51 protein-coding genes and 1 tRNA gene (1 of these 52 running past the window's edge) are annotated in these 57,671 nt (G+C 46.9%); 28 read left to right on the forward strand and 24 right to left on the reverse strand.

Translation table 11 applies throughout. From position 1 onward, the window contains the following. Nucleotides 1-112 precede the first annotated feature (112 nt). Nucleotides 113-186: transfer RNA gene (locus ADIS_RS00005), tRNA-Ile, on the reverse strand. A gap of 196 nt (nt 187-382) precedes the next feature. Here ADIS_RS00005 and ADIS_RS00010 point away from each other — a divergent pair. Continuing rightward, a complete protein-coding gene (locus tag ADIS_RS00010; RefSeq protein ID WP_010852156.1) occupies nt 383-1,009 on the forward strand; it encodes an HAD family hydrolase in 627 nt (208 codons plus the stop codon). Beyond that, nucleotides 1,002-2,111, forward strand: a complete 1,110-nt coding sequence (locus tag ADIS_RS00015; RefSeq protein WP_010852157.1) for a site-2 protease family protein — start codon at nt 1,002-1,004, stop codon at nt 2,109-2,111. The genes ADIS_RS00010 and ADIS_RS00015 overlap by 8 nt, the downstream gene beginning before the upstream one ends. A 17-nt stretch (nt 2,112-2,128) precedes the next feature. Here the strand turns inward: ADIS_RS00015 and ADIS_RS00020 are convergent, their stop codons facing one another. From ADIS_RS00020 to ADIS_RS00045, 6 genes are all read right to left on the reverse strand, one after another. Further along, nucleotides 2,129-2,434, reverse strand: a complete 306-nt coding sequence (locus tag ADIS_RS00020) for a rhodanese-like domain-containing protein (protein WP_010852158.1) — start codon at nt 2,432-2,434, stop codon at nt 2,129-2,131. 4 nt (nt 2,435-2,438) lie between these two features. Then, nucleotides 2,439-4,298 carry a T9SS type A sorting domain-containing protein gene (locus ADIS_RS00025; RefSeq protein WP_010852159.1) on the reverse strand — a complete coding sequence of 620 codons (1,860 nt, stop codon included), beginning with the start codon at nt 4,296-4,298 and terminating at the stop codon, nt 2,439-2,441. Continuing rightward, nucleotides 4,298-5,071 carry a PASTA domain-containing protein gene (locus ADIS_RS00030; protein WP_010852160.1) on the reverse strand — a complete coding sequence of 258 codons (774 nt, stop codon included), beginning with the start codon at nt 5,069-5,071 and terminating at the stop codon, nt 4,298-4,300. The genes ADIS_RS00025 and ADIS_RS00030 overlap by 1 nt, the downstream gene beginning before the upstream one ends. Nucleotides 5,072-5,197: 126 nt before the next feature. After that, nucleotides 5,198-8,236, reverse strand: coding sequence for a M43 family zinc metalloprotease (locus ADIS_RS00035; RefSeq protein WP_010852161.1), 3,039 nt, complete (start codon nt 8,234-8,236; stop codon nt 5,198-5,200). Nucleotides 8,237-8,273: 37 nt separating this feature from the next. Next, complete coding sequence (locus tag ADIS_RS00040) at nt 8,274-8,522, reverse strand: NifU family protein (protein ID WP_010852162.1); 249 nt, start codon at nt 8,520-8,522, stop codon at nt 8,274-8,276. Between the two features lie 5 nt (nt 8,523-8,527). Continuing rightward, entirely contained in the window at nt 8,528-9,622 is a 1,095-nt protein-coding gene (locus ADIS_RS00045; protein ID WP_010852163.1) for an Mrp/NBP35 family ATP-binding protein, read from the reverse strand. 323 nt (nt 9,623-9,945) lie between these two features. On the opposite strand from ADIS_RS00045, the gene dnaG reads away from it, so the two are divergent. The 4 genes from dnaG to surE all read left to right on the forward strand — a co-directional run bounded on the left by dnaG (nt 9,946) and on the right by surE (nt 14,719). Beyond that, nucleotides 9,946-11,871 carry a DNA primase gene (gene dnaG / locus ADIS_RS00050; RefSeq protein ID WP_010852165.1) on the forward strand — a complete coding sequence of 642 codons (1,926 nt, stop codon included), beginning with the start codon at nt 9,946-9,948 and terminating at the stop codon, nt 11,869-11,871. Between the two features lie 54 nt (nt 11,872-11,925). Beyond that, entirely contained in the window at nt 11,926-13,158 is a 1,233-nt protein-coding gene (locus tag ADIS_RS00055) for a bifunctional 3,4-dihydroxy-2-butanone-4-phosphate synthase/GTP cyclohydrolase II (RefSeq protein WP_010852166.1), read from the forward strand. A gap of 124 nt (nt 13,159-13,282) precedes the next feature. Then, on the forward strand, nt 13,283-13,930 hold the full coding sequence (locus ADIS_RS00060; protein WP_010852167.1) for a hypothetical protein: 648 nt from the start codon (nt 13,283-13,285) through the stop codon (nt 13,928-13,930). Continuing rightward, on the forward strand, nt 13,931-14,719 hold the full coding sequence (surE, locus tag ADIS_RS00065; protein WP_010852168.1) for a 5'/3'-nucleotidase SurE: 789 nt from the start codon (nt 13,931-13,933) through the stop codon (nt 14,717-14,719). It abuts the gene before it with no gap. 95 nt (nt 14,720-14,814) lie between these two features. On the opposite strand, the gene ADIS_RS00070 is transcribed toward surE, so the two are convergent. Continuing rightward, nucleotides 14,815-16,659, reverse strand: coding sequence for a CocE/NonD family hydrolase (locus tag ADIS_RS00070; RefSeq protein ID WP_051113232.1), 1,845 nt, complete (start codon nt 16,657-16,659; stop codon nt 14,815-14,817). 212 nt (nt 16,660-16,871) lie between these two features. Here ADIS_RS00070 and pdeM point away from each other — a divergent pair, with 212 nt between their 5' ends. The 9 genes from pdeM (at nt 16,872) to ADIS_RS00115 (ending at nt 26,220) form a co-directional block, all read left to right on the forward strand. Then, nucleotides 16,872-17,549 (forward strand): ligase-associated DNA damage response endonuclease PdeM, encoded by a 678-nt coding sequence (gene pdeM, locus ADIS_RS00075; protein ID WP_010852171.1) that lies wholly within the window; start codon nt 16,872-16,874, stop codon nt 17,547-17,549. Between the two features lie 24 nt (nt 17,550-17,573). Continuing rightward, complete coding sequence (locus tag ADIS_RS00080; RefSeq protein WP_010852172.1) at nt 17,574-18,464, forward strand: cell division protein FtsX; 891 nt, start codon at nt 17,574-17,576, stop codon at nt 18,462-18,464. A 27-nt stretch (nt 18,465-18,491) separates the two neighbouring features. After that, a complete protein-coding gene (locus ADIS_RS00085; protein ID WP_010852173.1) occupies nt 18,492-18,695 on the forward strand; it encodes a DUF3098 domain-containing protein in 204 nt (67 codons plus the stop codon). Nucleotides 18,696-18,698: 3 nt separating this feature from the next. Continuing rightward, nucleotides 18,699-19,496: an undecaprenyl-diphosphate phosphatase gene (locus tag ADIS_RS00090; RefSeq protein ID WP_010852174.1), complete on the forward strand. Its 798-nt coding sequence runs from the start codon at nt 18,699-18,701 to the stop codon at nt 19,494-19,496. Then, entirely contained in the window at nt 19,481-20,170 is a 690-nt protein-coding gene (truB, locus tag ADIS_RS00095) for a tRNA pseudouridine(55) synthase TruB (protein WP_238325339.1), read from the forward strand. Before ADIS_RS00090 ends, truB begins: the two co-directional genes overlap by 16 nt. 4 nt (nt 20,171-20,174) lie before the next feature. Continuing rightward, on the forward strand, nt 20,175-21,089 hold the full coding sequence (locus ADIS_RS00100) for a bifunctional riboflavin kinase/FAD synthetase (RefSeq protein WP_316931184.1): 915 nt from the start codon (nt 20,175-20,177) through the stop codon (nt 21,087-21,089). 75 nt (nt 21,090-21,164) lie between these two features. Beyond that, nucleotides 21,165-21,503: a gliding motility protein GldC gene (gene gldC, locus ADIS_RS00105; RefSeq protein ID WP_010852177.1), complete on the forward strand. Its 339-nt coding sequence runs from the start codon at nt 21,165-21,167 to the stop codon at nt 21,501-21,503. Nucleotides 21,504-21,852: 349 nt separating this feature from the next. Then, on the forward strand, nt 21,853-24,738 hold the full coding sequence (locus ADIS_RS00110; protein WP_010852179.1) for a TonB-dependent receptor: 2,886 nt from the start codon (nt 21,853-21,855) through the stop codon (nt 24,736-24,738). A 15-nt stretch (nt 24,739-24,753) separates the two neighbouring features. Beyond that, entirely contained in the window at nt 24,754-26,220 is a 1,467-nt protein-coding gene (locus ADIS_RS00115; RefSeq protein WP_010852180.1) for an SGNH/GDSL hydrolase family protein, read from the forward strand. Between the two features lie 157 nt (nt 26,221-26,377). Here ADIS_RS00115 and ADIS_RS00120 read toward each other — a convergent pair whose 3' ends face one another. After that, the gene (locus ADIS_RS00120) at nt 26,378-27,565 is read right to left on the reverse strand and encodes an aminotransferase class I/II-fold pyridoxal phosphate-dependent enzyme (protein WP_010852181.1); all 1,188 of its coding nucleotides are present in this window, start codon (nt 27,563-27,565) and stop codon (nt 26,378-26,380) included. 187 nt (nt 27,566-27,752) lie between these two features. After that, nucleotides 27,753-28,385 (reverse strand): sugar transferase, encoded by a 633-nt coding sequence (locus ADIS_RS00125; RefSeq protein WP_316931185.1) that lies wholly within the window; start codon nt 28,383-28,385, stop codon nt 27,753-27,755. 85 nt (nt 28,386-28,470) lie between these two features. Between ADIS_RS00125 and ADIS_RS00130 the strand changes: the two genes are divergently transcribed. After that, nucleotides 28,471-28,956: a hypothetical protein gene (locus tag ADIS_RS00130; RefSeq protein ID WP_010852183.1), complete on the forward strand. Its 486-nt coding sequence runs from the start codon at nt 28,471-28,473 to the stop codon at nt 28,954-28,956. 6 nt (nt 28,957-28,962) lie between these two features. Here ADIS_RS00130 and kdsB read toward each other — a convergent pair whose 3' ends face one another. Then, nucleotides 28,963-29,703, reverse strand: a complete 741-nt coding sequence (gene kdsB, locus ADIS_RS00135; protein ID WP_010852184.1) for a 3-deoxy-manno-octulosonate cytidylyltransferase — start codon at nt 29,701-29,703, stop codon at nt 28,963-28,965. Between the two features lie 294 nt (nt 29,704-29,997). Here kdsB and ADIS_RS00140 point away from each other — a divergent pair, with 294 nt between their 5' ends. After that, nucleotides 29,998-31,875, forward strand: coding sequence for a CocE/NonD family hydrolase (locus ADIS_RS00140; protein ID WP_035804072.1), 1,878 nt, complete (start codon nt 29,998-30,000; stop codon nt 31,873-31,875). A gap of 97 nt (nt 31,876-31,972) precedes the next feature. Next, nucleotides 31,973-33,337, forward strand: a complete 1,365-nt coding sequence (locus tag ADIS_RS00145; protein WP_035804074.1) for a M20/M25/M40 family metallo-hydrolase — start codon at nt 31,973-31,975, stop codon at nt 33,335-33,337. Between the two features lie 89 nt (nt 33,338-33,426). Here ADIS_RS00145 and ADIS_RS00150 read toward each other — a convergent pair whose 3' ends face one another. The 3 genes from ADIS_RS00150 to ADIS_RS22835 all read right to left on the reverse strand — a co-directional run bounded on the left by ADIS_RS00150 (nt 33,427) and on the right by ADIS_RS22835 (nt 36,647). After that, on the reverse strand, nt 33,427-35,466 hold the full coding sequence (locus ADIS_RS00150) for an LruC domain-containing protein (RefSeq protein ID WP_035804076.1): 2,040 nt from the start codon (nt 35,464-35,466) through the stop codon (nt 33,427-33,429). A gap of 150 nt (nt 35,467-35,616) precedes the next feature. Next, nucleotides 35,617-36,483 carry a glucose-1-phosphate thymidylyltransferase RfbA gene (gene rfbA / locus ADIS_RS00155; RefSeq protein WP_010852191.1) on the reverse strand — a complete coding sequence of 289 codons (867 nt, stop codon included), beginning with the start codon at nt 36,481-36,483 and terminating at the stop codon, nt 35,617-35,619. 17 nt (nt 36,484-36,500) lie between these two features. Then, nucleotides 36,501-36,647 (reverse strand): hypothetical protein, encoded by a 147-nt coding sequence (locus ADIS_RS22835; RefSeq protein WP_010852192.1) that lies wholly within the window; start codon nt 36,645-36,647, stop codon nt 36,501-36,503. Nucleotides 36,648-36,794: 147 nt separating this feature from the next. On the opposite strand from ADIS_RS22835, the gene ADIS_RS00160 reads away from it, so the two are divergent. Further along, entirely contained in the window at nt 36,795-37,523 is a 729-nt protein-coding gene (locus tag ADIS_RS00160) for a hypothetical protein (protein WP_155906952.1), read from the forward strand. Between the two features lie 85 nt (nt 37,524-37,608). Beyond that, on the forward strand, nt 37,609-38,619 hold the full coding sequence (locus ADIS_RS00165) for a pirin family protein (RefSeq protein ID WP_010852195.1): 1,011 nt from the start codon (nt 37,609-37,611) through the stop codon (nt 38,617-38,619). A 65-nt stretch (nt 38,620-38,684) separates the two neighbouring features. Here the strand turns inward: ADIS_RS00165 and ADIS_RS00170 are convergent, their stop codons facing one another. Then, entirely contained in the window at nt 38,685-39,530 is an 846-nt protein-coding gene (locus tag ADIS_RS00170) for a sugar phosphate isomerase/epimerase family protein (RefSeq protein WP_238325340.1), read from the reverse strand. A 261-nt stretch (nt 39,531-39,791) separates the two neighbouring features. On the opposite strand from ADIS_RS00170, the gene ppgK reads away from it, so the two are divergent. From ppgK to ADIS_RS00185, 3 genes are all read left to right on the forward strand, one after another. Continuing rightward, nucleotides 39,792-40,538, forward strand: coding sequence for a polyphosphate--glucose phosphotransferase (gene ppgK, locus ADIS_RS00175; protein ID WP_010852198.1), 747 nt, complete (start codon nt 39,792-39,794; stop codon nt 40,536-40,538). Nucleotides 40,539-40,544: 6 nt separating this feature from the next. Further along, nucleotides 40,545-41,549, forward strand: a complete 1,005-nt coding sequence (locus tag ADIS_RS00180) for a phosphotriesterase family protein (RefSeq protein ID WP_010852199.1) — start codon at nt 40,545-40,547, stop codon at nt 41,547-41,549. Nucleotides 41,550-41,752: 203 nt separating this feature from the next. Then, complete coding sequence (locus ADIS_RS00185) at nt 41,753-42,583, forward strand: universal stress protein (protein WP_010852200.1); 831 nt, start codon at nt 41,753-41,755, stop codon at nt 42,581-42,583. A gap of 25 nt (nt 42,584-42,608) precedes the next feature. Here the strand turns inward: ADIS_RS00185 and ADIS_RS00190 are convergent, their stop codons facing one another. After that, nucleotides 42,609-44,267, reverse strand: coding sequence for a Na/Pi cotransporter family protein (locus tag ADIS_RS00190; RefSeq protein ID WP_010852201.1), 1,659 nt, complete (start codon nt 44,265-44,267; stop codon nt 42,609-42,611). Nucleotides 44,268-44,516: 249 nt separating this feature from the next. On the opposite strand from ADIS_RS00190, the gene ADIS_RS00195 reads away from it, so the two are divergent. The 3 genes from ADIS_RS00195 to ADIS_RS00205 all read left to right on the forward strand — a co-directional run bounded on the left by ADIS_RS00195 (nt 44,517) and on the right by ADIS_RS00205 (nt 47,558). After that, nucleotides 44,517-45,038, forward strand: coding sequence for a DUF417 family protein (locus ADIS_RS00195; protein ID WP_010852202.1), 522 nt, complete (start codon nt 44,517-44,519; stop codon nt 45,036-45,038). A gap of 107 nt (nt 45,039-45,145) precedes the next feature. Further along, nucleotides 45,146-46,087, forward strand: a complete 942-nt coding sequence (locus ADIS_RS00200; protein ID WP_010852203.1) for a sugar phosphate isomerase/epimerase family protein — start codon at nt 45,146-45,148, stop codon at nt 46,085-46,087. Between the two features lie 88 nt (nt 46,088-46,175). Continuing rightward, nucleotides 46,176-47,558, forward strand: coding sequence for a 3-keto-disaccharide hydrolase (locus ADIS_RS00205; protein ID WP_155906954.1), 1,383 nt, complete (start codon nt 46,176-46,178; stop codon nt 47,556-47,558). Nucleotides 47,559-47,623: 65 nt separating this feature from the next. Here ADIS_RS00205 and ADIS_RS00210 read toward each other — a convergent pair whose 3' ends face one another. After that, entirely contained in the window at nt 47,624-48,514 is an 891-nt protein-coding gene (locus ADIS_RS00210; protein ID WP_010852205.1) for a sugar phosphate isomerase/epimerase family protein, read from the reverse strand. 132 nt (nt 48,515-48,646) lie between these two features. Next, the gene (locus ADIS_RS00215) at nt 48,647-49,276 is read right to left on the reverse strand and encodes a hypothetical protein (protein ID WP_010852206.1); all 630 of its coding nucleotides are present in this window, start codon (nt 49,274-49,276) and stop codon (nt 48,647-48,649) included. Nucleotides 49,277-49,647: 371 nt separating this feature from the next. On the opposite strand from ADIS_RS00215, the gene uxaC reads away from it, so the two are divergent. Then, the gene (gene uxaC, locus ADIS_RS00220) at nt 49,648-51,111 is read left to right on the forward strand and encodes a glucuronate isomerase (protein WP_010852208.1); all 1,464 of its coding nucleotides are present in this window, start codon (nt 49,648-49,650) and stop codon (nt 51,109-51,111) included. 238 nt (nt 51,112-51,349) lie between these two features. After that, nucleotides 51,350-52,714, forward strand: coding sequence for a Gfo/Idh/MocA family protein (locus ADIS_RS00225; protein WP_010852209.1), 1,365 nt, complete (start codon nt 51,350-51,352; stop codon nt 52,712-52,714). A 1-nt stretch (nt 52,715) separates the two neighbouring features. Here ADIS_RS00225 and ADIS_RS00230 read toward each other — a convergent pair whose 3' ends face one another. The 6 genes from ADIS_RS00230 to ADIS_RS00255 all read right to left on the reverse strand — a co-directional run. After that, nucleotides 52,716-53,969: a dipeptidase gene (locus ADIS_RS00230; protein ID WP_010852210.1), complete on the reverse strand. Its 1,254-nt coding sequence runs from the start codon at nt 53,967-53,969 to the stop codon at nt 52,716-52,718. Between the two features lie 757 nt (nt 53,970-54,726). Beyond that, nucleotides 54,727-55,023: a GNAT family N-acetyltransferase gene (locus tag ADIS_RS00240; RefSeq protein WP_238325341.1), complete on the reverse strand. Its 297-nt coding sequence runs from the start codon at nt 55,021-55,023 to the stop codon at nt 54,727-54,729. A gap of 372 nt (nt 55,024-55,395) precedes the next feature. Next, entirely contained in the window at nt 55,396-56,097 is a 702-nt protein-coding gene (locus ADIS_RS00245) for a CPBP family intramembrane glutamic endopeptidase (RefSeq protein WP_010852213.1), read from the reverse strand. A 29-nt stretch (nt 56,098-56,126) separates the two neighbouring features. After that, nucleotides 56,127-56,735 carry a DUF998 domain-containing protein gene (locus ADIS_RS00250; RefSeq protein ID WP_010852214.1) on the reverse strand — a complete coding sequence of 203 codons (609 nt, stop codon included), beginning with the start codon at nt 56,733-56,735 and terminating at the stop codon, nt 56,127-56,129. Beyond that, nucleotides 56,725-56,901 carry a hypothetical protein gene (locus ADIS_RS23200; protein ID WP_010852215.1) on the reverse strand — a complete coding sequence of 59 codons (177 nt, stop codon included), beginning with the start codon at nt 56,899-56,901 and terminating at the stop codon, nt 56,725-56,727. The genes ADIS_RS00250 and ADIS_RS23200 overlap by 11 nt, the downstream gene beginning before the upstream one ends. Before the next feature lie 314 nt (nt 56,902-57,215). Continuing rightward, a protein-coding gene (locus tag ADIS_RS00255) for a Crp/Fnr family transcriptional regulator (RefSeq protein WP_035804080.1) crosses the window boundary here: on the reverse strand, nt 57,216-57,671 show its 3' portion. The gene runs 75 nt beyond the window's last position; 456 of the gene's 531 nt are visible here — the last part of the coding sequence; its start codon lies off the right edge, out of view; the stop codon is at nt 57,216-57,218.

The following is a 57,671-nucleotide window of genomic DNA, read 5'->3' on the forward strand; positions in this document are numbered from 1 at the left end:
CAGGTTTAGCTATATTGAATGTGTGAGTTTTTAAGCAGACCCTACATAGACGCAGGGATTTTCCATACCCTAAAAATAAAAAAACCGCTTAGAATATCTAAGCGGCTGTATGTGGGCCCAGCTGGGCTCGAACCAGCGACCTCCTGATTATGAGTCAGAAGCTCTAACCAACTGAGCTATAGGCCCAAATTATCTATCTTAAGCTACCTCCTGCCCCTATCGTCCCGATAGCTATCTGGAGGATAGTCAGAATCGCTAACCACCGGAGTCCGAATTGATATCTGGAACCCTTGACATTTTTTAGCTGTCATCCTATGGCAACACCTTGCTTTTGGGACTGCAATGTTACATATTTGGATTTAATTTAACAACTTCAACACGTATGAAAAACATTCCGGATATTAAATTTTTAATCTTTGATCTAGGCAATGTTATTTACGACATCGACTATTCCTTAACGTTCAACAAGTTATACAGCAAGCTACCTGAGGACCTTCACGAACACGCGAGACAGTTTATGGTTTCCAACACCCATTTTCAACTTGAAATGGGCAAAATAACCGAATCTGAATTTAGGGACGGGGTCAGAGACTATTTCGGCCAAAATTGGCAAGACGAATGGATAGACGAAGTTTGGAACGCTCTCTTAGTGGATATACCCAATGAACGACTTGAGCTGCTGGCCAAACTCAAATCGGATTATGGAATTTATATGCTCAGCAACACCAACTCGATCCACTTCAAAGTAGTGGACGAGTTGTTTGCAAAACGGTTGGGGTCGGCTTGGCCAGCACTGTTCGACAAACTGTTTTTGAGTCACGAAATGGGATTACGAAAACCCGATAAAGCCATTTATCAAGCCGTATTGGACGAAATTGGCGGAAAGCCAGAGGAATGCCTGTTCTTCGATGACCTCGAAGCTAACCTGGAGGGAGCCAGGAGCCTTGGTATTCAGACCCATCACATCACCCATCCGAAGGCATTGATTGAGTTTTTTGAAAATGTATAGTCCAAAGGAGTATGCAAAGCATAGCCTCCTCTTTTTACTGACCTTGCTAGCCACAACGCTGGCAGGTGGAGAATGGCTATTCGGACGCAGTATATTGTCATCGGAACGCCCGCTGACCTGGGAGTATTTTCTTCTTTCCCTAGAGTTTTCGATACCCTTCATCGGTATTCTTTTGATCCATGAACTCGGTCACCTGTTTGCATCGATCTATTACCGAGTTAGGGCATCACTACCCTATTTCATTCCGGGTTGGTTAGGCTTTCTGGGGGCACCTTCGATTGGTACCTTTGGTGCCATCATCCAAATGAAGGACCGGGTCAGCAGTAGACGGATATTTTTTGATGTAGGGATAGCCGGACCTCTAGCAGGCTTTGTATTGGCCTTCGGTGTACTAATTTATGGATTTATCCACCTTCCGGACGGGGATTTTATATACGAAATCCACCCCGAATACTTGGATCCTACGTTTGACCCTGATAATCAGGAAGGAGTTATGGATCTCAAGCTGGGCTACAACCTACTATTTTGGCTACTGGAAAAAACCTTAGCAGATCCCGAAAAAATGCCCAATATGTCCGAAGTCATTCATTATCCATACTTGTTTGCCGGTTATTTGGCACTATTCTTTACCGCGCTGAACCTATTGCCTATCGGGCAGCTGGATGGAGGACATGTGGTATTTGGCCTATTCCCCAAGCACCATAGAAGCATCTCCTTCAGTGCCTATACGATTTTTATATTCTTCGCTGGATTGGGGGTGGTATCTCCCTTTGAGGAGTTTGGGTACCTGTTGGTTGCTCTGCCGCTTTATGTGGGCTTCGTGTTTATCTGCTATTCCAAGTCCGGCCTTCCCACCACTAACAAGCTGATGATCGCTTTACTCATTGTCGCTTTGCAGTATTCCCTTGTCAGTTTCTTCCCCAAATTAGAGGGATACAGCGGTTGGTTGTTCTTTGCTTTCTTACTGGGAAGAATCCTCGGCATTCAGCACCCATCGGTGGCCGACAATAGACCCTTGAGCGCCACCCAAAAATTACTGGGCTGGATAGCTATTCTGATATTTATACTCTGTTTTATTCCACAGCCTTTTATCATCAAATAAACGGGCTGTGGAAACGCCTATTCTTCTTCCAAGGATCTGTAGGCCAAAATGCCGCCAAGTACGTTTCGCACCTTTTCGAATCCCTTTGCCATCAAAAAATTCTTTGCATTCCCACTCCGTGCACCAGACCGGCAATGTATGATTATTTCTTTGCCCTTGTAAGCTTCCAATTCATCGAGTTTGTCAGGAAGCTCCCCCAAAGGTATATTCAATGCACCAAGGTTATCATCTTCATACTCATACTCCTCGCGCACATCCAAAAAAAGGAATTCTTCGTTGCGGGAAAGGCGGGCTTTCAATTCTCCTACGGTAATATCTTCCATTGGTCTATTTTATAATCAATCGAATGGATGTCCATCGATTTTGTGAAAGAATGCGAACAAGGTACAAACCCCGTTGCCGATTTACAAAACTAATCAAATTACCCTGTTCGGTCGATTCTATCGGTACATTAATTTCCCTTCCCTGAAAATCAAACACCCGAATTTCATCTGCCCTGCCCAGCAAAACGACATTATCTGAATTAGAGGGATTGGGGTAGAGGAGAAACGCTGCCTCCGCATCACCCGGAACCACCGGAAACGGAGGATTGGACGAAACATGGGGACGTATCATCAGGCTGCCCCGCACGGTTTCGTTTTGCTCCCATTCACCATATACGTTAAAGAACACCTCATCACCGGTGTCCGATGCTTTATCCAACCCAACATGGACAAAATCATTGGTAAACTGGGTGAAACCGACATAAAAGTTTCCAGCTATCCGAACGTTGGTATCTATTGGGAAATACGCAAATTCATTGGGTGCCTGCCATTCGGGAATCACCACATCCTGCCGAAATACAGCATTGCGGCCAAGGGAATCCCAGACCGATAACTCAACCACTGTTCCCCGCTGTAGAAAGTTGGTAAAATTAATGCTCACTCCCGTTACAAAGGCCGGTGCTGGGGCTTGGTACCGGACAGCCAGCATACCTGATGTTTGATTGATTCCCGCAGCGTATTCTGCGGAACCGTCATCGTATGCAATAAAGTCCCGTAGGGGCGTAATTGTCCGGACGGTATCATTTATCCGGAAATCAACAGATGGCTCAAAGATCGTATCCCTACCAACCACTTGGGCTACTTTAAAACCATCACCCGTAGATAAATATACGGTCGTCTCCAAATCAAACCCTTCGGCAAGTTGTAAATCCAAACCTGCAAACGGGGCACTGAAGAAATCCCGCCTCTCCCGCGCTAGTGGCACGGGAATTAGGGGCGTATTGGCATTAAGCTCCCTCAGCAATAAATTGGTTTGGGCATCCCTAAGGGTAACTGTATATTCCATGGCCCGAAACCGATTACTCAGGTTATTAAATTGAGCGGCGATTCTCACGGGATCCTGTGTGGCGGAAGCGCCAAACCAAAAATAGGGATAGGCAGCATAGCGCCCTAGGGGACTGTTGGGTAGCTGGGTAAGTGCCCTATCTTCGAAAAACAAATCAGAAGCTTGCCGACCTTTATTCAAATAAACATAATCGACCAGCCAAGTATCATAAGGCCCGGACAACCGTCCTACATACTGAAAACGAAACCGGAACGCGCCGTGTAAAAACGGTTCTCCAACCTGTATAATCTCCTGAACAAACACATTAGGATTCAGTTCATAGCCGCCCGACTGCTCCCAAACTACAATCCACTCACCAGAACTGTTCAGAAACTGGAGCTCCAATTGATCAGTCGCGTCCGGCATTTCACCTTTACCACCTGCCTGCCAGAAAAAGCTCAAAAAAACCGTTTGCCGCTCCGAAGGTGTCAATGTGGAGAGATTGATGGGAAGCGAGGTAAGCCGATCGCCTTCCCCGTTTGCCAGGCGGTCACGGGAATAGGGGTTTCCCACCTCATCTACGCCATCCAAATAAACTGCCCCAACCGAGGGGGGATTAATACCCATAGATGCGGAACGATTTACGCCCCGATTTTCCCACAGATGCCGGTTGAGGGTATCTGCTGAAAAATCATCCCAAAAAGGCAAATTCAGCACCTCTGCTGCCTGCCTTGCGTAGGGTTGATTCATGCCGTCGGTCGAAGGAGCCTCCGAAGCATTCACTAGCGGAAGCTGTTGGATCTGACCCATGACTGGCATGGCAACACCCACAGCTAGGATAAAAAATAGGGTAACCGCTATGACCCTGTCAACGATCATCAAAAATTTATTGAATCGTCCAAAATCGACACCCATATATCTACCAACTCTCCGGTTTTAGCCACCACACCATCAGGTGGCAGCTGCCGAATAACCGTCCCTTTCGGAACAGTATCTGTCTTTACGTAATTGATCCTACCGAGCCGCAGACCCGATCCTACGATCAAAAACTCGGCCTCTATATCGTCCATGCCGATCAGATTCGGCATATCGAGGCTTTGATTGCCATAGCCATCCCCTACTACCAAATCGATCTGGGAGCCTTTGGGAATCTCAAAGCCCTCCCTGATATCCCTACCTCTGTATTTTTGTTCCAACACGACGTTCATGCCAATATCGGGCACATAGATAATTTCTCCCCGCACCAGCCCATAATTTGCCAATATCTCCTGGGCGTTTTTCAGCGGGGTATTCACCAAGCTGGGCATTTTGATCAGAGGCGGATTCTCGGCATTTAGTGTCACGTATATTTTACGGTCGTGCTTTACCTTAGCCCCCGGCTTTGGGTTTTGTTTTAACACCGAAAGCGGCTTGGCATCGGCCACAAATCCACTGTCCAGCGTAATCTCGTAGCGCAAATCGCGGGAGGAAAGAAAACCGGTCAATTCGGAATAGTGGATACCCTCCAAGTCAGGAACGGTTACCGTTTCCCCATGATTGGTGTAGTTCGGTAGATAAATGTTAAAAAAAAGAAACAACAGTATCATCAATATACCGAGCATCATGCCCACATGAATGCCCAGCTTCTTCAATCCTTTTCCAATTCCTTCCATAACAGGTTTTATAGACAATGCAATCAAACGTAAAGCTAACCAATTTTTAGCTCCAAAGGTAGTCAGCTACCCAACAAAGCTCGTCTGCATTTAGGCCACTCACGAAAAAGCGAACGTTCAAACCGGCTAGTTTATTATCAGCTTTTTGGTAACCGCAAAAAACCTACTGCTTATTTGGACGATGTAAACTCCTTTCGAAAACTTGACCGTGTCGAAGGTGTAGGTTTGGTTTAGGGTATGGGGCTTCACCGCCTCCAAAACCACTTTTCCGTCTGGCGAAATAACGCGGATAACTACCTCTTCAAACTCCGAAAAGTTGAAGGCTAACTGAAAACGCTCCCTTGCCGGATTTGGAAATAAAGCGGTATTGTTCAACCCTGGATCTACAGGGTTCGGGTTATCGGAAAGAAATAATTCCAAATCATCCAGAAACAATGAGGCCCCAGGTGCACCCTGATCACTTACCTTAAAATACACCCTTACGTTGTCCTGGCCCGTAAAGGGAGAAAAATTGATGAACTCCCTCCGGTTGAGTTCGGGACTAGCAACGCTTGGCGGTTGTCCAGATTCGCCGGTATTTAACGCCCCTCCCTCCGTTCGCCATACCGAGGTGCCGGTAACTCCCCCGTCTGTACTTACCCATACTTCAAAGGCCAACTCCGAAGAAGTAGAAAAACCTGCTCCAGACCAAACGAAAAACAAGCCAGCCCGGTCGGTGCCACTTAGATCAAAGACAGGCGAGGCAAACCAATAAGAATCCCCCCGTTCGATCGCCGTAAGACCCAGAAAGTTATTGCCTGAGGCTGCTTCCGATAAAACCCGCCATGAAGAAAAATTTCGTTCCGGGTTGATCCTTATCCATCGCCCAAGCGCCTCGGTACGGTCAAAGTCTTGCCGCCAAGGCACCGCGATAGAAGAACTGTCCTGCACGATATGCCAACGAAGGTTGCTGCTATTCCTTCCATTCTGGTCAAAATTGGGCCGATAAATCCGGTAGTCTATTCGGTTTTGCCCAAAACGATAAAAGTCAGGCAATTCCAATGGCCTTGATTCCCCAATACCTAATCCAAAATCAGTAATCAAAAGCGTGGTGACCTCAGAGGAACGACCGTTCATAAAAACATCTACCAAAAACCCCTCTATAGGTAGGTTACCAGTGTTTTCGATCACTACTTCATCCACCTCCTGCAACCCAGCGGTTATTGGCAACGGACTGGTCTTTTTCGCTATGCGAAAGTTGTACCGATATACCTCTTGGTCGTGCAAAGCCAAGTTCTTGACGAAAATGTTGTTGCCAAAACCGTTTACGGATAGCAGCGCAACCCGTACACTTTCGTTGCCCGCATAGGCGCTAAGGTCTACTACCTCCTTTCTGAACTGGTCTCTTCTGCTTGGGAAAAACTCGATGAACGTCCGAGGCTGGGTGGCGAGCGAATCGTCCCGTCTATTGTACAAGTAGTCCATCGCATCAAAGGTGTTGCCACAATCCAATGATACGGCTACCATCAAACCATCCTGAAACTGGTCGCTGTCAAAGGGTGCAAAAGCCAGGTCGAAAGAAAGCTGAGGATTGTCGATACCTACCAGGCTGAATACCGGACTTATCAAATAATCCACCTCACCCTGAAGGTTATAATTGAAGCCATTGAGAAATACCGCCTCCTCAGAGACTCCGTCCAAAGACAGCATGATGGGAGCCCAGGTAATGAGATTATCGGGATTAAATATATCCCAACGCTCCAAACCTTCCTCTGATTGTAGGAACGGCAGCCCTGTAGTCGAGGCTATGGAAGGCATGGAATTCAAATAGTTGTTAAAGGGGTCTTCATCCTCGCCTCCATTAACTGTCAGTATTTCGGCCTCAAAGAAATTGAACGAGGAAGTAAGGACTATCGGGTCAAAAAAGAGGGTATCGCTTGTACCAACAGACAGAAACAAATCAAAAGAACGGGTTTGTAGTACCTGATCGTTGAGACGAATCTGCACTTCCGCCTGTTCGACCAGATTCTCCCCCACATTGGATACCACGATTTTCGGAACTACCTCTTCCGAGCAGATAAAACGAAAAGGATCGATGATTTTGTCCAACTGAAGGTTGTTCTGAAGCAATTCCGGCTCCTGTAAACCACGGCTGGTCAACAGCGAATTCCTTCGTGGGCTAAAGGCCAACACGGTATTCATACGTTCTATTTGTCCTTGGGTAAACAGGTTCATGCATACGTCGGAGGTATAATCCATGAAGTTCTGAAACATATCCACGGAGCTACAGCTGGATCTGGGATGGGGCGGGCAGCCTACCGTAAAGAAGCCCTGTTCCGGGGTGTCATCCACAAAATCATCTATGCCACAACCACCATCTCCCCATATGTGCCTTAAGCCAAAAAAATGGCCGACTTCATGGGTGGCAGTTCGTCCTCTTGATACCGGCAGTGCATTACCTCCTACGCCAAAATACCGATAGTCAATAGTCACGCCATCGGTCATTCGGGTTGGTGGAGGAAAATTCAGGCCAGGAAGGTTACTTGCCACGGGGAAACTTGCATACCCGATATTGGGAGATTGTAACGGCAACACCCACAGATTCAAGTATTCTTCCGCAGGCCAATAGGCCAGTTCGCTGATTTGGGCGTTGAAACCAAGCGGATAAGAATCACGGGGTCCACGCACCCGGTTAATCCCGTTGGTGGGCATCCCGCTTGGATCCTGTTTGGCCAAAACAAATTCTATCCTGGGATCGCCAGCAACGCTTACAAACTCAGGAGGGGTATCTACTGCGTCGGGGTTCAACCTTCTAAAGTCTTGATTAAGAATTTCAATCTGGGAAAAAACCTGGGCATCCGGAATATTGGCTTCCACTCCCACGGGTGTTCCAGTGTGGATAATATGGACTACAACAGGGATCCTACGGATTTCGCTATCCTCCATCTGCCGAAGTCGGCTACCGGTGGCCGCCACCTCCTTTTTCTTTCGTGCCAGCCAGGATTCAAAATACTCCTTAGACCCAAACACCCCCAGTTCCCGTTCCTGAAGCTGCTCCATAAACACTGCTCCGCATTTTTCATCGTGAACATGTAGGGAGGAGTGGTCGGTTACGTCAACCGCTTGCTGGGCAGAGGCCGAAAAACCAGCCGTAAACACAAAAACCCAAGCTACAGCCAACGGCATTACTTGGGTAAAAAAAGATAACCAGCGGCTGCAATCCCTAGGCCACTTCAACATTTACTGCCTCTACTTTCACAATTTCGGGTATGGCCTTTTTGATGGCTTCCTCCACTCCGGCTTTGAGCGTCATAGAGGACATGGGGCAGGAACTGCAGGTTCCGGTTAGTTCCAACCTCAGCACCATTTCCTCCGTGAGGTCGACAACTTTCACGTTCCCTCCATCTGCCTCCAAGTACGGACGTATGGTATCCAATGCCGCCTCAATCTGATCTTTAAATTGATCTAACATGCTTTTCAATTTTTAATCTGAACCACTTCTGTCTTGTTTTTCTCCGCATTTCGGATCGCAATCTGCCTGGCCACACTTTCTGCCAATGACTGAAAAGCATCCGAGGTAACCCCTTCTTTAAGTACAGCAGGGAACCCACTGTCACCGCTTTCCCGGATACCCTGCACGATGGGCACCTCGCCAAGAAAAGGCACATCAAACCGTTGGGCCAATCGCTTGCCGCCGTCCTTTCCAAACAAATAATACTTGTTGTCAGGCAATTCCTCGGGGGTAAAATAGGCCATGTTTTCGATCACTCCCAATACCGGCACGTTGATCTGCGGTTGTTGGAACATGGTTAGCCCCTTAGTCGCATCCGCAAGGGCCACTTTTTGAGGTGTTGTTACGATAACCGCACCCGTTACTGGGACGGTCTGCACCATGGTCAAGTGAATATCGGATGTTCCTGGGGGAAGATCCAACAGTAAGTAGTCCAACTCACCCCAGGCTACGTCTCCGATAAACTGCTTCAACGCGGAACTCGCCATTGGCCCTCTCCATACCACGGCACTCTCCGCTGGCGTAAGAAAACCTATCGACATCAATTTAACACCATACTGTTCGATAGGCACGATGATGTTTTTGCCATCTTCATTTTTCACCGCCGGCTGCTCGCCCTCCACATTAAACATGGTTGGTACAGATGGGCCGAAAATATCGGCATCTATCAACCCAACCTTTGCACCGGTCTGCGCTAAAGCGACTGCCAAGTTTGCCGCACAGGTCGACTTACCCACGCCTCCTTTACCGGAAGCAATGGCCACAATATTCTTCACACCTGGAAGCAACGGAGTATTGCTACGGGATGTCGTTACATTGGAAGTCATAAAAATATCCAATTCCGGAAGATCGTCAAATGCCTTTTCCAGTGCCTGAACGCATTCGCTCCGGATCATTTCCTTTAGAGGGCAGGCCGGCGTAGTAAGAACGACTTTGAACGAAACACGTGCAGGATCAACTTTAAGATCCTGAATCATGCCGAGTGACACCAAGTCCTTTTTTAGGTCAGGATCCTGGACGGTGGAAAGCACTTGCAAAATATTCTCTTCTGTAAGAACCATGGTACGATAAACGAAATTTTACGCAATTTAGTCTGAATAAACCTTTAATTAAAATTTTTCATGGGGAGTATCCCGGAGCAATGTAGGCAATCCTTCCAATAGACTCTTACCCGTATCCTCCGAGCCTGTGACTTGAAGCACAACAACACCGCTCACTACACAACCCCTAAAATCCAAAATTGGTTTTTCATGCGCGCACTCGGCATTTGCAGTCTAAAGCACCCTTCACCAAGGCAGCCTCTCCGCACCGCTCGATAGCATGAGTTCTCCCCCTTAGAGAATAATTTTGTGTATATTTGCAATTACCTAATTGATCCCTTTATATGAGCTTTAGTAATCACACCACCGAATCCGTTCGCGAACGGGCAGATATAGAGGAAGTCGTGGGCGATTACGTTCAGCTAAAAAAAAAGGGGCAGAATCTTTGGGCCTGTTGCCCCTTTCACAACGAAAAAAGCCCCTCTTTTTCAGTTTCCCCCAGCAAGCAAATCTATAAGTGCTTCGGCTGTGGCAAAGCCGGTGATGCCATACAGTTCGTCATGGACATAGAGGGCATTGGATTTGCCGAGGCGATCAAGCACCTAGCACAAAAGTATGGGATTGAGATTGAAGAAGAGCATGCCCAAACGCCCGAGCAAAAAAGGGCCCTTTCAGAAAAAGAAAGGCTTTTTTTGCTGCTTAATTACGCGAAGGAGCACTTCTCGCTCAATCTTGCTACCGAAGAGGGAAAAAGTATAGGCCTATCCTATTTTAGGGAACGGGGGTTTAACCAGCAGATCATTGAGAAATTTGATCTGGGCTATTCGATGGATAGCTGGGATCACCTGGCCAATGCTGCCCAAACTGCCGGGTTCACGCCTGAAGAGCTGACCAAAGCAGGACTGATCCTGGCACGGGAAAACCAACCGGGGAGCTTTTATGACCGCTTTCGGGGCCGTGTTATGTTCACCATTCATAACGTGGGCGGAAAACCGATTGCCTTTGGTGCCAGAACCCTAAAAAAGGACAAGAACCAGCCCAAATACATCAACTCCCCGGAAACCGCGGTCTACCACAAAAGCGACAGCCTCTACGGTATTTATCAGGCCAAAAAAGCAATCAAGGCAAAGGATAATTGCTTTCTCGTAGAAGGATATACCGACGTACTGTCCTTGCATATAGCCGGTATAGAAAACGTAGTAGCGTCTTCGGGCACTTCTCTTACCGAAAATCAGATCCAGCTTATCAAGCGGTTTACCGATCACGTCACTGTGCTGTATGATGGTGACGCTGCGGGAATAAAGGCGTCCCTGCGTGGCATAGATATGTTGTTGGAAGGAGGCCTGACCGTTAAGGCAGTGGTATTTCCAGAAGGGGAGGATCCGGATAGCTTTTCGCAGAAAGTAGGCGCTGATGCCTTCGGGGAGTATCTCAAATCCCACGCGCAGGATTTTATTAAGTTCAAAATCAGCCTAACCCAAGAAGAGGACAGAACAGACCCGATCAAAAAGGCCGAAACTGTAAGACAGATCGTACAGAGCATCGCGAAAATTCCCGATCCAATACTCCGCAACTTCTACATCAAGGAGACCTCCCGATCCATGGAACTGGAAGAGGAGCTCATCTTGATGGAGCTCAACAAAATCATCTTAAAGGCCCAGCAAAAGGGAAAGGAAACACCCCCAAATGCGACATCCGACTTCCCTGAGGATCTGTTGCCCATCGCACCAACCGATCCTAAACTTGATGGGCAAAGGCAGTTAATATCGCAGGAAAGGGAGGTTCTGAGGCTTCTGATCAACTACGGGATCGAAAAAATCGGTGAAGAGTTGCATGTGTGTGAGTACCTGATCGAAGAAACCAAGGAACTAAAATTCGAGACGCCGGTGTTTAAGCAGCTATTCGACGACTACAGGCAGGTCCTTCGGAAAGGAATACTACCCACTCCAGAATACCTCCTGAGCACTGCGGAAGGGGAAGGGAAGCGGGAGATAATCAATATGATCACCCAAAAATACGAACTATCCTCCCTTTGGGAGACAAGGTATCAAATATTTACTGCCAAAGAGGCGGATAATTTGGCGAAAACAGTCTACGACGGTGTTCTGCGTTTAAAGAAACGGGTATTGAAAAAAATGCTGCATGAACTATTGGAAAAAATTAAATCTGCTCCCGTGAACGAGGTGGAGGACTTGCAGCAGGTTTACATGGAGATCAAAAGATACCAAGTCGAAATAGACCGGCACCTAGGGACGGTCATATCCCATTGACTAGGAAATGGACCTGGATCAGGCGGCAAATGGTATCTATAGCAAAGCGAAAAAATGAAAGAAGAAATAAAGTTGGATCCTATAGAGGAAGCAATCGCCGCAATCAAAAACGGTGAGGTGATCATCGTGGTGGATGATGAAGACAGGGAAAACGAGGGTGATTTTATCTGCGCAGCGGAAAAAGTCACCCCTGAGATCATCAATTTTATGGCAACTCATGGCCGTGGACTTATCTGTGCGCCCCTTATCGAAGATCGTTGCGATGAATTGGGACTGGAAATGATGGTGACATCCAATACGGCTGTCTTTGAAACTCCCTTCACCGTGTCGGTAGACCTTATTGGGCATGGGTGTACTACGGGTATTTCTGCTAGTGATCGCGCCAAGACCATCCGGGCACTGGTAGATCCCAGCATTAAACCATCGGAACTTGGAAAACCGGGCCATATCTTCCCGCTGAAGGCAAAACGCGGCGGTGTATTGCGACGGACTGGGCATACAGAAGCTGCCATCGACCTAGCTAGGTTGGCGGGGCTAAAGCCGGCCGGTGTTCTCGTGGAAATAATGAATGAGGACGGTAGCATGGCGAGGCTACCGGATCTGATCGATGTGGCAAAAAAGTTTAATCTGAAACTGATTTCAATCAAAGATTTGATAGCCTATCGCCTTAAAAATGAATCCCTTATCAAGCGTGAAATAGGCGTCGATATGCCCACGGCTTGGGGGGATTTTGAGCTTATTGCCTACGAACAAACCAACACGCAGGAAATCCATATGGCCTTGATCAAAGGGAAGTGGGAAAAGGACGAAAAAGTACTGGTACGGGTTCACTCCTCCTGCGTAACAGGTGACATATTCGGCTCTTGCAGGTGCGACTGTGGCCCCCAACTGCACCGAGCCATGGAAATGGTGCAGGAGGCGGGCAAGGGCGTGGTTTTGTATATGAACCAAGAGGGGCGTGGCATAGGATTGGTCAATAAACTCAAGGCATATAAACTACAGGAAGAGGGCATGGATACCGTTCAGGCTAATTTGGCCTTGGGCTTTCCGATGGACAAACGGGACTATGGCGTTGGTGCCCAGATTCTCCGAGACCTTGGCATCTCCAAAATCCGCCTTATTTCCAATAATCCCACCAAACGAGCGGGGTTACTGGGCTATGGGCTGGAGATAGTGGACACAGTGCCGTTGGAAATTGCACCCAATCCACACAATGAGCGGTACCTACAAACGAAAAAAGATAAAATGGGCCATACGATCTTGCTGCGGGACAACACCAAGATTTAGAATGGGTTTTGAATTACACTAAAGTTGGTTTTTAGCTAATGTATCTAGTCCAAAGCGTGGGTGCTTCAACATTTGGCCAAAAAATTTCGTACTAGTTACAGAGACCAAAATCAAGTAAATTACCATGAAAAATATCCTAAATGTCTTTGTGATCTGCATGCTTGCCACTGTGGGGAGCTATGCACAGGAGTTTCCCTCTCAAATCTGGCATAACGGAAAGGTATTTCTGGAAAACGGTGCCCTCATCGAGGGAAAGGTAAAATACGACCTGGACAACAATATTGTCAGTATTGCCAACGAATCGGTAGAGACCTACGGTGCGGTTGCCGTTACCCGATTCGAAATTTTCGATGAATACTATGGCGGTATTCGGGTATTCTACTCCCTACCCTACGCTGCCACCTCTGACTACAAAGTACCGATGTTTTTTGAACTATTGGTTGAAGGTCAGGAGGTTACATTACTTTGTAGGGAGTTTATTACCGTCGATAACCGGGGAATGAACGGGATGGGCATGGGCGGCATGTACATGGGGCCGATGTGGGGCCCACCTATGATGGGGTTCAACCGACTGGCTTTCGATTATTACTTCTTGGCGGGCAACAATATTCAGAAGTACAGCCAGAAAAAGAGAGACCTCTTCGAACTTATGGACGACCGTTCTTCGGAGTTGCGGTTGTATATGAGAAAAAACAGGCTGTCGCATGACAAGCGCGGTGATTTACTTCGAATCACCTCCTATTACAACCAGTTAAAAAAACAAAATTCGTAAATGGATAAACCCCTTATTCTTGTTTCCAACGATGACGGCATAACCTCTCGTGGTATACGCGTATTGGTAGATATCATGAAAGACCTAGGAGACGTTGTGGTCGTTGCACCCGATAGTCCCCAGTCTGGTATGGGTCATGCCATCACCATTGGAAACACACTTCGGCTCTCCGAGGAGGAGCTTTTTCAGGATGTAGTCGCATATAAGTCAAGTGGCACTCCCGCCGACTGCGTCAAACTGGCCAAACACTATGTGTTGAAGGACAGAAAACCTGACTTGGTGGTGAGCGGCATTAACCACGGAAGTAACACATCCATCAGTGTCCTGTATTCAGGGACGATGTCGGCAGCCATTGAAGGAGCCATAGAGGGTCTTCCTTCCATTGGATTCAGCTTATGCGACTACAGTACGAAAGCCGATTTTTCCCATGTGGAGGATTTTGTCAAGTCCATTGCCGAACAGGTACTTTATAACGGGATACCCAAAGGAGTGGCCCTGAACGTCAACTTTCCTCCCAAGCGAAATGAACCCATCAAGGGCATCAAAATTTGCCGGCAGGCCAGGGCAAAGTGGCAGGAAGATTTCGACGAACGGTATGACCCAAATGGGCAAAAATATTTTTGGATGGCTGGAAATTTCGTGAATTTCGATAAGGGAGAAGACAATGATGAGTGGGCAATCGCCAATAATTTCGTGTCTGTGGTTCCCTGTCAATTTGACCTAACGGCACATCACGCAATTTCCCAAATCAACAACGACTGGGATTGGGAACAGTTGAAAAACCTTTGAAAAAAAAAGAGGCTTTCTTCCGTATAAAGACAGCCTCTTTTTTTATGCGGTATAGGTGGCGATACGATAAAATTCCTACACCTTTTTGTCAATTCTTATTCAAATCCCCTGACAATCGGCAGGACAATGTGGCTGGGACGGGTACCCCCGTGATGGATAGTCTGTTGTGCTATCCTTGTTTCCGAATCACTGCCTAGGGGCTTTCCGGTGTTGGGATTTCGGTCAAATTGCGGAAAGTTGCTGGAGGTAATATCGATCCGTATCCTATGACCTGGCTTGAATACATTAGCGGTTCCCATCATTTCGATTTCAAACTCATACACCTCATTTGGTGTCAGCAAATTCACCTTATCCAATCCATCCTTAAACCTAGCCCGTAGTATCCCTTCAGATACGGGGTAAGCACTGCCATCCGGATAGACATCGATCAGCTTTATCATCCAGTCGGTATCCGGCCCGTCTGTGGCCGCATGCAGTTTCATCTTGATCGGACCGGCAACTGCCAAGGATTCGGTCAGGTATTCAGAGGTATAAACCAACACGTCATTTCTTCGCTCGATATCCCGTTGATCCTTTGGGCCAGCGATAGTGGGCGTACCACAACAGTTGTTTCCTCCGTAAGTCATCACCGGGTGGTTGGGGTCGTAGGCGTACTTATCTATCCCTGCTTTTGATGGCTTTTCAAAGGTCAACTTCCCTCCTCCCCGCAGTGTATTGGCAGGACTGTCGCCTGTCAGAAACAATTCACGGTACCGAGTTCCCGGAACCGGCCAATCATCCTCGTGCCTCCATTGATTTTCACCCATGTAGAAAATTCGAACCGGCTTCTCTTTATCCAGCCCATTCTGTATCCCCTTCAGGTGATAGTCGTAAAAACGAAGCTCTTCCTCGTATAAGTCGACAAACGCATGGGCACCAAAGTCCAAATCTCCGAACTTGGTTCCGGGACCGTGTCCCCAAGGCCCTACCAACAATTTGGTTCCCTGCCGGGCCGCAGGTGTGCCGCCCCTCGCTTTCATTCCCGTATAACCGTTTAAGGTACCCATCAGAAAGATATCAAACCAACCTCCGGTATTATAGGCTGGAACCAACACCTTCTCGAAACGTTCCTCATCGCTGATCTCCTTCCAGTAAGCATCGTAACTATCATGCTCAATCCAATCCCTATAGTGCTGCACAGCATACCCGCCGCTTTGGAGATCGCCGTCTTTAAGAGGCAAATGCATCAGGATGTTCTCATACCTCAATTCCTCCGGGGTATAGGACGCTGTATGCCAATATTGAGGCAACATGATCCTATTTGGCATTCGAACCACGCCCCACCCATAATTGAAGCTAAGGCGGTATGCGCCGCCCATGGTAAGCCAATTTGCATAAATATTAGTGGAGGCAACTGAAGGAAAAATCGCATCCAGACTTGGTGGGGATTGCGTAGCTGCCGCCCATTGGTTATGACCCAGATACGATCCCCCCTGCATGGCAATCTTGCCGTTGGAGAATTCCTGTTTCGCTATCCATTCGATTGTATCGTATCCATCATTGGCTTCATCCCGAAAAGGTTCCCACTTCCCATCACTCTCGTACCTGCCTCTGACATCCTGTACAATGCCTACATACCCCCTTTGGGCAAACTTGGTCATACGTTCATGGTGCACATTTTCACGCTGTAGGCCATAGGGAGTCCTAGTTACAATAACCGGGTACTTTCCTGGATTCTTGGGCATGTAGAGATCCGCATACAGAATTGTGCCGTCCCTCATGGGTATGGCCTGTTGTCGCAGTATTCGTACCTCGTTTAGGACTGGGTCGGACTCAGTAAGTGTAGGCGGCACCTCAGAAAACGAACCCAGTACCACTAAGACAACAAAGAGCATCGATACCCTAATAACCCAGCGGGAAGATCCTACGCTGATTCGAAAAAGACTTACAGGTGATATCATATAGAAACGAATGGTTTGGTGAATTGCTTTATGCCCTACAAGCTATCCATTCTTTTTATCAATATCAATACATTGGTATCCAAAAACCCCTCAAAAATACATAAAAGGCTATTCCAAAAAACGGAAGGACAGCCATTACCCACATTTCTTTAACCGGGCATTCCGATCCTTTTGATAAGAAGTTTGTACCTTCACCATGTTAAACAACTTGGATGGAAATACTACTTGGAAAAGAACGGGCTATACTACTGAAAGAAAAAGCGGTATGGATACCGTCAAGGAGGTCTCTATTGCTTGCAGATCCACACTTTGGCAAAGCCGGTCACTTTCGCAAAGCGGGTATTCCCATCGCTGAATCCGCGCATGAACGGGACTACCATACCTTGGCAAGACTGCTGGCCGATTACCGGCCAGCACATGTTTTTTTTCTGGGCGATTTGTTTCATAGTGCCTGGAACATACAATGGGAGGCCTTGGAATCCTTTCTCAAACATTTCACAGAGGCAACTTTTCACCTGATACGAGGCAACCACGACGTGCTTCCTGACTCCGTATACTCCTCTTCCATTTTGCAGGTACACAACACATGTGTCCAAATGGGTAAGTTATGTCTACAACATGAACCTCCCCTGGATTTGGACACCTCCACTTTTTTCCTATGCGGCCATATACATCCCGGGGTAACCCTTAAAGGAAGGGGACGCCAACGAATGACGATGCCCTGCTTCTTTCTGAAGGGAAGCACCCTCATTTTACCTGCGTTTGGTAATCTCACAGGATTGTACGCCATGAAGCCCACTCCCGGTGACCGCGTATTCTTGGTTACGCCAACCCAAGTAATTCCAATGAATTTATCCGATAAGGTTGGTTTAGACGCGACATCTCGTTAATTTTGACGGTTTAGAGTACTGAAAATGGTCAAACCGCAGCGCAAAAAAACGAATCTAGGCAGCTACAAATTCGGCAGCGTTCTATTTGGTATTACCCTGTCTTTGTTTATCACCGGCTTAGTTGGATTGATTTTGCTGCAGGCAAAGGCTCTCACGTCTCTTATCCGTGAAAACATCGAAATCCAGGTGTTTTTAAACAAAAACCTCTCGGATCAGGAGATAAAAAAAATTGAAAACATAATCCAGTCAAAACCCTATATTCTTGAAAAGGAAGGGGAAAAACGCTTCACCTATATTTCCAAGGCCCAAGCTGCCGAAATATTCACAACGGAAATAGGAGAAGACTTTACCCAGTTTCTCAATGAAAACCCGCTAAGGGATACATTCACATTCTCAGTAGAGGAATCTTTTCAAACACCTGAACTTTTAGAAGACATTGTTAGGGAGATACAGCTGATGGAAGGGGTGTTTGAAGTGACCTATATGAACGATCTCGTTGAGTCCATAAACAAGAATCTGGTGAAAGTAAGCATGTTTCTCGGAGCGTTTGTGTTGATCCTCTTGATCACAGTCATCATCCTTATCAATAATACCATTCGGTTGGCACTGTTTTCACAACGATTTCTTATACGAAGTATGCAGTTGGTAGGCGCTACCAAGGCTTTTATCAGGAGGCCATTTCTTTGGAGGGCGTTTATTTTCGGATCCTTTGGCGGAATCCTTGCTTCGGCGATGCTTTTTGCGCTTATGGAATATGGCAGGCAAATGATCGAAGGATTTAATCTACTATACAACCTGGAATGGCTATTGATCCTTTTTGGTGGATTGGTATTATTGGGTGCCATACTCTCGCTGATAAGCACGTTGAGAGCAGTAAATAAGTACCTGAATATGTCACTGGATGAACTTTATTAACGCCGTTAAACCATAAATGATTGTATTATGAAAAATGCTTTTCCTTTTAAGCGTAAAAATTACCAGCTGATGATCATTGGGCTTGCCATGATCATCTTGGGCTTTACCATCATTGGGTTGGACGGAGAGCCTCATGGTTTTGGTTTTATGGGACTGACCCTTGGGCCTATCGTTACCTTGGGAGGGTTTATGTTCCAGTTTTACGCTATTTTTCATCAACCTAAAAATTAATTCATGACCCTCTTTGAAGCCATCGTCTTGGGCATTGTCCAAGGCTTGACCGAATTTTTGCCTGTCTCTTCCAGTGGGCACCTGGAGATTGCCGCTGTTTTGTTGGGAACAACCTCGCTTCCGGAAGAAAGTCTCCTTTTTACCGTAGTAGTGCATTTTGCCACAGCACTGAGTACCATTGTCGTATTCCGAAAGGATATCCTTGAAATCCTGAAAGGCTTGCTAGCGTTCCGATGGAACGATGAAACCCAGTTTGTCTTTCGGATTATACTCTCGATGATCCCAGCCGTCGTTATCGGGTTGTTTTTTGAGGAGGAACTGGAGCAGTTTTTTGGTGGAAAGATTATCTTTGTTGGCAGCATGCTGCTGATCACTGCACTTCTCCTTTTTCTCGCCGATAGGGCCAAAAATACCGGCAAACCTGTCTCCACCACGCACGCTATCATCGTTGGGCTTGCACAGGCAATCGCGATGCTGCCGGGTATTTCCCGATCCGGTGCTACGATTTCTACTTCTGTATTATTGGGCATTGATAAAGAAAAAGCTGCCCGATTTTCTTTCCTAATGGTACTTCCATTGATAATAGGCAAAATAGGCAAGGACATCGTAGACGGTGCCCTAAATTATGAAAGCGAAGGATTTGGGGTAATGGCGGTTGCATTTGTCGCAGCCTTCATAGCCGGTCTATTTGCTTGTTCTTGGATGATTCAGCTGGTAAAGAAAAGTAAGCTGACCATATTTTCCGTTTATTGCCTGATAGTAGGGCTTATAGCAATTGTAGGTGGATGGATCGTGTCATGACAGACGAGGGTATCGTCTTTTTGATCGACAAGCCGTATGGCTGGACGTCATTTGATGTCGTAAAGAAGGTAAGGAATGCATTGCGAGTCAAAAAAGTAGGCCATGCAGGCACTCTTGATCCACTTGCTACCGGACTCCTAGTCGTATGTGCCGGTAAGATGACCAAACAAATCGACCGCTACCAAAGTCAGGAAAAAGAATACGAAGGAACCTTTGTGATCGGGAAGACAACGGAGTCCTTTGATTTGGAACGGGAAATCAAAGATGTTTCGGAGATTGGCCATATTCAGGCAGAGGATCTGTTGGCTGCCAGTACAAAGCTGACAGGTGACCTTTTGCAGGTGCCACCTATGCATTCGGCCATTAAAAAAGATGGGAAGCGGGTATACCTAGCCGCCCGAAAAGGTGAAACAGTGGAAATGGATCCTAGACCGGTGACGGTCAGCGATTTTGAAATTACAGGCGTTAACCTGCCAGAAGTCCACTTTCGGATTGTTTGCTCCAAGGGGACCTACATACGAAGCCTCGCCCGAGATTTTGGAGAGCTTCTGGGGGTTGGGGCATATCTATCGCGCCTGGTCAGAACCCGGATTGGAAACCTTCGTTTAGATGATGCAGATCAATTGCCAGACCTAATCGAAAAATTGAAAGAAGCGCGGCATGAAAATCCATAGGGATTTGAATAAACTCCCAAAAATCAAGAACCCCGTGGTGACGATTGGCACCTTTGACGGCGTTCACCTTGGTCACCAGAAAATACTGGTGAGACTTCAGGAGATTGCCGCGCAAAACGGCGGAGAGTCTGTTTTGGTTACCTTTTGGCCGCATCCCCGTCTGGTACTGAAACCTGAAAGCCCCCCCATCAAATTGCTTTCAACCGAAGCTGAAAAGCAACGTTTACTGGCTTCTTTCGGTATTGATCATCTCATCAGCATTCCTTTTGATTCAGAATTTGCGGCAACGACTTCGGAGGATTTTATCCAACAGATCCTGGTGGAGAAAATAGGTACCCAAACACTGGTAATCGGGTATGACCACCGATTTGGCAAAGGCCGAGAAGGCGGGTTTGAGTATTTGCAGGCAAACCAGGAGCGGTTCGGCTTTGAATTGGAAGAGATTTCAAGGGAAGATATCGACCAAATTGGGATTAGTAGCACCAAGGTTCGTCACGCATTGGAATCCGCTGACCTGCAGACTGCCAGAAACTTTCTGGGAAGGCCCTATGAGCTTTCCGGAACGGTTATAAAAGGGAACCAATTGGGAAGGGAACTCGGTTATCCGACAGCCAACATATACCCGTCAGAACCCCATAAACTCATACCAAAAGATGGTGCCTACGTGGTTAGGGTCACCCACCGAGGGTCTGAATTCAAAGGAATGCTGAATATAGGAAACCGGCCAACGCTCTCCGAATCGCCTCAGACCATAGAGGTTCACCTCTTCGATTACGAAGGGGATCTGTACGGAGAGACATTGGAAATCCATTTTCTCAGATATCTCCGAGGCGAAAAAAAATTCCAAAATCTCGCCGAATTGAGAGCACAACTGGAAAAAGACAAAAACGAGGCACTGGCCTTTTTTCGAATAAACTAGGAAAGACCCGGCAAGGGCACGCCAAAGGCTCCAAAATATCGGATAGCCGGATTTAAAAACAATAATTATAGAAAGATGAAGAAATCAGAAATCAACTTCTCAGTTACACTTGACGAAAAAAACCTTCCCAAGTCTATTGAGTGGAATGCCACCGACAAGGAAGCGGAGGGCATGGAATCTACCCGGAGCATAAGCCTGAACGTCTGGGACAACTTAAACCATAACACCCTGCGCATCGATCTTTGGACTGATGACATGTCGGTAGTCGAGATGAAACGCTTTTATATAGACATACTGGGCGGGATGGCACAGACGATCCTAAATGCCACGGGCGACGAGTATTACGCAGAAGAAATAAAAGACCTTTGCGACAGACTGGTAACGCACGTGAATGAAGAAAATAAAAAACAATAATTGTCCTTATACTTTGCCTGATTTATCTCGAATGAAACGGTTATTCCAATTTTTTAAACCGTTTCATTTGCAAAAATTACCAAAATTTAATTATCACAGGAAGACATCCTAATTTTTTGATAAAATACATAGGCAGCAATTTGCCGATCTAATGATTTAGCATTAAAAATTGCCAAATTTCAAATTTAAATTGAAAAAAAACACCTAGAAAATTCACCAACTTTTTGGTAAATTTCGTTTAGATCATCATTAACCAAGGCAAAACAGTAAACAGCTTTCAACAAAAAATCCATTTTAAGCACAACGGCAACAAATTCAATTAGTTGAGTACGATAAACCTAAAATCTATATGCAGCACACGTACCTCTTTACCAAAAAAGTATCGTTGTTGGTTTTCTTGGGTGCCATCCTACTGCTGCCAGCAGCGGTAGCCCAACAAACCATCATCTCGGGAAAAGTAACCGAATCAGATACCAAAGATGCACTTATCGGCGTCAATATCCTTGTCAAGGGACGGGTATTGGGAACAGTAACGGACATTAATGGTAACTTTAACCTACAGGTAAACCAATCGCCTCCCCTTACTTTGGTGTTTTCCATGGTTGGTTTTACTACCCAGGAAATTGAAATCACCCAGGCGGAGGTAAGGGGACTGAACGTTTCCTTGGCAGAGCAAACCTTTCTGGGACAGGAAGTGGTGGTATCGGCGTCCCGCGTAGAGGAGAGCATCCTGCAATCTCCGGTATCTATCGAGAAAATGGACATTTTGGCCATCCGGGAAACAGCCTCCGACTCCTACTACAAAGCCATCGCCAATCTAAAGGGGGTAGATGTCACCTCGTCCTCGATCAATTTTCAAATCCTTAATGCCCGCGGGTTCAACTCTACCGGAAACACCCGATTTGTGCAGCTAACGGACGGAATGGATACTCAGGCTCCGGCATTGAACTTCCCTATAGGCAACCTGAACGGTCCCTCTGAGTTGGATGTTGAGAGCGTGGAATTTATACCAGGCGCGGCATCTGCGCTATATGGCCCCAACGCATTTAATGGTATCCTACTGGTAAACAGTAAAAGCCCCTTCGAGTACCAGGGACTAAGTGCTTTTTACAAGCAAGGATTCAACCATATTAACGGGAGACCCGGTGAGCCCACTTCGCCCCAACCCATGTATGAGGGTGCAATTCGGTATGCACATGCATTTAACAACAAGTTCGCATTCAAGATCAGCGCATCTTTTCTTGAGGCAACCGACTGGCATGGCACTGACCCAACCGACCTAAACCGCGAGGCACAGGGCAATCTGCCCTTTAACCCCGGCGAGAATCAGGTACACGTATTCGGGGATGAGGTATCCAACAATATCGGTCTCCTCCGCAACGTGGCTGCCATCCAAGCACAAGCAAACGCACTTGGTTTGGGAGGTTACATTGGCAGTATCCCAGACCAGATCGTTTCGAGAACCGGATATGAAGAACGGTATCTAGTGGACTATGGCGCAAAAAACTACAAACTCAACGGTGCACTACACTACCGGATCAACGACCGGTCCGAACTTTCCTATACCCTGAACTATGGAGCGGGCACCTCGGTATATACAGGCGCACAACGGTACTCGCTAAACAACTTCCACATCACCCAGCACAAGCTGGAGCTAAAAGGGGACAACTACTTTGTAAGGGCCTACACTACCCGAGAAGACTCCGGTGATTCCTACATAGCCGACCTCCTCGGTGTAAACATCAACGATGCGTGGAAAAACAACGCGACGTGGTTTGGGGAGTATACCCTGAACTACATGGGGGCACTGGCACAGCAGCAGGTAGCCCCCGGTGCCATGGGAACGGCAGCTCAGCAAGCGCAGGCCCATCAATTTGCAAGGCAACAGGCGGATGTAGGGCGATTTGCACCGGGATCCGCGCAGTTCAACCAAGCTGCCTCCCAAATCCGTAGCCAAGTGATTCCTCAAGGAGCACTTTTCAATGACCAATCCCAGATGAATATGGTGGAAGGTCAATATAATTTTAAAAATGAAATCCAGTTTATGGACCTGTTGGCGGGCGGTTCCTATCGTATCTACGACCTACGGTCCAACGGTACCATATTTGCGGATGTGGAGGGGAATGATATCACCATTCAAGAGATAGGGGCCTTTGTACAGGGAGCCAAACGGGTAGCAAATGATAAGCTTAAAATCACCGGATCCATCCGGTACGACAAAAACGAGAACTTCGATGGTCAGTTCAGTCCCCGGATTTCTGGTGTCTGGACGGAGGGAAACAGCAATTTTAGGGCATCTTACCAAACCGGCTTCCGAATGCCTACTACCCAAGGCCAACATATTGACCTTAACGTGGTTTCTGCGCGACTGATCGGTGGCCTACCATTTTACCGGGAAAAATACAACATATTTGATAACGCCTTTAGTCTAGCTTCAGTACAGAGGTATGCAGCAGCAGTCGGTGCAGGTGCCAGCCCGGTTGATCCAGCGGCAACGGCATTGCTCCAACGTGTAGAGTCTCTTCCCGATCTCCGACCGGAACAAGTGCAATCCATGGAAGTCGGATACAAAGGACTGCTCAACAACAACCGATTGTTGATAGATTTTGCCTACTACTACAACATCTACAACGATTTCATCACACAGACCGCGGTACGGAAAGCGCCAGGTCCGGTATTTCCCGGAGCCGCACTGAACACCGATCAGGGGGCGATCAATGCCATCAATGCCCCAACCCTTCTCACTCCGGTAACCATACCCGGTCAGGAAAACACCTTTCAGACGTACACAAACGTGGTGGACAGAGAGGTCAGGGCACATGGTGCCGCTATCGGTATTACCTATAACTTACCGAAGAACTACACTATAAGCGGAAACTACAACTTTAACCGGCTGATCACCGAGTTTGAAGAAGGGTTCATATCGGATTTCAACACACCGGAACACAAAACAAACATCATGTTCGGCAACAGAAAGGTAACCAAAACCCTTGGTTTCAACGTCGCCTATCGATACCAAACGGGCTTCAGGTGGGAGTCTTCCTTTGCGCAAGGAGATGTACCGGAGTTCCACAATGTAGACGCGCAAGTTAGCTATCGGTTAAGCAGCCTTAAGAGCATCGTAAAACTGGGAGGTTCGAACGTATTCAACAACCGATACATTCTCAATTTTGGAGGCCCGACCATCGGTGCTATCTACTACCTCTCCATCACGTTCGACGAACTTTTGAACTAAAACCTGCCCATAACCATGAAAACGATCATCAAATCAATATTCGTAGTTCTTCTGGCGCTGGCGGCAGCCTGTAATTATGACTTTCCTGAAACGCCAGTAGTAGAACCAAGTGCCGGACAAGCGGACTTTACCAAAATGGTAACGTTAGGTTCATCCATTACCGCCGGTGTCATGGATGGTGCACTTTATAACCGATCCCAACAGAACTCCTTCGCGGTGATCTTGGCCCGTCAAATGCAAGAGGTGGGTGGCGGCCCCTTCAATGTGCCGGAGATCAACGCAGAAGTCGGTTTCTTTGGACCGGGACCTGGGGGAATAAGCTTGGGCAGACTCATCCTACGCGCCAACCCCACCACTGGTACTATTCTTCCGGATCCCATCGTTCCGGGCAATCCAATTACCCCCTTCACGGGAAATAAGGCTGCTCTGAATAACTTTGGCGTAAACAGAATCAGTCTTGGCACCGCATTGATACCAGAAACCGGTAACATCAACCAACCCAACCATCCGGCTTTCAATGCAGAGTATGCCCGTTTTGCCAGCAATCCAGGAAGCTCTACGTTGGTGGGTGATGCAGCGGCAGCGTTAGCAAACGGCGGAACATTCTTCACCTTCTGGCTGGGCAAAAACGATGTTCTGGGGTATGCACTTACCGGCGCATCCAATCCTTCAATTCTAACCTCTGATGCGGATTTTGCCAGCAGGTACAGCCTTGCCCTTGGCGCTATGCTACAGGCGAACCCGGAGGCTAAGGGGGCCGTTGCCAATATTCCCAACATAAATGTGCTCCCTTATTTTACCCTGATCCCGTGGAATGCGCTCCCTCTCACCTCAGCACAGTTGCCCCTCGCAAACGCAGCTTACCAAGCATACAACCAGGGATTGGACCAAGCATTGGCGGGGAACTTCATCACCGCAGAAGAAAGGAACCTACGCAGGATCTCCTTCCAAGTGGGGGCCAATGGTTTTGTAATGAGCGATGAAACCCTTACCGATTTGTCCGCATTCGGGCTACCCTCTATACGTAAAAGCAATGCGAACGACCGCGCAACTCTACCACTGGCACAGGTGCTTGGCACCACTGTGGGAGGCAATCCGCTGAATATTGTCGGGTTAACAATTCCAGTAGGCGATGAATACGTTTTGATCCCCTCAGAGATAGCGGAAATCTCCCAAAAAATCAATACATTCAATACCATCATAGCAAATGCGGTGCAAGCCCAGAGCACTCGATTGGTTTTGGTAGATATCCACAATCTGTTGAACCGTGTACTGCAAGGCCAAATCAATGCCGGTGGGGTAGCCCTGACAGCGAGCATCGTTCCCCCTGCCGGAGGTTTTTCCGTCGACGGTGTACACCCCAATGCGAGGGCCAGTGCATTTATCGCCAACCATTTTATTGAGGTAATTAATGAAAAATGGGGATCTACGATACCGAAAGTAAACCCCAATGAGTTTATGGGAAATGACCTTCCCCGATAGCATCAAATACAATAACAAAACCAAAAAAAATACAAAAGGATCAGCTGCCCATTCCGGATCAATGGGTAGTTGGTCCTTTTTTTACTATCCGTACCATCAGCTCTGGACTATCGAATTTATAAGTTTAATGCAGGGGAAGGATTCACCGACATGTCTACTATAGCGTTTCCTGGACGCATGCAATCACTCGGGCCAAGTCATCCTCAGTAAGGTTAGAGCCACTTGGAAGGCAAAGTCCTTTATCAAAGAGGGAAGAAGCGACGGATCCGCCCACAAAGGGCATCTCCTTGTAAAGCGGCTGAAGGTGCATGGGCTTCCAGATAGGCCTTGCTTCAATATTGCTCTTCATGAGACCTATCCGAATATCCTCGCGGGTAATACCAGCCGTCAAATCAGGACTAACGAGGAGCGTACTTAGCCAGCGATTCGAATGGGAACCCGCAGGTTCATCTTTGAACACCAGTCCTTCAAATTCTTGCAGTTCGGCTTTGTAACGCGCAAAATTACGACGTCTCTGATCTATCCGAATGGAAAGCACTTCCATCTGTCCGAGGCCTATTCCGGCAGAAATATTACTCATCCGATAGTTATATCCCAACTCAGTATGCTCATAATGGGCATAATCCTCCCTCGCTTGTGTCGATAGAAACAGGGCACGGTCTACGAATGCCTTGGTTTTGGAAACAAGCGCCCCCCCACCGCTGCTGGTGATTATTTTATTTCCATTGAAGGAGAATACCCCGATATCACCGAAGGTACCACAAAATTTTTCCTGATACGTTGACCCAAGTGCCTCAGCCGCATCCTCGATAATGGGTATGCCATAGCGGTCGGCTACTTCGCGTATTTCATGCCATTTTGCGGGCATACCATATAGGTCAACTGCTACGATCGCTTTGGGGAGTTGCGCCCTAGCGCCGATCTTACCTGAAAGACAGTGCTTGATCGCATCCTCAAGTGCCTGCGGGCATAGGTTCCAGGTATCAGGCTCGGAGTCAACAAAAACAGGAAGTGCTTCTTGGTAACGAATTGGGTTTGCGGAAGCTGCAAAGGTTAGGCTCTGACAGATTACATAATCGTCCTTTTCCACCCCCAAAAGAATCATCGCCAAATGGAGCGCAGCCGTACCTGAGGAAAGCACCACTGCATGACCGCACCCGGTAAATTTGACGATTTGCTCCTCAAATGCGTCTACATTGGGACCGTGCGGGGCTACCCAATTTGATTCAAAGGCCCTCTTGACATAAAATTCCTCGCTGCCTCCCATATGAGGAGAGGAAATCCAAATCTTGGCCGATTTTCCCTGCGAGAATCCAACCCGGGCTTTGTCTATAGCTTTTTCCATAGAATCATTGGTTAACCGGTTTGGTAATAGACTCAAAAATTCCATACTCTCTCACCACTGGGCGGTTTCACTTGAAACAGCCCGCTCAACTGTCGAAATAACGGAAATTTTTATTGAATAAGAGAACTATCCCGGAGGAATATTTTCACCTCGAAAATCAAAACCTACTCTTTCGTTAAATGGCGATTTAATTGTTACCGTTAAACGGCGGCATCGGCTCCGTTGGGCTATGATTGACCCCCTCCCTTGTAAACACCTTAACCAGGGTTAAACAGATAATGCGAATGTCAATAAAAAAACCAATCCTATCTACGTATTCCGCGTCATATTCAAATTTACGTGTCCAAGAAATGGAATTCCGACCATTTACTTGAGCCAGACCAGTAATTCCCGGCCGTACTTCGTGTCGCCTTGCCTGCATGGCAGAGTAAAGGGGCAAATACTCGACTAAAAGTGGCCTAGGCCCCACCAAACTCATGTCCCCTTTTAGCACATTGATCAGCTGCGGAAGTTCATCCAACGACAGTGCACGTACCCGGCTTCCAAATGCCGTGATTCGCTGGCCATCTGGAAGCAGTAAACCAACCGCATCCCTTTTATCATTCATTGTCTTGAACTTCAATATGTTAAATGGCTTTTGGTTTTGTCCGATCCGTTGTTGACGAAACCAAACATTACCGGGGTTTTCAATGAAAAGAATGCATAATACGATTAAAAATACAGGGCTAAAAACCATCAAAGCGATACTCGCCCCAAAAATATCCATTGCTCGTTTAAAATATTTTTTGTAAATCATGCTGGGAAACGATTTTCCAACCATCGCTCAGAGTATCCTCAAAAGAGAAAATAAACAGGATTAGAATGGAAAAGCCCGTTAGTACTGGAACTAAAATTACACAATAGAAATGAAATATCTGTTACTGTCTGTCTCTTTTGCCTTTTTGATTGCGTGTAACCACAAAACCGATACCTATTCCGAACTTGGAAACAACGGTTGGCTGAAAGGGAGCGATGAAGAAAAAATGGAGGAGATTGCCCACCAACTCGGTGGTTTTAGTCGAACCATGGTAGAAGTCAGTTATCGGTACAGTGAACTGTATTGGGCAGGCGAAGACCAAAATTGGAAATATGCAGAACATCAGCTTGAGCATCTGGTAGAAGCCCTAGAAGATGGCCTCACCCGGAGACCAGTCCGAGCTACGTCCTCAAAGGATTTTTTGGAAAAAACGGTTCCCTCTGTAGAGGAAGCCATTGCCAGCGAAGACAAAGCGGTCTTTGACGAAGGTTTCCGAACACTGACCCTCGGATGTAACGTCTGCCATGCCAAAGAAGGGGAAGGATTTATTCGAATCCAGAAGCCACTTGTGCGAAGCTCACCTGTACGCTTTTGATAATCCCTATAGCAAATGACTGAAATAGCTTAGAAAGTACGCTTTGGCCCTTTCCAAGTCGTCGGGAGTATCAATTGCCACGGCCTGATGTTCCGTATGGATCATTTTGATACGAACGCCATTTTCCAATAACCTTAGCTGTTCCAGCATTTCAGTCCGTTCCAGTCCGGATTTCTCCCACTGGGTAAAGGCCATCAAAAGCTCCTTTCGGTAGGCATAGATACCGATATGACGATAGTAATTGACCCTAGCCGGAGATTCCCGTATGTACGGAATAGGAGACCGACTAAAATACAGTGCAAACTGATCCTTGTCAATGACCACCTTTACCGTATTGGGGTTTTGGACCTGGGCTCCATCGGTAATGGTTGTCATGAGAGAAGCCACCTGAACAGTCGGATCCGTAAAGGTTTCCACCAACTCGCTCAATGACACCCTATCTTGAAAGGGCTCATCGCCCTGAACATTAACCACCACATCCGCATTCATCTCCGCAGCGGCCTCTGCTATCCGGTCTGAACCGCTTTCGTGCTCCTGCCTGCTCATAAATACCGACCCTCCTTCCGCTTGAACCACCCGAGCGATATCTTCGTGGTCAGTTACCACCACTACCTCGTCAAAAACCCCGGTAGCTACCGTACTTAAATAGGTTCGCGCAATTAGGGGCTTCCCGTAAAGGTCTGCCATCAGTTTGGCAGGAAATCGAGTGGCGCCAAACCTGGCAGGAATAAGCGCAATTGTTTTCATGTGTTTATAATTGTAATGAATTTAGCCAGTACAAACTCCCAAGTTAGGGGTAAAATTAGACAAAATTCGTGCTATAATTCGGCGGTATTCCAAAAAATAGCTGCCTCCGTAAAAAGTACTTTCGACTTAATCGGTGCACAAAGAGGGGTAAAAAAATCAACAATCCAACTGCCGATACGACCAACCGTCATACTTTTTGCTTATTTTTAAAAGTAAATCAAATCTATGGTTCTGATTCATAGGTAAAATCGCTAAATCCAGAAATAAATCGTTTACCACCCATTCACACAAACCATGAAACCAAACTTACCACACTTTCTAGTCGTGCTGCTTGGACTCTTTGTCTTCCCCCTCTTTGGGCAACAATCGGAATACGTGTCTTTCCATTACGAAAAACATGAATATAGAATCCCCATGCGCGATGGAGTTCATTTGCATACGGTCGTCTACACACCCAAAGACAAAAGCAAGGCATATCCCATATTAATGCAACGAACCCCCTACAGTGCAGGGCCGTATGGCGAGGGCAATTTTCGTACTTCTATTGCCCCCTCTCCCTATTTAATGGAGGATGGCTATATTGTAGTCTACCAAGACGTACGGGGAAGGTGGATGTCAGAGGGAGCTTACGACAATATGCGTCCGACCCTCCCCGTAAGGAATAATAAATCCAAGGAGATAGACGAAAGCACGGACACCTTTGATACGATTGATTGGTTGTTGAAAAATGTGAAAAACCACAACGGAAAGGTAGGCATGTGGGGAATTAGCTATCCGGGTTTTTATTCCGCTGCAGCTCTGCCGTTTGCTCATCCCAACCTCAAAGCCGTATCTCCCCAAGCTCCGATCGGAGACTTTTATTTTGACGACTTCCACCACAATGGGGCCTATTTTCTGAGCTACTGGCTGGCCACCACTGTCTTTGGATACCAAAAACCAGGGCCGACGGACGAGCCATGGTACGAGATGGTTGATCCAGGGACAAGGGATGGATACCAGTTTTTTATGGACATGGGTTCCCTAAAAAACGCTGACAAGTACTACGGAGAAGACAATTTCTTTTGGCAACAGCTGAAAGAAAACCCAGATTACAACGAGTTTTGGCAAAAACGATCTATCATTCCACACCTTAAGGACATTAAGCCCGCCGTCATGACCGTGGGTGGGTGGTTCGACGCAGAAGACCTCTACGGACCACTCTCAATCTATAAAACAATCGAAAAAAACAGTGAATCTGCCTACAACACCCTCGTAATGGGCCCTTGGTCCCATGGCGACTGGGCCGGTGAACCCGGTGCCCAAACCGTATCCAGCATGTATTTTGGGGATTCCCTTTCCACTTGGTATCAAAAAGAAATTGAATTCGTGTTTTTTGACCATTTTCTGAAGGGGCCTGGAGACGGAAAAACGGGATTACCAGAAGCATATCTATTCGATACAGGCACCAACCAATGGGAAACCTTCGCTCAGTGGCCACCAAAGGAGGCCAGAAAAGTGAATTACTACTTGCAGGATGAGGGAAAACTGACCACCGAGCAACCCGATGGATTCGGGTACCAGGAATTTATCTCAGACCCAAAAAAACCGGTACCTTACAGCCAGGACATCAAGCTGAATTTTACGCCCAGAAAATACATGGCAGACGATCAGCGGTTCGCCGCGAGGAGACCGGATGTACTTGTGTTCGAAACGGATGTACTTGACGAGGACATCACCCTTGGAGGGGAAATTATGGCAAGATTGCGCGTGTCGACCAGTGAGACAGACGCAGACTGGATCGTAAAACTTGTCGACGTATTTCCTGGAGACACGCCAAACCACGATTACGTGCAGGAAGGCATGGACATGGGCAACTACCACCTGAAGGTTAGATCGGAGGTCATCCGGGGAAGGTATCGAGAGAGCTTCTCAGACCCCAAGCCATTCGTGCCCCATGAGGTGACTGAGGTAGACTTTAGGCTCCAGGATGTGCTCCACACGTTCAAAAAAGGCCACAAAATTCAAATTCAGATCCAAAGTACCTGGTTTCCACTGATCGACCGGAACCCTCAACGATACGTAGAAAACATCTTCAAGGCAGCGGATAGCGATTTTGTGAAAGCGACGCATAGGGTCTATCACTCTATCTCCCACCCCACCCACCTGGAGGTTCAGGTATTGGAAAGAAAGTGAGTCTTAGCCCACACATACCAATAATAGCGCAAATACTACCCAAAAAAGCCATTATAAACCTACAAATCCTGTCCAATTCATTTAACCATCAACCAGAATGTACAAAGCACTTCTTGTAGTATTGACTGTCATGCCCTCCTTTCTGTTCAGCCAGGTTCCCACGGTAACGCGAAACCAGGTAGTCGCCCGGATGGTGGATGAGGTAGAGGTCGATAATCTTCGAAATTACCTCGAAAACCTGGTAGGATTTGGTAGCCGACATACCCTAAGTGAAGATCAGCCTACCCGTGGAATAGAAGCGTCCAGGCAATATGTGCTGGCACTATTCAATGAGTTCGCCAAGACTTCTGGGGGAAGACTAACCGCCGAAATCGACTACTATACTGAAAAGGCCGATGGCCGTCGGGTAGATAGGGATACCCGAACCGGCAATGTGATGGCAACACTCAAGGGTACCGACCCAAACGATGACCGGGTTTTTCTAGTGAGCGCCCACATTGACACCCGGGTCTCGGATGTAATGGACAGGCAAAGCGACTCGCCAGGTGCCAACGACGATGGTTCGGGTGTGGTGGCCGTGTTAGAGATGGCCCGAATACTTAGCAAGCGACCCTTCCCGGCCACGATCGTGTTTGCCATTGTCTCAGGCGAAGAACAAGGCTTGCTAGGTGCCGACTACCTCGCCAAAAAAGCAAAGACCGAAAACTGGAACTTGGTGGCCATGCTGAACAACGACATGATAGGCAACAGTGCCTCCAATGGCACCCAGTTGCGGGACAATACCAGACTTCGGGTATTCTCAGAAGGGATCCCCATGGTGGAAACCGAGCAGATGGAGGCCATCCGAAAAGTCACAAATGGGGAAAACGACAGCAAGTCACGGCAGCTTGCACGTTATATCAAAGATGTGGGCGAACGCTATGTAGATCAGTTGGAAATAAAACTCATTTACCGAAATGACCGATTTATGCGGGGTGGAGACCACACACCCTTTGCCCGGCAGGGATTTACTGCCATCCGTCTTTGCGAGTTCAATGAAAATTATTACCAACAGCACCAGGACCTTCGAACCGACGATGGAGCGGATTATGGAGACCTTATAGACCACATTGACTATGAATACCTGCGCAAAAATACCGCGGTAAACGTGGCCGTACTGGCAAACCTGGCCTCTGCACCTTCCGTCCCACGGGACGTGTCCCTAGACCTAAGCCCGAGGGCTGTTTCTATCGAGAACATAAACCATACACTGTTGAAGTGGAATGATCCTGAACAGGGTACTGCTACTGGCTATTACGTATTGATGCGGGAAACCAGTGCATCGATGTGGGAGAAGAAGTTTTACACTACCGACAAATCCCTGATGCTTCCTTACTCCAAAGACAATTACTTCTTTGCTGTTCAAAGCGTAGGGGAAGGCGGGGTTGAAAGTCTTGCTGTCTTTCCCCAGCCCGTTAGATGATAGGGAATGCTGCATTTAGCACATGAATAAACGCCAAAAGGGCTTTCCCAACGTATTGGAAAAGCCCTTTTGGCGTTTATTATCAAACATTATCGGTTAAAAAGTGCACTCTTGTTGATATGACCATCGGTATCCACATACCAGTTCGCATATTGCTGACCTCCTGATTTAACCCAGTCGGCAAAACGCAGATAAGCTTTTGTGAAATCAACCTTTTCGGAAGTATAACCAACACTGCGTGGTATGTGCAGTGCCCAATTGAATCCTCGTTTACTAACAAAGTAGCGGCTTTGACCTGGCACTGATTGATCATCACCTGATCCGAACAACGATACGTCCATCAGATCTGTGGGCTTTTTGTTCATCAAGTGCACCTCTCTGGATCTATCCTGATTGACTATCATAAAAGGATTGTAGGGGGCAGAACCAAGGTCCGTCTTTCTCACCGCCTCGGTGAAAACGATGGTTATCCGAATCGTGTCTGCCGGATGGACCGTGTTCTCAGGATAAACGTTGGCCATAACCGGGAAATTTCGGTTCACGTCGTCAGCTACTACTACCGTTGTTAGACGCTGTCCATCCTCCACACCTGTTTGACGGGTCTTAACGTATCCGGCTGTATGTCGATACCCTTTTACAGATTCCACTTTATCGGCGGGTATGGGCAATTCCACCCCAAATCCATTTTTGAACGCCGCCCCGGTAGCACGAACGACCGCCGTAAAATTTACTTCTTTGATGCGGTTTTGTGCATCGGACACCTCATTTACCTGATAATCCACGACCAAGTCATTTAGGTCATAATCACCGTAACTTGGCCAAAGATCTTCGAACAGCAATGTTCCGAAGGTTGCCTTTCCAGGTGAATAATTGTTGAATGCACGGGCTGGGTCATCTGGGTATTCATCGGTTTCATCGGATACACCATCGCCGTCCCGGTCTTTAATGTCGGCTTCTATTTTGGCATAATCCGATAAATCCACACTGGTGATCGGATTCCAGGAAGCGTAGAATACCACGTCATTGAAATCATGGTCACATCCACTCTCATCGCGCTTGATGTCCTCCCAGCCCATTAGCAGAACCCGGTCCGTGGCATCGTACAAGAAGACCATGTGATCTCTCAAGTTGGTATCGCGAATGGAAGAATTCAGGTCTGGGTCCGCATACAAAGTCCATCTTCCCGCGGTAATGGCACTGTTTCTCCATCCATCTGCGATCAAAAACCAGCCAATGTTCGTCCCTTTTTCGAAAACGCCATCCAAGGGTCCCCGAAGCTTTACTTTATCTCCCGAGGCAAGCACGCCTGCCTGAATATTTGGGTAAATGACCGTTCGGTTTTTAATCTCTGCCGCTGTTTTGGGCTTTTCTCCATCTTTGTACCAATAATAACCGATCACGTTCCGGTATCCAGCTCCCGTATGCACATACGTGATCCATACTTCAGCATCTTCGTTCAGATGTAGCTCTCTAGAATATTTTTGATTTAAAAACTCAGGACTATGTTTCCTTACGTCCGCTCTCTCCGGCAAACTCGCATTTACATTTTTCAACAGTTGCGCGGATATTTTATCGGGCGTTTCCAAATAATTAGGCCGTCCTTGGGAGTTCCACGTGCCAAGGTTCAGAAGATCGGAAACTGTTTCGACCCGAGCATTGGCGGATTCAGTAGTTTGGTAAAAAGAATCGGGAAGAATACTCGGCTTTGCGGCATCGAAAGAATATACCACCTGCCTGCCAGTGACGGGTACCACCGCAATAGGTTCCACGCCAATGTAATCGCTTGTAAACCATAATTCATTTAAATGGCGGGGTATTTCCAAAGACGTAAGGCCAGTGCCCTGATCATTCAACCGAATTTGGGACATCTGCGTGCCACCTTTTGAAGGATTGCCATCGTAAACCCTGTAAACAACGTGAGGAATGGCTATACCCTCTCCTGTTACGGCCGAAACCGTCAGCTCAACTTGCTTTGTAGTAGAGAAATCAAACCCACTCGGGACGGTGATACCCAAGTACCCCTCTCTGATTTCGTCCAGTGGAGTTCGGTCGATGGTTTCACGGAAATCGCAGGAGCTGATTGCTGTGAACATCGCAAGTGTTAGAATTAATAAGCTGTTTGTTTTCATAATCGTAATGGAAAAGTTTCCGTCTCTTATAAACGTTATGTAAAAGTACGCTAAAGAGAAAGGCCAGATGAAAATAGTAGTTCAAATGCATCTACTGATCGCCAAAACCACCAAAAGAATCGACAAACAGCAACCCAGAAAATGGATACCCTACAAAGTACCCACCAACGCCTTCAAATAAGTTCCGTACCCACTTTTTCCGAGTCTATCTGCAAGCCTGAGCAATTGGTTGTCGTCAATGTAACCGCTTCGGTAAGCAATTTCTTCTATGCAGCCAATTTTAAGCCCCTGCCGCTCTTCAATTACCTCTACAAACTGACCTGCCTGTAACAGTGACTGATGGGTGCCTGTATCCAACCAAGCCGTTCCCCGGTTCAGAATGCCTACATTCAGTTTACCGTTCTTTAGATATACGTTATTGACATCGGTTATTTCCAGTTCGCCCCGCACGCTGGGTTTGATGTTCTTTGCTATCTCTACCACATTATTGTCGTAAAAGTAAAGTCCCGGAACAGCATAGTTGGATTTGGGATGGGCAGGTTTCTCTTCTATGCTGATCACTTTTTCGTCTTTATCAAATTCGACCACACCATAACGCTCCGGATCATTGACATGGTAGGCAAATACAACACCCCCATCCGGGTCGGTATGCTTTACCAAAGTAGGCTGCAAACCAGTACCATAAAAGATGTTATCCCCCAGGATCAATGCCACCTTGTCATCCCCAATAAATTCCTCTCCGATGATAAAGGCTTGGGCCAAGCCCTCCGGTTTTGGTTGAACCGCATAGGAAAACCGGCAGCCAAGTTGGGATCCATCTCCCAACAACTTCTGAAACGAACCGATATCCTCCGGCGTCGAAATGATCAAAATATCCTGGATAAAGGACATCATCAGTACAGATAAGGGATAGTAAATCATCGGTTTATCGTATACCGGCATCAACTGCTTGCTCACGGCTATGGTAAGCGGGTAAAGGCGGGTTCCAGAACCCCCTGCTAAAATAATTCCTTTCATGTGTTTATAATTGTTTTTTAGAGGTCACAACTTAGTCCCGGTTCATCGGGACGCCTACCTTCCGGCAGGCAGGTCACATAAAAATGGTCATCCCAGTGTGTGACTTCTAGGTTAAGCCTGCCTGTCCGGTAGGCAGACTCAATTTCATATAGCTGTTTTATCATGTGTTATAAAAATAAAAACATAAAATTATAAAAATTACGAACAAATCGAGATAATTTCGCCTGAAAATTCGATGCCTTTTTTATCACAAAAAATGGCACCAGACGTTAATAGTTAAACGAAACCGCCGAAAGCCACCTATGAAAATCATGCAGAATATAAAGCCAAACACTGCCACTTCCCTTTTGTTCTTTTTCCTGTTCCTTCTGTTTCACCACGTTTCCCACGGCCAAAGTTTCTATAAGGAGAAAATTCCTCGGGAGAATTACCTGCAGGCCGGCTTCGGCCCATCGTTTATGTACGCCGATAACGGCGGTTCGCTCGCCCGCTTGGATTTCAACGTCAGACCCTCTCTATCTGTGAGCTATGCCAGAAGCATCAACTCTCACGTTGATCTGCGGACCACCTTTGGGTATCAGTTTTACAAAAGCCGCGAAATGTCCTATTATAACAGCAATATAATCGATGGTTGGGTACAACGTGAACAAGCGGTCGAAGCGAGCTCGAATATCATTTTTGCGGATGTGATGCCCACATTTAATTTGTTCCAACAGGATGGACATGCCTACAGAAACCAAATCAACCTATATGGAGGTGCCGGGCTTGGCATACTCATGGCCATCAATCGGGAAACTATGGTAAAAAACCATGCTACCTACATTGAAAACAAGATCCGCTCTTCAGTTTACCTGCCCGTTCGGGGAGGGATTTGCTACAAGCTAGACCTCTACTCAGACTTGGCCTTCGAAGCTGGTTTTTTGGTGTCCTTCTCGGATAAGATCGATGGTCTAAACCAATACAATGCATTTACAGACATTCTGTTCCAAGGACAGATCGTCTATCGCAGATACCTGTCCAAGTTCAGGGGGGTAAACTGACCATTTTTGGCAGAATCGGGAACTTTTGAACAGATACCGTGTTATTAAATGTATATACATTAATTTCCGTAAATCGGTTTTATCTATGACACGCATCAAAACAATCAGACAGCTCGGTGCACAATGGGTCACCCAGGATCCTTTCTTATTCTGTGCCTACCATCACGATGTATTTCCCCGCGGAAATGGACAATTGGGTCCGGACGCATCGTTGGAAGGCCGCCTCATTGGGCGGGATTTTCAGGAAAAGGACGGCTGGAGCATGTACCATGGCAGCAAAATACCTGGATTTCCCTCCCATCCCCATAAAGGCTTTGAAACGGTCACAATAGTAGAAAAAGGACTGGTGGATCACTCTGATTCATTGGGTGCGGCAGGCCGCTTTGGAGAAGGTGACGTACAGTGGATGACCGCCGGGCGTGGTGTGATGCACTCGGAGATGTTTCCCTTGCTCAACGAGGACGAAAAGAACGAACTGTTACTCTTTCAAATCTGGCTAAACCTCCCGAAGAAAAGCAAGGAAGTTTCCGCACATTTTCTGATGATGTGGCATGAACTCATCCCTGTAAAGCGCGTCGTAGATGAAGGTGGCCGCGAATCATCCATCAAAGTGATAGCCGGCAAGCTTGGGGATGTGCAAGCGCCTACGCCTGCTCCGGATTCATGGGCAGCAGATCCGGCCAATGAAGTGCAAATCTGGCATATCCACATGCAGCCGGGTGCCAAGCTAACCCTTCCGGCAGCGTCAAAAGGCATCAACCGAACCTTGTTCTTCTACTCTGGTGAGTCTATCGAAGTGGAAGGCAGGCTTATTCCTGAAAGGCATTCTTTAGATCTGGAGCCAACCGAGGAAACATCCATCCAAAACGGGACTAAAACGGGTCATTTCCTGTTTCTTCAGGGAAAACCACTGGGCGAACCAGTGGTGCAGCACGGCCCCTTTGTAATGAACAGCCATCAGGAAATCCAGCAGGCCATCTATGACTTTCAGCGTACGCAATTTGGCGGATGGCCATGGCCAAGCCAAGAACATACCCATCCGAAAGACCGGGGCAGATTTGCCCTACATGCGGATGGACGCGAAGAAGTGAAATAAACCAAAAGGGCCTGTACAAACAAGTTTTGTAAAGGCCCTTTTGGTTTATGTCTGCCACCTCTCTTTTATTTCACGAAAGAAGCCTTGGCAAGGAATTCATAGCTTTGGCGCACACTTTCAATTGGCGGATGATTATAGCGTTCCACTTCTACAAAATACTCCTTCATACCCTGTGCATAAGCCGCTTTGAATATGGCCTTAAAATCCATTTTACCACTCTGACCGATCTCTTTTTCATCTTTGATGTGTAGTAGCGGGAAGCGGCCCTTGTATTTTTTCAAATAGTCTACCGGATTATATCCTCCCTCTTGGCACCAATACACATCCAGCTCCATACAAAAAAGCTGGGGGTCTGTATTCTTCAACATAAAGTCAAACATGATCTCCCCCTCTATCTTTTCAAATTCCCGGGAATGGTTGTGGAATCCAAACATAAGACCCCTCGCTTTGGTAACCTCTCCTACTTGATTATAATAATCACACCACATCCGCAGTTCACCCAACGTTGTGGGTATGGGCATGGAAGGCTTAATTAGGTACTTTGCACCGGCTTCAGCATGGTCCTCAGCCGCCTTCTTCCACCAATCCATGGCCTCTGCGTGGGTTTCCTTGGAATAGCCCCTAGGACCGCCTACGTGGGCACTCGTCATTTCCATCCCTAAATCCCCTACCGTGGACTTAAAATCGGACGGTGACATGCCGTAAATCTTTCCATTATCGTAATTGGCAGCTTCCAGTGTTTTATAGCCGATTTTTGCCACTGATTCAAGTACTCCAGCTACGTTGTCCTTGATGTCATTGCGAAGTGAATACAGTTGGAGTCCGATTCTTTTTGATTTGGCTGTTAAAGGGTTAGCCAGCAAGCTGGAAGATCCCAGAGCACCTGCCAATGAAAGTAACGTAGTCTTCATTAAAAATTCTCGTCGTTGATTGTTCATGCGTTATCTTGGTATATTGCTTTGTTTACAGCTACAATCATACCAAATTTTGGACAAACTACCGCTGATTACGAACGATTCGGCAAAAAAGAAACCCAATAGGCTTAGAAATAACCGGGGCAAAGGAAATTTTAAGCACCCAACCCACCACCTGCCAACAAATAATTCATTACCTTAGTATATGGATTTTATACAAGCATTGCCTTATGGCGGCAAACTAAGGAACAAAAGGGTATGGACATATTGGGGATAGACATTGGTGGTTCTGGGATCAAAGGGGCTCCCGTAAACATAGAAACGGGTGAACTGACGGCAGAACGTTTTAGGGTTCCCACTCCAAAACCTGCCAAACCGGAATCGGTCGCCGAGGCGGTTAAAACGTTGGTAGATCATTTCAACTGGAAAGGCCCCATCGGCTGTGGATTCCCAACAGTAGTCAACAACGGGATGTCGGTAACAAAAAGCAACATACACAAAAGCTGGGTAGGCACCCAAGTGGATGCGTTGTTTTCCGAAAAAACCGGACTCCCGGTGACCGTAATAAACGATGCAGATGCAGCAGGTCTGGCGGAAATGACCTATGGTGCCGGTAAAGGTAAAAAAGGGTTGGTAATCACCGTTACCATCGGCACCGGATTAGGCACTGGTGTTTTTTACGACGGCAAGCTTATCCCAAATTTTGAGTTGGGACGTGTTTTCTATAAGAATGGGGAGATCATCGAATACTATGCCGCAGATTCAGCACGAATAAAAAACGACCTATCGTACAAAGCATGGGGAAAACGGTTCAACAAATTCCTAAAACACACGAAGAGAATCCTTTCTCCGGACCTGTTCATTCTCGGAGGCGGAGCCAGCAAGAAAATGGACCTGTTTGAAAATGAACTTACCGTGGATGTGCCAATTGTTGTTGCTGAAAAGAGAAACAATGCGGGAATTATCGGTGCTGCGATGGCGGCCTATCACTGGCCAAAAAAATAGGCTCCCATGAGGCTTTCCGTTAAATTGATCGCCATTTTCGCTATCTGCTTGGCAAGCAGCTGCCACAATCCGGTTGCTCAACCGTTTATACAGACGGTTAACGGAGGGGTTTCTGCCCAAACCCTGGGAGCAACGCTCATTCACGAACACCTCCTGGTTGATTTCATTGGTGCCGATGCCTACGACCCACACCGATGGCAACACGCTGAAGTGATAGACCGTGTTTTGCCCTTCCTGCTGGAAATAAAGGCTAAAGGTATCAAAAGTATAGTAGAATGCACACCCGCATTTCTGGGCCGTGATCCAGTTCTGCTAAAAGCACTGTCGGAGCGAAGTGGGTTAAACATTCTGACCAATACGGGTCTGTATGGCGCCGTAGACAACAAATTTCTCCCACCCTTTGCCCACCAAGAATCCGACCGGCAATTGGCCGACCGGTGGATAAAGGAATGGCGATTGGGAATAGAAGGTACAGGCATCAAACCTGCATTTATCAAGATAGGAGTGAACCCTGGATCCCTATCACCGCTGCATCAGAAGATGGTTCGGGCAGCTGCTCTGACACACCAACGCACTGGTCTTTTGATCGTATCCCATACAGGTCGGGCAGTTGCCGCTTTTGAGCAATTGGATATCCTGGCTGACATGGGAGTATCAGAAAAGGCGTTCGTGTGGGTTCATGCCCAGGCAGAAACTGATTATTCACTTCATGTTGCCGCCGCAAAAAGAGGTGCTTGGGTCAGCCTGGACGGAATTTCGGACAACAATGTGGAGGATTATCTGGCCATGGTTCAAAACATGAAAGCACATGGAGTATTAGACCGAACCCTGATTTCCCACGACGCCGGGTGGTTCAGCCCTGGCGAGTTAAACGGAGGGGACTTCAGGGGATTCACCACAATCCCAGACATTTTCTTGCCAATGCTGCGCTCCAACGGCTTTTCCCAAGCAGAATGCGATCTGCTCCTCGTAGAAAACCCTGCCTATGCCTTTCAGTTAACCAACCCATAGCCCAGACCGCCTGCATTACTGCCTTCCTTGATCGCCAAAGCTCACCATCCTCACCCAAAAGAAGGATTTCAATCAGCATATTGACTGATTTTTATCATACTAATTCCGTGTATTGTTTTGTTTCTTTGAGCTGTTGATTTACAGACAGGCAAGCTATTCATGTTTTTCGACATAAATCTTTCATAACCAAAACCCAAACGATCATGAAACGTATCCTAGTTCCCATCGATTTCTCCCCCTATTCCGAAGTGGCGTTCCAAAACGCGGCCAAACTTGCAGCCAAAGGAGACGCGACCATAACCTGCGTTAATGTCGTATCTACTGCATTGGATTGGGACAGCCTTTCAGAAAAGGACAAAGCCAAGCATACAGCCATTTTGGACACCGAAGCTGAGGCAAAGGACAAGTTAAAGGCCTTTGTGATGAACCATAAGGTATCGCATAATCCAGTTGAGGCGGTGGTCAAAATAGGTGTTCCGGCACAGGCCATCATCGATGTGGCCAATTCCCAAGCGGCCGACTTAATAGTCATCGGCGCCTATGGTCTCGGATTTGAGGAAGGAAAATTTGTCGGATCGACCATGCAAAAAGTACTCAGGCTAGCCGAGTGTCCGGTGTTGGCGGTAAAAAAACCCATTGACGGCAGAACCATCAAGAAAGTGACCTTCGCATCCCTGTTTAACGAAGCCAGTAAGCCTGCTTTTGTACGTATGAAGCCCCTGATCAAAATGCTGGGCGCTTCGGTTCATTTCCTTTACGTGAACACGCCGGCTAGGTTCTTGGACAGCTTGAAAGCCGAAGGATTGATGAAACAGTATGCGGCAGGCCAGGAGGACCTGGTAATCCATAAGCATGTGTTTAACCATAGCGAAGTGGAAAACGGCATTATCGCGTTTGCCGACAGTCGAAATTCAGGTCTAATTGCCATTGCGTCAAATGTCCGCACATCCAACTCTACCTATCAAATAGGTGTTACGGAAACCGTATTGTACAAAACGGATCTTCCTGTCTTGAGCGTAAAGTTTGACGTCTAGGAATCAAAGGTTGACATCCCGCCGCTTATCCCAGCGGGATGTCCTCCCTTACCAACGGCACAGGGGATTCCACTTTTTTTTGCTCCAACGCGTAGGCGAGGTGCTTGATTCCTGAAAACGATTGTTTGATCACATTTGAAAGCGTCGATACGGGGATATCCGTTTTGGCATGCCTGAGTCGTTCATACAGCTCCTGAATCATCCACGCGTAGTCGCGTTCTAATTGGACCAACAACTCTGCAAGTTCCTTTTCGTCCCGCTGGCTAAGCAGCACATGTAAACGAGCGACAAATCCGTTCATTTTTTCCTTGATTTGCTGGTGAACGTCGAAAACTAAAGACTCCCTCGAAGCCTCCATTTGCTGGATATTATGGACTATGTCTTTAAAATCCTTTGCCCCGTAGATCATTTCGCGCAGGGCGTGCATCAGATGATTTAGCTGGGCCGCCTCCTCGGAAGAAAGGTTCTGCTTTTGAAGCCCAATACCGTAGCCCGTCAACTCATCCTCCAGGGATTTGAGTTTATCGTACTCGGAGATCAGATCTTTCGGCTGGTAAATGATCTTCTTCCATACCGATGTGTTGCGCTCCGGAAGATGTTGCTTTAAAATCAGCTTTTTGACAAATTTCAGCGTGCGTTCAAACAACCAATCCGCCTCCTTCTCCAATGCGATTATCCCCACCGAGGGAACCTCCTGGGTCACATTTTTAATATAGGTAGACAAACCCTTGGGCTCATCCGATAGGAATTGCCCCCTCAGCCACCGCTCCATCGCGCCCAAAAACGGATAAAAAATCACGATACCAAATACATTGACGAGGGTATTGAGCAATACCAACTCCATCAGCGGGTCTTCCACTTTAAATACAAAAAAGGCAACGTGGATCATCTCATCTATAAAAAAGAACGTAATCACACCTGCCACCAACTTGAAAATAAAATTACTGAGTGCAAGTCTCTTCTTATCTGCCGTGCCCCCAACGGCTCCCAGTATCAACGTAAAGGTTGTACCGATATTCGCACCGATGATCATAGCGAGGGCATGCTCAATCCCGATTACTTGGGCGTTTAACGCACTGAGGACAATCACGATCGTAGCCGAGCTGGACTGGATCAAAGCCGTTATGAACACACCCAATCCCAAAAAAGCCCACAACCCAAAGCCGAGATAATCGGAAAGATCTATTTCTTCGGCCACCGACTCTATTGCACCTTTCATAAAGTCCAGGCCCAGAAACAACAGGCCAAACCCCACCAAAAACGCCCCCAAGTTGCGAAGTAAAGGCCGGCTGTTTACAAACAAGTAGGTCAGCGAACCCAATGCCAAAAAAGGGAAAGCAAAATCAGAAACACTTACCTTGAATCCGAGTGTGGCCACGATCCACGCCGTAACGGTCGTTCCCAGATTTGCTCCCAAAACAACCCCCAGCGAGTGACTCAGACTGATCATCCCCCCACCCAAAAAGGCCAACACCATGAGGGTAACCAATGAGCTGCTCTGTAAAATGGCGGTGATCACCGTACCTACGGCAATGCCTTTCCATGGCTTGTTTGTAAACCGCTGCAGCAGGTCTTTGAACGAACGGCCAACCAACTCACGAAGGGAATGCTCCAACTGATGCATACCCCACAAAAACAGCCCAATGCCAGCCAAAAACCTCCAAAAATCAAAAGATCCCTCCATGCAAACCTATTCTATGGGACAACGATGCATAAACGCTGCTCCTGGTGTAAGTGATAGATACAAGCACCACAACCGATCGGGGATCACAAAAAGGACAGCAACCTCGCCCCGCCAGCCGGTCTCATCTTCAAAGGTAGGAATAAATATTGCTGCTTTCTATGCTATCGAAGCGGGAATTCCACTACAAAGAAACATATTCGGGGAAATGCCCGAACCTTTCTATTCATCCAAAAAACAAAGCCACTGTCTATGGACAATCGTAAAAAGAATAGCCGAAATGCACCACTTTTACCAAAAAGGGGATTTAAACAGATCGATGATGCCATCGTGAAATGGAAAAGAAAGTACAGCATCACACTACTGCGCTTAAGCGTTGGCCTTGTATTTTTTTGGTTTGGAGTGTTGAAATTCTTCCCCAGTGTTAGTCCCGCAGAGGGGATCGTATTGGACACCATCCACCAAATTACTTTCGGGTGGTTGTCGGATCGACAGATTTCGGTAGGATTGGCCACCTGGGAGGCGCTGATAGGAATTGGCCTGATCGTGGGCCGGTACATGCGTGCCATTTTGTTCTTGTTGTTCCTTCAGCTGCCGGGCACCTTTCTTCCGGTTCTATTTTTCCCCGACCAGGTTTTTGAAATCATCCCTTGGGTACCGACACTGAAGGGCCAGTACATATTCAAGAATTTAGTCATTGTGGCTGCGGGGATCGTCTTGGGCTCCCAGGTTGAAGAAAAACCGCTGGGAGGGCTTCGGAAAAAAGCTCCCTGAAAAAAGCCCCCGTCCGAACAGACCGGGAATGCGCTGGAAAAGCTTGGCGCAAATGCAGAATCTTTCTTATCTTGCCTACCCAAAACAACCAAACAATCCACACTAATATGACCCAGCGAAGAAAATTTTTCAAAGATTCCCTCAAAGCAGGGGTAGGTTTTGCCCTGTTTTCCGGAATCCTATCCAAGGCCAAAGCAGGAACAATGAATTCGGTAAAGTCTCCCTACACCATCTCCCTTGCTGAATGGTCGCTTCGGGATTGGTTGAATTCAGGCAAAATATCCAACCTGGATTTTCCGGAAACCACGAGGAAGGTCTTTGATATCCATGCCGTGGAATATGTTAGCAGTTTCTTTAAAGGACAGGAAACGGATGCAAACTACCTCCGCGAGCTCAAGTCAAGAAGTGATGGGGCAGGCGTGCAAAATGTACTGATCATGGTGGATATGTGGGGCCAAGATGGGGCGCTTGCGAGTCCGGAAGAAAGTGTACGTCGAGCAGCGGCTCAAAACCACCACAAATGGATCGATGCTGCCAAGTACCTGGGATGTCATGCCATACGCGTCAACGCCTCAGGATATGGCAATGCTTCCTACCGAGATGCTTTGGGCTACTTTGCGGATGGGCTGGCAAAGCTGACGGAATACGGGGCGTCCAACCAGATAAGTGTTATTGTGGAAAATCACGGGGGGTACTCCTCGAACGGCCGTTGGCTGGCGGATGTCATTCGGCAAGTCAACAGCAACTACTGCGGCACCTTGCCGGATTTTGGGAATTTTCGAACCGATCTGGAGACGGGAAATTTTTACGATCCCTACATCGGCGTAGCTGAATTGATGCCTTATGCGAAGGGGGTGAGTGCCAAATCCATGGGATTTGATCATCACGGACAGGACACCACCATCGACTTCAAAAGGATGATGAACATAGTGGCCGCTTTTAACTTTGAGGGATATGTCGGTATAGAATGGGGAGGTGGACTGGGTATGCCTATGGATGCCGAGGCCGCGGTCAAAGCAACCAAGCAATTGATTTTGGATTCGATCTAATCCTGAAAGCTATCGTGAAGCTAAACGATCACACCAATGTTCTCTTAACTATACAATTAATCACCCACCATACCTTGTAAAAACAAACATGATGAAGAAAACAAACCTATTCCCTTGCCTTTTGCTCACCATCGCCAGCCTCTCGGGCTGCGGATCGGGCAGCAGCGATACCGCTGACGGCTGGCGGGATCTTTTCGATGGAAAAACCCTCAATGGATGGAATCGCCTGGACGGCGAGGCCGAATTCAGCGTGGAGAATGGTGAGATCGTGGGAACTGCGATCGCCAACACGCCCAACACATTCTTGGTTACTGAGGAAAAATTCGAGGACTTTATTCTTGAATTGGAAATCAAAGTGGAGCATGAGTCCAGCAACTCAGGTGTGATGGTACGTGGACAGCATGACCCCAATGCACGGGACGGACAAGGAAGGGTCTTCGGGTACCAAGTAGAAACCGATCCGCAGGAACGTGCCTGGTCGGGAGGGATTTACGATGAGGCCCGAAGGAACTGGCTTTACCCGCTTTCCTTGAACCCTCCTGCACGGAGTGCCTTCAAGCTGGGGGAATTCAACAAATACCGGATAGAATTTATCGGCAACGAACTTAAAACCTGGGTAAATGGACAGGAGGCCGCTTACTTGGTAGATGAAATGGATCGGTCTGGCTTTATAGGACTTCAGGTACACAGTATCCGGGATGCGGCAAATGCCGGCAGAAAAACGTATTTCCGCAATATCCGTATCAAAACAGAGAATTTAGAGCCTACGGCCATGAAATCGGATATGTTTGTGGTCAGTACAGTACCAAATACCCTGACCGATCACGAAAAGCAACGAGGCTGGCGTTTGCTTTTTAATGGAACCAACAGCGAGGGCTGGAGAGGCACCCGGCAGAAAGCCTTTCCGGAACAAGGGTGGTCCATTCGCGATGGCGTCCTGATCATCGAAGCTGCCAAAGAGGGAAGTCCTAGGCCAGGAGATATCATCACAGAAGAAAAATTCAGTGCCTTTGACCTGGCATTCGACTTCAAGCTGACAGAAGGTGCCAACAGTGGCGTTAAATATTTTGTCACCCTATCCGATGGAGAAGTGGGTTCTGCACTGGGACTGGAGTATCAGGTGCTGGATGATGAGCGACACCCAGACGCGAAACAGGGGATAGACGGAAACCGTACCTTGGCGTCCCTGTATGATCTTATTACCGCAGATAAGCAACCACGGTTTGTGCAGCCGATCGGTGAATGGAACAAGGGCCGCGTGGTGGTTCATCCAGACAACCGGGTGGAGCATTTTATCAATGGACTGAAAGTACTCGAATACGTTCGCGGTTCGGAAGAATACAAGCAATTGGTAGCTGGCAGCAAGTATAAAAACATCGAAAACTTCGGACTGGCGGAGGAAGGCTATATCCTCCTTCAAGACCACTCCGATGAAGTGCATTACCGTAGTATAAAAATCCGGGAGTTTTAAGGGGTAAGGCATCCCATCTTCACGAGGTTATCCCTGCAAAAAACGGGATAACCTCTTTTTTATTTTTAGGGCATTGCCTTTCGTACCCGTGCCAGAAAATCTCTGACCTTTTGATAGGGATCACCCGGCCCAAGGGTCTCTATGGGCAGGTATCCTTGGTAATTGCTTGCCAATATAATGTCAAATAAGCGGTGTAGATCGACCGGAACCTGCTTTCCCCCTTGGTTCACGTTTTCTTTCAGTTGCCAATTCACCGCGTGACGGATATTTTTTTGGATTCCTTCATACGTGTCATCCTGAGGGTAACTACCGATATCCAATACCAGCCCAAACCAGGGAGACTCAATCAACTCCATATACCAATTGACTTCATCGGCTGTTTGTATAAAATCGTCGTGGTTTTGCAGGGCAACGATCACGCCATTGGCCTCTCCGGCTTCGGTGCAATGCATAAAATTAACAGCTACCCAAGAGGTAAGCCTATCGCGGAACGAAGGATCCACCGGTTGGGTGCCGGCAAACAGCCGCAACACAGGTGCCCCCAATTTGGCTGCGGCCACAATCCACTTCCTGCAAAACGCCAATTGCTCGGTGTGTTTGTCGCGGTCTGCATACGTAAAGTCATTCCGTATCCCGGTTCCGCTGATGGCCAATCCGTAACTGTGGGCCTTCCGCTTGATCCCATACAACACCGAATCGTCCGGTACTTCTGGATAGCCTTCGATGTAATAGGCGGTGAGGTCAACCGCTGGAAGCCCCTCCTCCGCACAAAAATGAAACAAATCATCCAGACTCATTTTCCCGGTGGAAAGTAGCGAGTGAAAGGAATAGGCGTTTAGGCTTAGTTTCAGGTTATTTCCTTTCCGGGCAGGTTCTTGGGCAAGTGACGAGGCAGGTGTTAATACAGCACCGGTTCCCAGCAGGGTCAGGTTCCGCAGTACGTTTCTTCGTAACATAGATTATTTGGGGAATTTCACCATCAATATAGGTCAAAACGCCGTGCAATCCAATGGATGCGACAATGCTTGCTCAACGCTGGATTTCACGGTACCATAACCAGGCAGAGTAAGCCTTTTCAAAAATCTGAGTCAATGCCTTTGCTCATTTATTGCTACTATCATCTGACGAAGCTGGTCGATTGTAAACACCTCTGTTTTACAATTTACTTCTTGCAAACCATGTTGTAGTAGGAATTCATTCAGATCGTCACAACTTCTTAATATGTTAAATTCCAGATTTTCTACATCAAGTACTATCCCCCTTACTTTTCCATCCAATGCACTGGCAAGGGGACTGACAGCTCCCAAAGCTGAACCCGAAAACGATTTCATATTTTCCTCAAAATACAAAAAACGTCCGTAGAAAAGGACTCTACAATATCGTGAATACGCGTCAGCTTCAAATCCCCGATCTTTCTTGTTTGTATATTTCTTATAGGTCTGAAAATATAACTCACCTTGGTACGAAACTGCCAGTGGAAACCTTACCTGTTTTTTGGTCTGTTTGAAGTAAAAAAAGGCTTTCTCAGGTAACAATACCGGGTCTTCATTTTTTCTACTTTTTATAAAAACCTCTTCCGTTGATGAAGGAATCACATTCAATACGTCCTCAATGGTCATGTAGACACCTTCAGGAAAATCTCCTTTTTTAAAATAACCTTGTCCATGGGCGTTTAATACACCAACAATTGCAATAAAAACCGATAAAATTAGTTTCATTTTCCTTCAAATAATAAAATTAAATATATATAAAATAATAAAAATACCTCCCCAACTTCGTTTGATCAACCCATATGGAAAAAAACATCGCTGGTCAGCACCTTCCCAAACTTCGACAAGGTATTAATTTTTTCGTAGCAGGAAGTAGTTAGCAAAAGCAATTTTTACCTGTGGGAAAAGAATCCCACGAACGAAGGCAAAAACAATTTGGGCATTCGAGTCGGGATTCAGACAAAACATGTCTCTTCTACCCTCTGTTTTTCGGCAAACTAACCATAAAAACCCGCCATTTGCCTTGCAAAGCCCCGTTATGTTGAGAAAAAATGCGTAATTTGTGCAAACGATTGCGTTTACGTCCCAAGTGACGGAACATGAGCGATCCCATCACCAATAGAAACAACATGGACTACCTAGCAAAGCCGAAAACAGCAACCTTTTTGACGGACGACTTCCTTCTTAAATCTGAGTTTGCCAGACGACTCTATCATGGATACGCGGCCAACATGCCGATCATCGATTACCATTGCCACCTCTCGCCATACGATATTGCCAAAAACCGGCAGTTTTCCAATCTGACCGAAATATGGTTGGCCGGAGATCACTACAAGTGGCGGGCCATGCGTACGCTGGGTGTTCCGGAAAAATTCATCACCGGAGAATCCACCGATCAGGAGAAATTCCAAAAGTGGGCCGAGACCGTGCCCTATACCATGCGAAACCCGCTATACCATTGGACTCACCTCGAGCTGCAGCGCTATTTTGGCGTAGATAAGCTGCTCACCTCGGAAACAGGCCCGGAAATCTATGAATCGGCATCCTACCAACTACAGGAAGAATACTATCGTGTACGGGGTCTTTTGCATAAAATGAACGTAGAAGTGGTCTGCACTACCGACGATCCCACGGACAGCTTGGAGTACCACCAAATGGCCAAAAAGGAAGGCATCGCGTTGAAACTGTTGCCGGCATTCCGTCCAGACAAAGCCTACGCGGTGGAAAACCCCTCCGAGTATGGAAACTACCTCCGAAAACTGGAGGCGGTAAGTGGCATTTCCATCGGTTCCTTTGAGGATCTGTTGGCGGCACTTGAAAACAGGGTTTCCTACTTCCACGAAAACGGTGGCCGCCTATCCGACCACGGGCTAGAGCAAATGTATTTCTTCCCCCAAGGAAGATATAATATCGATACCCTGTTCCATTCCGTTTTGTCCGGAAACATCCTTTCCAAAGAGGAAACCGCCTATTTCAAATTTGAAACCCTCACCGCCTTGGCCAAGATGTACCATGCCAAAGGATGGACGCAGCAATATCACCTAGGTGCCCTTAGAAATACCAATGAACGCATGCTGAGGGTATTGGGCCCGGATACAGGCTTTGATTCGATCGGGGATTTTACCCAAGCCGTGGCACTGTCAAAATTCATGAACAACCTGGACAATAGCGATCAGCTGGCGAAGACCGTACTCTACAACCTTAATCCCGCCGACAATGAAGTAATGGCCACCATGGTAGGCAATTTCAACGACGGATCGGTAAAAGGCAAGGTACAGTTTGGATCCGGTTGGTGGTACCTGGACCAAAAAGACGGCATGGAAAAGCAAATAAATGCCCTCTCCCACATGGGGATCCTGAGTTGCTTCGTAGGTATGCTGACCGACTCCAGAAGCTTTCTTTCCTTTCCAAGGCACGAGTATTTCCGCCGAATACTCTGTAACCTGATCGGAAACGATGTGGCAAATGGGGAGCTGCCCGCAGATGAGGCCTGGCTTGGCAAAATGGTCGAGGATATTTGCTACCATAATGCCCACGACTTCTTTGGCTTTTACGAACCCTAATTCAACATAAAAAGAGGCTTCTGGAGAGGCTTCGGTTACATCCAGTAAAAAAATACAGGAATTTAGCCTAGCGCCTTACGAGCAACACCGAAGCGATCCCGAGTTGGCCCGGAAAAATACACGCAATACCCCGTAACCCCAACGATATTGCTCAGCAGCGGGTCTGTATGATGTGCATATACCAATCGCTTACTCGATCCGTACCGTGTTTTCTAATTAATCCAAAAACCAAAATCGTATGACTCCTCCTTTTGACCGACGTCATTTCATCAAAAGTTCCACTGCGCTAATGGCCCTCAGCAGCATTGGGGCGGTTGCCATGCCGGAATTCAAACCTACCACCAGCTACCGGGTAGGGCTGATAGGCGCCGGCTGGTACGGAAAAAGCGACCTGTTCCGGTTGATACAAGTAGCCTCGGTAGAGGTAGTAGCCGTGGCCGATCCGGACCGACAGATGCTCACGGACGCCGCCAAACTGATCAGCGAGCGCCAATCCTCCGGCAAACTCCCCAAGGTGTACGCAGATTACCGCAAAATGCTGGCGGAAAACAAACTGGACATTGTGGTGATAGGAAGTCCGGATCATTGGCATGCCCTACAGGCCATTGACTCACTTAAGGCGGGTGCGCACGTGTACGTCCAAAAGCCCATCAGCGTAGATGTACTCGAGGGCGAAGCCATGGTGGCAGCGGCCAGAAAGTATAACAAAGTGGTGCAGGTAGGAACCCAGCGAAAAAGCACCCCGCATCTGATAGAAGCGAAAAAGAAGTTTGTGGATACGGGTATGCTGGGCAAAATATCCCACGTAGACATGTGCTGCTACTACCACATGCGGGCCAATGGAAGCCCGGCAGTGGAACCGGTTCCCGATTTCTTCAACTATGAACTGTGGACGGGACCAGCCCCGCTGCTCCCGTATACCGGTCTACCCCATCGGCGCTGGTGGCGCACCATGATGGAATATGGCAACGGCATCACCGGAGATATGTGTGTGCACATGTTTGACACCGTACGCTGGATGCTGGACTTGGGCTGGCCTAAACGAATACATGCCAGCGGAGGCATTTACGTCCAAAAAGAGGGATTGTCCACCATCGCAGATACACAAACCGCTACCTTCGAATACGACGAACTGAACTGTGTGTGGCAGCACCGATCCTGGGGCACACCCGCCGACCCGGAGTACCCATGGGCATTTGTTTTATATGGGGACAAAGGAACCCTGAAAGGCAGCACCATGCGCTATGATTTTATCCCCCAAGGACAGGGCGAAGCCGTAAGAGGAGACGTGGTCTACGAACGTGAAAAATACCCCGAAGATCTCACCGAAAAGGACATAGAGCTAAATGCCGCCCCGGCCACCCGATTGCACATGTTGGATTTCCTCAAAGCAATAGAGAAAGGCGGCCGACCGGTAGCAGACATCGAAGAAGGGCACATTTCCACCGCAAGCTGTATCCTGGCCAACCTATCCATGGAGCTGGAGCGTCCCTTGGTTTATGACCCACAGAAGAAGATCGTGGTAGGAGATGCAGAAGCCACCGAACTGCTTAAAAGACCCTACCGGGGTGGTTGGAAGCACCCGTATGGGGAGATGGGCTAATTCAATCAACATCTTGGGTAGGGACTTTGGCAGTTCGAGGGTTTGTGGATCTTTTCAATTCTTCCGCTCTCTGCTCGACGGCTTCAAAAACCCGAAGGAAATTTTGTTGCGTTACTTTCTTCAACTCACTTTCGGTCCATCCTCGGTTGGCGAGCTCCGATAGAATATGTGGAAATGCACTCGCATCTTCCATTCCCTCTATCAGGTAGGTCATCCCATCAAAATCACTTCCTATGCCGATATGGTCTACACCAATGAGGTTTTTGACGTAGTCGAAGTGATCGGCAAAGTCCTTGACCGTAACCACCGGTAGTGGATTGGCGCTCTCCCATGCCATCCACTCTTCATCCGCCCGTTCGATTTCTTCATCGGTCATTTGATCGGGATCGGGGTACCTTTCGTCAAAGACCTTCCTAACGCTATCCATCTTTACAAAAAAGTAATCATAGGCTTCCTGCGTAGTGAAATAATTGACAGGGGTCAACATAATCACTCCTCCGTTTTCCTTTAGCTTCAAAAGTACCTTGTCAGAGACATTCCGCTGGGTATCTGTAAGTGCCCTCGCATTGGCGTGGCTGAAAATAACGGGTGCCGTAGTAATCTCTAAGGCATCCAACATGCCCTTTTCGGTGATATGGGAAAGATCTATAATAATGCCCAGGCGGTTCATTTCGAGCACCATCTCTTTGCCGTATGCGCTCAGCCCATCATGGACTGGCTTATCGTAGGCACCATCCGCTATGTTGTTGGTATCGTACGCCAGAATCACCGAACGCAGCCCTAGGTGATATAAGGTCCGTAACCTTCCCAGGTCATCCACCAAATGATACGTATGCTCCATCGACGGAATGATACCGATCCTGCCCTCCTTCATTGCCTGCCTTACTTCCTTGGACGAAGTGGTCAACTGTAAGTCTTCGGGATACTTCTCCGCCAATCTGTAGATCAAATCCCACCCTTGAAGGTACTCATTCATCTGTCGCCCCCTTCCAAAGATATTGGTAAGTAAAGCCCCTACCCCGCCTTTTCGCAACCGGGGCAGGTCTATATGACCCGAGGTGGCCGTGTCCAAGGGATAGGCATCCAATTCCCGCGGGCATTCCCCGCACCATATGTAGTGTATCAGCAGATCGTTATGTCCGTCTATCAGGGGAGCTTCTTGTAGGACACGGTGCACCATCTTCTCTGTACTACGATCGGACTTACAGCCCAAAAGCGAAATCAGCAGAAGTCCAAAGAATATATGTTCTTTCAAATGTTGAATTTTTTTCTTGTTCCGAATTCAAACAGCTTTGTGAACGCAAATTGTATAATTGGAAGAATTGCTGCATCCCTTCCAACCCGATAGCTAAAATACGGATTTTTTGAATGAATGATCTTTAAAACCACCTTGGCAATCGGCTCCGGCGTCGGTGCGTTCTCTATTGATGTGGAGAATACCTTCAGCGCATTGTTCCTCGTCACATCGTAATCCCGAATAGTAGGCTCTGCGCATTCAAACGCCTGATGCAGATTTGGATAACAATAGCTCCACACATGTTCGTATCGATTTCTGGGAAAACAGATCTAAAGGCAGCAATTCAAAAGAGACACTGCCTTGATGCAACGCTGGATTGCGACTTGTTCCAAAAACGTTAAACCCCTTATTCGTAAGCTCATTTGCGAGTATCAGGCAAATGCCGGAAGTAGCACCTGTAACCAATACTGTCTGCGTCATAAACATGCCCTTTTTTTAAGACGATTGGGTATTTCAGAAAGTGATTTCAAACTACCTGCACGCTGCCCCATACCATTACCCAAAGCGCGAGCCTACCGTTTGTGCACGAGTGATGTGGCTTTTTTTGGAAGAACCAGCGACTAGTAGACACGTGTAGGGAATTAGACAGAGACATCGGCTTATAAGAAAGTCGGAACCCTTCACAAGATAGTTAATTTTTCTACCATTGCACTGATTTTCAGCGTAAGAAAAATACCCAATAGGTGTTTCGAAGAATACTTCTACTCCAAAAGCCTCAATGTTCATCCCCTCTGTATATCCACATAGGTTCCGTCTGCCCGGCTCTTGTGAATCCTACTTTTTGGTAAAACTCAATTGCCTTTCCGTCTGCTGTCAGCATCTGCATATGGAAGTGTCCATATTTCTCCTGCATTTTTTCCATAATCATTTTTCCGACACCCTTACCTTGATAGTCGGGATGAACAAGCAAATGAGGATAGTAAACAACCAAGTGTCCGTCGGAAATGGCATTACCTATACCAACTAATTTTTCATTGTCCCAAGCAGAAATCAACGAATGTGAATTTGTCAATGCATTATATAGTTCTGTTGGCTATCGTTAAAGGTAATCCCGGGGATAAACCTAACGACTACCGCTGAGGGCCCCATGATTTCTAAAATCCCCCATGTGCCCGGCAAACACATCGGGTAGCTAAGATTCCATAGGTCGGTGTACGGTTTTTACACCCCTTACACCGATCGCATTCGGGAGTGGCCATTCCTAGGGCAGATACATGGGAATGCATCTACCTGAACCGTTCGCTTAAGGTTGGCCTGCCCGATTACCCGCAGTGCTTCTCTTTTTTTAGTTGCAAATATGGTTTTCTAACTGTAGCGAATGAACGTTAGTGAGCATTTTGATGCACTAGTATGGTCAAAACCAACCATTTCTTGACAAAAGTACTCACAAGTGTGATATATACATAAACTCTATTACATTCAAAACCAAATGTGCAGTAAAAGCCCAAATCAAATTTCCTCTTTTTATAGTAATCAGGGCCAATGGAGCACCCACAAGAAGTCCCGTTAACAGAATGTACCAAAACCCACCGAGCCAATGCATCAAGCCAAACAAGGCAGATGTTATAATTATCGTATTTAGTTTGCCATACCACCTTAAAAAAACTGTTAACGCAAAATTTCTGTACAAGCTCTCTTCAACAAAAGGAGCCAAAATTACATTGGCAATAAAAAACAGGGTGGTATTCATTCCTAAAGAAGCCATAGTTTCTCCGGCTGGTACATAGTCACCAACGTATAGCTGTAGAAATTTCTGCATTGGTGATAAAAGATAAATATAAGTTAATGAAATGAATATTCCAGTGCAAATGCCTCCAATTATATCTGTAGATACTTTACCTTTATCCGTTTGCCAGCCATCCTTAAAGATATTAAAACCATACTTTCGAGTTGAAATCACCAGATAAACCAACATCATTAGTTGAGCCATTAAAAGTACAAATGGAATTTTTAAACTAATTAGATCAGGAATAGCTGTTTCATTCAAGCCTATTAATACGTAGTAACCGATAAATAGGCTTAAAATAATCAAAAACCAAACGGGGGCCCATAGAAGATTCCTCCAGGCTATCCTTGTTGAATTCATGTTTACGTGTCTTTTAATAAAAACTTTTTTTACTTGTTGATCGGCTTATAATTATAGAGTTTAAAGGCGTTTATAGCAATCCACAAGAAATACAGCAAAAACACTATTCTTTGACCCAAACCCGGCATTTCTGTAAAGACAAAGGGCCAAGACCCAAAAACAACAGTGAGCCACACCAAGGTCAATGATGGGACAATTGCCGCTTTCCAATACTTGCTTTCTCGCATCAATTTTGGGTAAGTAAACGCACCCATCAGGAAAAAAAGGTAACATCCAAAACTACCGATAGAATGGAGTATCATGGTTGTGGATGTCCTGTCATCAAAATCGCCAGGAAAAATTCCTGAAATGGCCATGAACAAACCACTAAAAAAAATGCCTGTCAGAGGCAATCTACTGCTAGGCCTTTGAGCCATGCTCTTATAAAGACCAATCGAAAAAATGGATATCAATACTCCTGGAAGGATGTAGCCAAAAACATTCCAATACCACTTATTGGGTGCGTCTACCGAACCCAGTTCGCTGATTGCTTTGGTTAAAAAACTGTATTCCGGTCTTTGGGAGGCCATTAGTAGGTAAGCAACCCCGAAGAGTATGGGGGCGAATAGCCCCAATAAACCAAATCCCTTATTTTTCATCGTCTTCTACTGTATTTAGATTTCCATCTTTGAAAATAAACCCTATCAAAATGCCAACTACTATTCCAATACCAATTCCAAACCCTATGTTATTTATGGCTACTCCTACAGCAGAACCAATACCAACCCCTAGGGCAACCCAAACGCCTAGTCTATTTTTTTTCATAATCAAATAGTTTTCTTTATGATTTTTTGGTGAACGTTAATTATCATTGATTTTGAGGATATTATCACATCTTTATGCTTCTCGGAATTATTGATAAATGCACTTGACAACAAGTGGGCACAGCATTTTGAGAAATTAGCGGACTGTTCAATACTAGTATGGCAGTCGAGAGAGCGTTTTGGTTTGAAGAAGATAGTCGCATTTCAGTTTTTTTGCAAAGTTCTGACTTTTGCAAATCACCTAAATTACCAAATGGTAAAAAATCATTTTTGACTTCTTATTCTGCTTAAACTTTGGGGCGTGATGCCTAGGTATCATGCAATATGAGATTGGGAGATACGGTTTTGAATATTGGGAAATGCTATAAGCAAAGAGTCATATCGCTGTTTTGCTGTTTTAGTGAGTAAATCTATTTGTTGTAATTGTTTGTCTATAAAAGACGCTTCTGCGGCTACCATTCTAATGATACTTCCAAGAGGAGTTCGCGTAACTTTATGGTAGCTCTCCTTTGACATTCTGAGCATTTTGCAATTTTCAAGGGCCACCAATTGTAGAGGGGTAGGTTGATTGGTAAGCAGTGACATATAATCTGAGCAAAAATGCGCTTCAAATGCAAAATCCAAGCAAACAAAATTATTTACCTTCCATAAAAATAGCCCCACGCTACCTTCGATGATGAAATAAAAATAACGTTCTGTGGTATGCTGTTCTTTGATTATTTCCTCCCTTTTAAAAGAAACAACCATACAATGCCTGGCATACTCTTCCCA

Origin of the sequence: Lunatimonas lonarensis (assembly GCF_000390185.1) — a bacterium.
Taxonomy (GTDB): domain Bacteria; phylum Bacteroidota; class Bacteroidia; order Cytophagales; family Cyclobacteriaceae; genus Lunatimonas; species Lunatimonas lonarensis.

Bases quoted from the DNA above. Each gene is read 5' to 3' on its own strand.
- ADIS_RS00010 (WP_010852156.1), top strand. From the start codon at position 383: ATGAAAAACATTCCGGATATTAAATTTTTAATCTTTGATCTAGGCAAT.
- ADIS_RS00015 (WP_010852157.1), top strand. From the start codon at position 1,002: ATGTATAGTCCAAAGGAGTATGCAAAGCATAGCCTCCTCTTTTTACTG.
- ADIS_RS00020 (WP_010852158.1), bottom strand. From the start codon at position 2,434: ATGGAAGATATTACCGTAGGAGAATTGAAAGCCCGCCTTTCCCGCAAC.
- ADIS_RS00025 (WP_010852159.1), bottom strand. From the start codon at position 4,298: ATGATCGTTGACAGGGTCATAGCGGTTACCCTATTTTTTATCCTAGCT.
- ADIS_RS00030 (WP_010852160.1), bottom strand. From the start codon at position 5,071: ATGGAAGGAATTGGAAAAGGATTGAAGAAGCTGGGCATTCATGTGGGC.
- ADIS_RS00035 (WP_010852161.1), bottom strand. From the start codon at position 8,236: ATGCCGTTGGCTGTAGCTTGGGTTTTTGTGTTTACGGCTGGTTTTTCG.
- ADIS_RS00040 (WP_010852162.1), bottom strand. From the start codon at position 8,522: ATGTTAGATCAATTTAAAGATCAGATTGAGGCGGCATTGGATACCATA.
- ADIS_RS00045 (WP_010852163.1), bottom strand. From the start codon at position 9,622: ATGGTTCTTACAGAAGAGAATATTTTGCAAGTGCTTTCCACCGTCCAG.
- dnaG (WP_010852165.1), top strand. From the start codon at position 9,946: ATGAGCTTTAGTAATCACACCACCGAATCCGTTCGCGAACGGGCAGAT.
- ADIS_RS00055 (WP_010852166.1), top strand. From the start codon at position 11,926: ATGAAAGAAGAAATAAAGTTGGATCCTATAGAGGAAGCAATCGCCGCA.
- ADIS_RS00060 (WP_010852167.1), top strand. From the start codon at position 13,283: ATGAAAAATATCCTAAATGTCTTTGTGATCTGCATGCTTGCCACTGTG.
- surE (WP_010852168.1), top strand. From the start codon at position 13,931: ATGGATAAACCCCTTATTCTTGTTTCCAACGATGACGGCATAACCTCT.
- ADIS_RS00070 (WP_051113232.1), bottom strand. From the start codon at position 16,659: ATGATATCACCTGTAAGTCTTTTTCGAATCAGCGTAGGATCTTCCCGC.
- pdeM (WP_010852171.1), top strand. From the start codon at position 16,872: ATGGAAATACTACTTGGAAAAGAACGGGCTATACTACTGAAAGAAAAA.
- ADIS_RS00080 (WP_010852172.1), top strand. From the start codon at position 17,574: ATGGTCAAACCGCAGCGCAAAAAAACGAATCTAGGCAGCTACAAATTC.
- ADIS_RS00085 (WP_010852173.1), top strand. From the start codon at position 18,492: ATGAAAAATGCTTTTCCTTTTAAGCGTAAAAATTACCAGCTGATGATC.
- ADIS_RS00090 (WP_010852174.1), top strand. From the start codon at position 18,699: ATGACCCTCTTTGAAGCCATCGTCTTGGGCATTGTCCAAGGCTTGACC.
- truB (WP_238325339.1), top strand. From the start codon at position 19,481: ATGGATCGTGTCATGACAGACGAGGGTATCGTCTTTTTGATCGACAAG.
- gldC (WP_010852177.1), top strand. From the start codon at position 21,165: ATGAAGAAATCAGAAATCAACTTCTCAGTTACACTTGACGAAAAAAAC.
- ADIS_RS00110 (WP_010852179.1), top strand. From the start codon at position 21,853: ATGCAGCACACGTACCTCTTTACCAAAAAAGTATCGTTGTTGGTTTTC.
- ADIS_RS00115 (WP_010852180.1), top strand. From the start codon at position 24,754: ATGAAAACGATCATCAAATCAATATTCGTAGTTCTTCTGGCGCTGGCG.
- ADIS_RS00120 (WP_010852181.1), bottom strand. From the start codon at position 27,565: ATGGAAAAAGCTATAGACAAAGCCCGGGTTGGATTCTCGCAGGGAAAA.
- ADIS_RS00125 (WP_316931185.1), bottom strand. From the start codon at position 28,385: ATGGTTGGAAAATCGTTTCCCAGCATGATTTACAAAAAATATTTTAAA.
- ADIS_RS00130 (WP_010852183.1), top strand. From the start codon at position 28,471: ATGAAATATCTGTTACTGTCTGTCTCTTTTGCCTTTTTGATTGCGTGT.
- kdsB (WP_010852184.1), bottom strand. From the start codon at position 29,703: ATGAAAACAATTGCGCTTATTCCTGCCAGGTTTGGCGCCACTCGATTT.
- ADIS_RS00140 (WP_035804072.1), top strand. From the start codon at position 29,998: ATGAAACCAAACTTACCACACTTTCTAGTCGTGCTGCTTGGACTCTTT.
- ADIS_RS00145 (WP_035804074.1), top strand. From the start codon at position 31,973: ATGTACAAAGCACTTCTTGTAGTATTGACTGTCATGCCCTCCTTTCTG.
- ADIS_RS00150 (WP_035804076.1), bottom strand. From the start codon at position 35,466: ATGAAAACAAACAGCTTATTAATTCTAACACTTGCGATGTTCACAGCA.
- rfbA (WP_010852191.1), bottom strand. From the start codon at position 36,483: ATGAAAGGAATTATTTTAGCAGGGGGTTCTGGAACCCGCCTTTACCCG.
- ADIS_RS22835 (WP_010852192.1), bottom strand. From the start codon at position 36,647: ATGATAAAACAGCTATATGAAATTGAGTCTGCCTACCGGACAGGCAGG.
- ADIS_RS00160 (WP_155906952.1), top strand. From the start codon at position 36,795: ATGCAGAATATAAAGCCAAACACTGCCACTTCCCTTTTGTTCTTTTTC.
- ADIS_RS00165 (WP_010852195.1), top strand. From the start codon at position 37,609: ATGACACGCATCAAAACAATCAGACAGCTCGGTGCACAATGGGTCACC.
- ADIS_RS00170 (WP_238325340.1), bottom strand. From the start codon at position 39,530: ATGAAGACTACGTTACTTTCATTGGCAGGTGCTCTGGGATCTTCCAGC.
- ppgK (WP_010852198.1), top strand. From the start codon at position 39,792: ATGGACATATTGGGGATAGACATTGGTGGTTCTGGGATCAAAGGGGCT.
- ADIS_RS00180 (WP_010852199.1), top strand. From the start codon at position 40,545: ATGAGGCTTTCCGTTAAATTGATCGCCATTTTCGCTATCTGCTTGGCA.
- ADIS_RS00185 (WP_010852200.1), top strand. From the start codon at position 41,753: ATGAAACGTATCCTAGTTCCCATCGATTTCTCCCCCTATTCCGAAGTG.
- ADIS_RS00190 (WP_010852201.1), bottom strand. From the start codon at position 44,267: ATGGAGGGATCTTTTGATTTTTGGAGGTTTTTGGCTGGCATTGGGCTG.
- ADIS_RS00195 (WP_010852202.1), top strand. From the start codon at position 44,517: ATGGACAATCGTAAAAAGAATAGCCGAAATGCACCACTTTTACCAAAA.
- ADIS_RS00200 (WP_010852203.1), top strand. From the start codon at position 45,146: ATGACCCAGCGAAGAAAATTTTTCAAAGATTCCCTCAAAGCAGGGGTA.
- ADIS_RS00205 (WP_155906954.1), top strand. From the start codon at position 46,176: ATGATGAAGAAAACAAACCTATTCCCTTGCCTTTTGCTCACCATCGCC.
- ADIS_RS00210 (WP_010852205.1), bottom strand. From the start codon at position 48,514: ATGTTACGAAGAAACGTACTGCGGAACCTGACCCTGCTGGGAACCGGT.
- ADIS_RS00215 (WP_010852206.1), bottom strand. From the start codon at position 49,276: ATGAAACTAATTTTATCGGTTTTTATTGCAATTGTTGGTGTATTAAAC.
- uxaC (WP_010852208.1), top strand. From the start codon at position 49,648: ATGAGCGATCCCATCACCAATAGAAACAACATGGACTACCTAGCAAAG.
- ADIS_RS00225 (WP_010852209.1), top strand. From the start codon at position 51,350: ATGACTCCTCCTTTTGACCGACGTCATTTCATCAAAAGTTCCACTGCG.
- ADIS_RS00245 (WP_010852213.1), bottom strand. From the start codon at position 56,097: ATGAATTCAACAAGGATAGCCTGGAGGAATCTTCTATGGGCCCCCGTT.
- ADIS_RS00250 (WP_010852214.1), bottom strand. From the start codon at position 56,735: ATGAAAAATAAGGGATTTGGTTTATTGGGGCTATTCGCCCCCATACTC.
- ADIS_RS23200 (WP_010852215.1), bottom strand. From the start codon at position 56,901: ATGAAAAAAAATAGACTAGGCGTTTGGGTTGCCCTAGGGGTTGGTATT.